Origin of the sequence: Pedobacter mendelii (genome assembly GCF_014635725.1) — a bacterium.
GTDB classification, from domain to species: domain Bacteria; phylum Bacteroidota; class Bacteroidia; order Sphingobacteriales; family Sphingobacteriaceae; genus Pedobacter; species Pedobacter mendelii.
In genome coordinates, this window is the sequence record NZ_BMDJ01000001.1 from 230,687 (window position 1) to 288,357 (window position 57,671).

Sequence of the window (57,671 nt, forward strand, 5' to 3'; positions counted from 1 at the left end):
TATTGGCAACGATTAAAACCTTCTTGCCATCGGGTGTTTTAAATGCGACATTTGATAAACCCGAAGGTTCATTTGATGCAATGCGAACAGAACCCGGACGAACAAATTTAGATGCATGTGCAACAGAATAATAAGCCAGGTTTCTGCTCACTTTATCTTTATCGATAGTTACCGCACCTTGGCAAGTTGGACAACCGCCTCTATCTGTAAATGGTTTATTTTCCAAATCGGCGGCTAAATTCCACTCTAAAACATTTCTGCTCCAATTGCGTGTTGCACCTATGATTAATCTTTTAACCGGGTTGATAATATTTATGGTTGATGAACCAGGTTCCTCTACAACCATTTGTTCTGAAAAATAAATGTTCTTATCAGGATGGGCATTATGTACATCGGTCAATGCTTCAATTTTTCCTCCATATAAATGAAATGCAGAGCCATCGATATATTTTTTAGCTTCAGGATCATCCAAAATTGAAATTGGATAATCAGGTCTATCGGCATTATGATCGTAAATAATAATTTTAGTTTTTAATCCGGCTTTTTCAAAAGCAGGTCCAAGATTTTTCTTTACAAAAATAGCCTGATCTGGAGCAACCATTAATAAACTTGGATTATTACCTGGGTGCAATGGCTCATTTTGAACGGTAATGGCATCAATCGTAATGCCTTCCTTTTTCATTTCTTGCACATATTTCACAAGGTATTTGGCGTAAACCTCATAAAATTCGGGCTTTAATATTCCTCCACGAGCATCGTATGTTGTTTTCATCCATAAGGGAGGAGACCACGGCGAGCCCAAGATTTTTATCTTTGGATTTATCGCAAGGATTTCCTTCATCACCGGAATAACATCAGCTTTATCTAAACCTAAATCGAATTTTGCCTGCTGTAAATCTGTTTCTCCTTCGGGCAAATCATTATAAGAAAATACTTTTTCATTTAAATCTGAAGCACCAATACTTAGGCGGATATAACTGACACCAATATTGTTTCCATCCGTTGCGAAAAGTTCTTTAAGTAAGGTTGCTCTTGCAGGTGCCGACATTTTAATGATGTGTTGCGCACTTCCACCTGTTAGGGTATAACCAAATCCATCAATTGGTTGGTAAGTTTCCTTATCATTTACAAAAATGGTTGGGTTTTTATTTTGCTCTGATGAAAATTTTAGCACCGCAGTTTGTTTGGCAAAAAGCACCGATCTATCTGCCTTGGTAAGCCATGAACTTACATTATTTTGTGCAGTTGATTGAAGCGTTGAAATACTAAACATAACAGCAAAACAATAGCTTATCGCCTTAAATTTCATATTGGCAAGTGATTTAAATTAATGATTTAGGGTTTATTTTTGAGGGATAAGATTCTCCTCGTTAAGAAAAGGCTGTATCAAAAATCTAAGTTTTAGTTTGCCTAGTAAACTAATTTTCTTATTTGATTTATGATACAGCCTCTTAAAAAATTATTTAGTACCTCCGTACTCTTTGTTTTGCAATATTTTAGTATTGTTCAATTCGCCTTGAGGAATAGGGAAAATTTCATTTTTATTGGCAGTAAAACCTTTATACGCCAACACTGTTGCTGCCTTACCCCAACGAACCAAATCAAGAAAACGATGACCTTCGCCAGCCAACTCCGCTCTTCTTTCTCTCATAATGTTATCCATAGTAACAGCAACCGGGTTTAATCCAACTCGAGCTCTTACTGCATTAAACAATTGATAAGCACGACTTCCGGCACCTACTGCGCCACCACTTTGCAAAACAGCCTCAGCTTCTAACATATAAGTATCGGCTAAACGAATTTCGTACGAATCTTGAGGAAAATTCAACTCCGTTTGTCCGGTTGGCGCTTTATCAGCAACGCGACCAATGGTTTTTTCTAAAAAGTACCCACTATTTTGGTAACCTTTTTCGTAAGTAGCAATGCCATTTTTTTCCAAACTATCTAAATTTGCAACCGTTGCTTTATTTCTTGGATCGAAGTGGATGAAATCAAAAAACTCTTTTGTAAATACCAAAAAGCTGTAGCCCGAATAATAATCAGGTGCCGAAGCCAACACTGGTTTGTAACCACGTGGACCAACAATGATATTTAATAAGTTACCTTCAGATGCTCCTGCATCGCCCCAACCACCATTTGATGCGTTAGAATGCACAATTTCTAATATAGATTCTGTATTAAACTTGTTGTTCACTTTAAATAAATCGCCAAAATTGGTTAATAATTTATAACCGTAAGTAGCATTTGCCTGTCCAGGAGTAGAGCCATTTACAATTGCAAATTGTTCTGCAGCTTGTGCATATTTTGCTTGCTGTAAATAAACCTTACCAAGCATTGCTTGTGCAGCACCTTTGGTTAATCTTCCACCTTCTGATGCTCCGGTTATTGTGTTTGGTAAAGTTGGGATTGCTTCTGTTAAATCTTTCTCGATTAAAGCATAAACCTCCGCTGGTGCAACTTGCAACACCTCATAAATTTGTTTTGGATCTACCTCAGAAGTTAGCAATGGAATGTTTTTAAAGAAACGTACCAAATCGAAATAAAAGATTGCTCTAAGCGCTTTAGCTTCGCCAGTGTAACGAGCTTTAAGCGTTGCATCCATATTTATGCCGCCAATTTTTGATAAGAATACGTTGGCACGGAAGATACCTGCATAACCTTTATTCCACAAATAACCTTGCGGACCAGTTGTTGGGTTCAGGGTGAATGTATTTACAACTTGCAAATCATTGATATCTGAAGGACCACCACCGCCTGCAACCTGGTCATCAGAAGCTGCAGACATAATTGCAACTTTATCGTACAAACCACCAGCCTGAGCGCCAAATCTATCGTAGATAGAAACCAATGCTGCAAAAGCATCAGCAGGTGTTTTGTAGTAATTATCCAAAAGAACTCGCTCTTGAGGACTAATTTCTAAGTATTTTTTACACCCTGCAAATAATTGCAATCCAGCCAGGATTACAATTACATAAGTAATTTTTCTTTTCATTTTTAATTTTTTAAAAATTAGCATTTAAACCAAATACGAACGAACGAGCTTGTGGATATACTCCACGATCTATACTAAATGCGTTACCGCTATTGTTTGATCCCAATTCTGGATCGTAACCACTGTAACCTGTTATTGTAAATAAATTTTCAGATAATGCATACACTCTGAACTTTTTCAATCCGATTTTATCGGTTAGCGTTTTAGGAATGGTATAACCAATCTGGAAAGTTCTCAACCTGAAATAATCTCCCTTTTCTAAATATAATGATGAGAATTTAGTTAAGTTTTTGTTTGGATCTGCATCTGTTAATCTCGGCTGAGTAGTTGATGGGTTTGTAGGCGTCCATCTGTCTAATCTGGCTGTAGAATAATTTGCATTGGGAATATCTAATCTTCTGATACCCTGGAAAATCATATTTCCTGCTACACCACTACCAAAAGCAATTAAATCCCAGTTTTTATACGTTAAGTTTATGGTTAAGCCGTATGTAAAGTTTGGTAAACCGTTTCCAATAAAATCTCTGTCGCTCTCATTAATAAGGTTATCACCATTTAAGTTGGCAAATTTAACATCACCTGGTTTTGCTAAAGGCTGCAAAGGTTGCCCGTTTGGACCAGTGTAAGCATTAATTTCTGCTTGTGATTGAAAAATTCCTTGATTTACGTAGCCAAAAAACTCATTATACGAATGGCCGATTTGTGTACGTGTGATGTTTCCTAAAGTTTGGAAAGTTGCCTGGCTATCATCAATAAAATTAATACCCGGACTCAATTTATCAATCGTGTTTTTAATGAATGAACCATTACCACTAATGTTTAAACCAAACTGACCAACTTGTTTACGGTAAGAAAGTTCAAACTCCAAACCTTTGTTAGACATGTCTGCAATGTTTGCAGCAGGGCTACCACTACCAATATAGCCAGGAACAGGTGGGTTTTGAAGAATACCAACCGTTTTCTTTTTATAGATATCTGCCGTTAAAGAGAAATCTTTGAAGATGGTTGCATCGATACCAATATTTGTAGATCTGGTTTCTTCCCATTTCAAATCAGGGTTAGCAGATGCATTTGGACTATAACCAATATTAACCACGTTAGCGTTACCAAAAGTGTAGTTTCTACCACTACCAACGGTTGGTACATAAGCAAAATCGCCAATACCATCGTTACCGGTAACACCATAACTCGCTCTAATTTTTAAAAAGTTTACATAATCATTTTGAGGGAAGAAATCTTCTTTAGTTGGCACCCAACCAATTTGACCAGATGGGAAATAACCATATTTATTATTAGCGCCAAACCTAGATGAACCATCTCGTCTGATTAATGCTGAGAATAAATATTTTTCATTATAATCATACGTTAAACGAGAAAATAAGGAGAAGATTTTGTGGTCTGTACCTTCACTACCATCAGATGTTCTGTTAGCAGCTACAGGTTTAAACCTCATCGAAGCAGAATAAAAATCGGTTGCAGGTACATCAAAGAATGTTGTACTTACACTGCGGCTAAATCCATCACTATATGAACCCTGACCAACCAATAAGCTTAAATTATGGTTACCTAATGATTTTGTGTAAGATAAAGTGTTTTCAAGATTGTAAGTAATTACATAATTAATGTTTCTCGAAAACTGTGTTCTTGTATTTGTTGTTGATGAATTTAAATAATAGATCGGGTTAAAACCATCACTACCATAAAAAGCCAGTTTAGAGCCTAAAGTAGAACGGAAACGTAATCCTTTAATTGGCTCAGCTTCTAAAAATGCATTACCAACAATGTTGTGATCCCAGCTGTAATTTCCAATCTGGCGTTTAATACTTGCTAAAGGATTGCTTATTTCTTGCGCAACACGTGTCGAAATTCCATAAGGGAAACCATTTGCATCTCTAAAAACAGGTTGATTGCTATAAGGAGGAGCATTAAATACTGCTGGATCTGTTATAACTGCCGGTGTAAGGGGATCTAAATTGATAGCCGAACTTAACGGACCACCAAATTCGCTATTTGTATTTCCAATACCATTTGTGATAGAGTGGCTATAACCTAAGTTTTCGCCAATGGTTAACCATTTATACAATTTGTGGGTTGAGTTAATACGAATGTTTGCACGATTGTATTTTGAAACCTCTGTAGAAACGATACCATCAACTTTGAAATATCCGAAAGATAAGAAGAAAGTAGATTTCTCGCTACCACCACTAATGCTCACTTCGTGATTTTGACGAGCAGCGCTATTGTTAAAAATTAACGATTGCCAATCTGTTCCCTCACCTAGTGATGCTGCATTTGGATAAGGTAATGTTGGTGTTGTACCTGTAAAGTCATTTAGATAAGATTCGTTTCTTAATGTTGCATACTGCGTGGCGTTTAATAGTTCTAATTTTTTAGCCGCACGAGCCACACCATAGTAACCGTTGTAGGTTAAATTTAAACTTCCGGCTTTACCTTTTTTGGTAGTTACCAAAATTACACCTGATGCTGCACGAGTACCATAAATTGCAGCAGAAGCACCATCTTTTAATACTTCGATTGATTCGATATCTGACTGGTTTAAATAGCCGATACCACCGTTATCTACCACCACACCATCAATTACCCAAAGTGGATCGTTTTTACCGCCAAATGAAGTGAAACCACGTAACCTTACCGTAGATGCGGAACCTGGCTGACCAGATTGTGCGGCAATGGTTAAACCTGAAGTTCTACCTTGTAAGGCTTGTTCTAAACGCGTTGTAGTAGGTTGATTTTCAAGGTCGGCAGCTTTAACGCTTGAGATAGCACCTGTTACCAAACTTTTCTTTTGTGTACCGTAACCAACAACTACAACCTCACTTAAATCTTTAGAATCGGTTAGTAATGAAATGTTAATTTTTCCGCTTGCAGGAATTGTAATGGTTTGCGATACCATACCAATCTGGCTAATGGATAATTTTCCGCCTACTGGTGCCTGAATGGTAAATAATCCGTTAGGGTCTGTAGATGCAGCACGAGTTGTGCCATCAACTTTAACAGTAACACCGGGAAGCGGAGCGCCATCTTTCTGGTCTGTTACTTTTCCTGTAACTGTAATATCCTGAGCAAATAATGCCATCGGAAATGCCATGATACAGTAAATGAAGAATACGAATGTAAATCTTCTTCTCATAGAAAATAATTTTAAGTTAATATTTGGTTAGCTAGAGTATGGTTTGGTTCCATAACTCATTTCAAATCTATGTATGTGATTTTGTTTGATGCAATTTCGACATGCTACACAAACCCTACAAAGCGCAAATTCTAATGATTTAACCCTACTTTTGGCACTACATACACACTACAAAACAAAATTTTACCTCTGATAATCAGACACTTAAAATTTACCTATGAAAATTAAAGCAAACGATAAAATAAGCCCCAATTAGGCCATTTTTTGACGGGAAATGTCAACCAAAAACTCATAAAGATTGATTTCAGGTTTTAACTGGAGTTTCTTTCTTAACCTATATCGACCAACTTCTACTGCCTTTATGGTAATATTCATTAATTGTGCCATTTCTTTTGATGATAAATTCATGCACAGGTAAGCGCAAAATTTTAAATCGTTCTGGCTTAAATCGGGATACAGGTCTTTCAGTTTGTTAAAGAATTCGGTATTTACATGGTTAAAATGAACACTTAAATGTTCCAATTCCTGGTCTTTCTTTTCTACGTCTTTTATCAAACGAATCAAATGCCTAAAGCTTGGAGAGTTTTCGGTAATTGCATCATCATTGTTTTTAATTACCGAAGAAATAACTTCTTTTATCTTAGCCAGCACTTTACCCCGTTGTACCAAATGCATGGTCATGGTAGAGAGCTCTTTATTTTTGTAGTTTACATCAGCTTCTAATTTTTCATTTTGCAGCCTAACAATTTCCTTTTCCGATCTGTCAATTTCCAATTGATGCAGGTAACTCATCCTGTCTTGCTCCTTAATGTGCTTTTTCTTCTGCCAAATAATTAATAGCCTTATCAGCAATATAAAAATAATCAAGTAAAGAATCTTCATCCAAATGGTATTATACCATGCAGGCAATATGCTAAAAGTATAACTCACCACTTCCGATTCGTTACCAACATCGGTTCTACCCTTTACGTTAAAGGTGTATTTCCCTGCAGGTAAATTCGTGTAATCTTTTTCGCTTTTATTGTTCCATGCCGACCATTCATCATCAAAACCAACCAGCTGATAGCTAAATTTTGTATTTTTCTCATGCTCAAAAAGTGTTGAAGCAAATTCAAAATGTATAGAGTTTAAAGCATTTTTATATTCCGGTATTTTAGCTAAATCTTGATTGGCAGAGAGCGCGCCACTTTTTAAAAAATAACCACCAAACACAGTGCTGTCCTTTTGAGAAAGCAATTTAACACTACCAATTACCACCTTTGGTGTTGAAATATTATCTAAATATTTATCGTAATTAATGTGATATGCGCCTTTATTTGCGCCAATAAAAACGTTTTCATTATCAAGGGTATAAATGTTTTCGAAGCCACCAACAACTTTTCCATCTAACTCTGGCAAGTAAAATATACTAAATGCATTTGAACCCGAAGGTTTATGAAAATCGATGATGCCAACTTTCTTATTGCTTACAAACCATACATTACCTTCATTATCCTCCTTTAAATATTGAATAGCAATTTTATTTAAAGCATTGCCAAACATTTTAACCCTCGAAAATCGATTTAGCTTTTGATCGTATTCGTAAATCCCATCAATTGTTGCAATAACTACCCTATTTTTAATTCGATAAACATAGTTGTACAACTTAAAAGGCAAGCCATTTTTATCAGAAAAAAGTGTGGTTTTAATTACCTTACTCCTATCATCCGATAATTGGATTTTGTATACACCGTGATAAGGATGTGAAGCCCAGATGTTGTCATCATTATCCACAACAATAAACCGCAGCGTTTCTGAAATACCTTTAATTTCTCCACCGTTTTTAAATACACCATTGGTATAGTTTATTTTTTGCAAGCCCAAATAAGTACCAGCAAGAACGTTTTTTGCAGGAAAAACATTCTCCAAAGGCTGAAACATCCAGGTTCCTGGTAATGAATAAATAGGTGTTGCAACATTGTTGTTTATAATCGATGAACCATCTTCATGAGCCATGATAAGCTGGTTGTTGATTTCATCCAAGCCCCAAACCTGGCCTTTGGTATTTTTTACCTCTTCGAAATTTACTGGTGATAAACTTAAATCTAGACTATTGGTATTTAGCTTTGAAGTATAAAGACCATTGGAAGTAGCTACATAAATATTCTGATTAACTTTTCTAAAAGCGTAACTGGTAATTTGCTTATTTCTATCAGGAGATATACTTTTAATAGCACTATTTATGGCTACGTAGGCAATTCCATCATCAAGCGCAAGCCACATATTTTTATCATAATCCAGCAAAATCCCTCTAACGTTATTGTTCTGTAAACCCTCCCTATAATTATATTTTTGCACCAATTCGCCATGTTTATTCATGAGGTAAACTCCACCAGATGTGGTACCTACGGCGTAAAGATTTTTATTTATCTGGTTGGCGAAAAAGATTCTATCGTTAAAAAAAATATTATCGAGCTTTGTAACTAAAGGCAAAAGCTGATTATTATGTAGGAGGAAAAAACCCTTCTTTAGGGTAGATACCAATAATGTATCACCACTATAAGTACAAATAGATGTGATGGATGATTGCTTTAGAACCTCATCTGTACATACAGGCTTCCAAAGTTCTTTGTCGTAAACCAACAAGCCCGAATTTTTAGATTGAGCATAAATTTTATTATTTGCTTTCCCTAAAAACGACCAAGATTCTGAAGGCTTGTAAGCTTTGATTACATCATCCTTAAAATGTAAAACAAGATTTACAGAACGAAAAAAAACTTCATCGTTAATGATGGAAATATCCCAGATATCGGCAATCTTGCGCAAATTTTCTGGCACCAAATCCAGCAATGAATGATATTTTAAAATGCCATGATCATCAGGAAAGAAATAACCGATTTCATCTTGTGCACCAACATAAATTCTGTTTTTAGAATCAATACCTAGCGAACGGACAGAAGTAAAATTTGGCAGACGATATAAATTCCAAAAGCGCCCGTTGAAAGTTAATAACCCCTCATTGTTGCCAAAGTAAAGTATTCCGTTTTTATCTTGCTGAACATCCCAATTTTGCACACCACCATTATATTGCTCATTATTATAATTAACAACTTGCGGTATGCCAAGCAAATCTTGTGCGTATGATGAAAATGAGGCAATAAAAAAAACTAAAGCAAGCAGGAATTTTCTCATGGTTAGAAAAGGAGGATTTATACAAAAATAGCTATATAAATTTAATTCTCTAACCCTGTAAAAACGTTTTACTTTTTAATAAGGTAAGGTTTAACCGCCTTTTGCCAAATTGCATAACCTTCAGCATTCATGTGCAGCATATCCCCTACAAAAAGTTCATTGCGGGATTTACCATCCTTAAGCATTTGCGGGAAAATATCAATAAAAGAAGTATTCTGTTCGCCTGATAAAAATTGCTTAATAAGCTCGTTGGATGCTAGGGCTTTGGCTCTAAATTTATCACGACTTGGACTTGGCTTAATAGAAATATAGGCAATTGGTGTGTTCGGCAATTTAGCCCTGATGGCTTTAAACAATGCTTTGGTTCTATTCAGAACCGTATCTGCAGTTACATTATCGTTAACAATATCATTTTCGCCAACATAAAGTACAATTTGGCGAGGTTGGTAAGGAAAAACAACATCATTCAAATAAAAAGTAATATCATTTATTACTGCACCACCAATACCACGATTTAAGGCATTGTATTTTGCAAAAACCTGCGTTAAATCATCCCACTTCCTGATAGATGAACTGCCCACAAAAAGTACAGGATTAACCGGTGTTTTAAACAGCTGATCGTATTTTTTTATCGTTTGCACATCATCCCAAAAGGGTGGCTTATTTTGAGCGAATGATTTCGATATAAATAAAGAGATTAGCGCTATTAACAGAAGGGACTTTTTCATTTTGGTTAGTTTTCTTATGACTTACAAAGTTGGCAATCCCAATGAATTAATCAAACTAATATTAACCTGATTAATTAACTTCTTTTGGGGTAATTCTTATTTTACTTTTCGAGTTAGTGAGGGATATGGAACATTTAACTCAATAGTATACCGTAGGCTTTTGGAAAGTAAGCTTTTAGTTTTGAAGGTATTTTGCAATGCCACTATTTTAAAACAAGTTTCACCTATTAATTATTAACTGATAAAGTAATTATTTATGATATAATCCTGATTGTTTTAGATAAATAAGCAAATCTGTGGGCCTATCTGTTTGCAGTATTGATGGTTTTTTAGCGATTAACCAACCCCAGCTTTCCGTTTTTTGGTTTTGTTCTACTGCCCTATCATCATCATGACCACCATTTAAAGATGGCCATAAACTGTTAAGCCAAACAACTTGTTTTTTTGCTATTTCCGGTATAGTATTTAGATTTTTCAAAGTATCTGTATCGAAAATTGGCTGAATAATACTTTTCTTATTTGGCAAGTAGCTGTTTAAAATCGAAGTTACATCATCCCTTTTCATGTTAACCACAACCATAAGGTAAGCTTCATCTGGAATAGCTTCATTACTTTTTAATTTTGTATAATCAATATTATCTCCAACATTAACAATAGCTTGGTTTAATGTACCTGTTTCCTGAAGAATATTGAAAACCTCTTTTAAGTGGTCGTTACCTTTATCTACATTAATAATAATTTTACCTTTTGCTGCAAGCATCATCTCCTCCATTGTTGGAATGCCATGAGGGGTTATTCTGCCAAGTCCATTTTTTAATTTGAATTTCCTGATTTCCTGTAACGTATAATCACTAACCTTACCTTTTGCGTTTGTTGTTCTGTCTATGGTATTATCGTGCATTACCACCATCTGGCTGTCTTTAGTCATCTTCACATCAAGCTCCATAATATCAAAACCTTTTTCGATACTATTTAAAAGCGCTTTCATAGAGTTTTCAGGTGCATTTCTCCAATCACCACGATGAGCAGCAACTAAAATTTCTTTATTATTTTTATTAAAAACCGAAGCAAGTTTTTTATCAGGATTTTGTGCATTAACACCCAGAATAGCAAATGCCAAAACAAAGGTTAGGTATACTATTTTAATTAATTTTTTCATTTATTACCTACAAAAGAATGTATTTATGAAATATTTATATTTCTGAAAAATTGTAATTCCTAATTTAATTGGGAATCCTAATGCTAAAAACTATCTCTATTAGGATTCCCAAATTTATCAGAATGATGTGAATCTAATAACCAGGATTTTGATACATTTTCGCGGGATCCAACTTTACTTCATCAAACGGAATCGGATAATACCGATCTTTTGTAGTTACATTAGATAGTTTCGCAATGCCATAAGAAGCCTGTGTTTTAGCTTTTAAATAAGTTGCCAACTCTGTCGCGGTAAAGTTTCTGATTAAATCGAACCATCTCTGGTGTTCAAAAGCAAGTTCAGCACGTCTTTCATGTAAAATAGCCAGTTTCATTGTAGGGAATTTAGTAACATAAGCCGGATCAGTTTTAGCAACAACATAAAGTGGTCTCCCGGCTCTTACTCTTACCATATCCAGATATTGTGTTGCCAAAGCATCATTTCCCTGAAGGTTAGCTACCTCAGACAGCATTAAAATTACATCTGCATAACGCATCAAAATACAATCGTTACCACCATAGCCATTAACAGTTGCCGCAGCACTTGCATCACGGAATTTTGTAACGAACCAATCTTTAACGTTGGCATCATTAGCATATTTTACCGAAAAATCTTTACGTAAATCGCCGGTTTCGTACTCGTTGATTAAATCGAGTTTAACATTCCCACCGATGCCTGTAGAAACTTTTAAAGAGTTAATGGTTTCGCCACGTGCCTGGTTATTGGCCGCTATGCTTGAGCTATAATTAAGGTCGCCCTGCTTGTAAGAAATCTGAAAAATCAATTCTTTACAAGTTGTTTTTTTAGCCACATCGAAAACATCGGCATAAGGAATTTCAGATAAACTTCCGAAAGCACGCATGTTATATGCCGCCAGTAAATATGTATTTGCACTTGCTAAATTTTCAGTTTTACTAGCCGAAAGCGTCGCAGCCATGGTTAAATAAACCTTACCCAAATAGGCATTTATTGCCGCTTTAGATGTGCGCCCAATTCCTGACACAGGCTGGAAGTTTGGTAAATCACTATTTAAAGCATCTTTTAAGTCCAATACGATTTGTGCGTAAACATCAGCTTCAGGCACACGATATGTACTAGCTGTTACCTCCTCAGTAGTTGAAAGCTGTTTGGTTACCAAAGGTACCGGACCCCATTTTCTAACCAATTCAAAATACATAATGGCTCTGATGAACTTTGCTTCAGCGCTGTAAATATTTTTATTTGCAACAGTTGTAAATGTAGCCTTATCAATATTAGAAAGTATAACATTACTTCGTGTAATTGATTGGTAAAGCGCCAGCCAATGTGTCTTTAAGTACGAATTACTTGGCAACAAGGAGAAATCGTTAAACTGAAATGGCTCACCTGCATTACTCTGGTTATCGTTACGACCGGCATCATCCGATCGTTCATCAGTAAACAAGCCACTATTTTCGCCAATGGTATTGCTGCTCCTTAACGATTGGTAAGCACCATTTACGGCAAGCAATACATCGTTTTCTGTTTTAAAATAATTTTCAACCGTAACAGCATTTGGGTTGGTTTGTTGCAAAAATTCTTTTTTACATGAACTTAAAGCCAAAACGATGCTCAAAGCCGGAAATAAAATATATTTTTTCATTTTAGTAAATTCTAGAAGGTTAATTTAACGCCAAGGTTATAGGTTCTTGCCAAAGGATAATTTCCGTAATCAACACCAGGTGTTAAGTTAGAGCCGCCACTGTAATCAACCTCTGGGTTATAACCTTTATAATCGGTAATGGTAAAGGCATTATCTACACTAGCATAAACACGAACATTGCTTACTTTAAGTGTGCTTGCCAAAGATTTAGCAAAAGTGTAGCCCAAAGTAATGTTGGTACACCTGAAATAAGAACCATCCTGGATGTAAAATGATGATAAACGCGTACTATTACTTTGTGTACCTGCACGGGAGGCACGATAGTTTAAGCCACTTCCAGGATTTGCTTCATTTCTGTAACGATCGGCAACTTCTGCATACTGGTTTCCAGAACCTTCAAAGTTATACAGATAATAATCCTGTCCATCTAATACCTGGTTACCGTATGAACCGTTGAAAGATGCCCTTAAATCGATTGTTTTATAAGAGGTATTTAACGCAAAACCATACGTAAATTTAGGGTATGGCGTACCGATAACTGTTTTATCAGCATCGTTAACTATGCCATTTCCATCTGTATCCTGAAAATACAAATCACCAATTTTTGCAGGATTGGTTGCTGATGCCGAGGGTGCAACTTTACCAACATTATCTGCAGTTAAACGACCCAAAACCTTAAATCCGTAAAACATACCAACTGGTTGTCCTTCTTGAGTAATATGCGTTAAGTACGAACGCTCCGCACCGTTGGTTAAAATGGTACTCGCACCACCCATATTTAAAACTTTATTTCTGTTTAAAGAGATGTTACCACTTAAACCTAAGGTGAAGTTTTCTTTCTGTACAATTCTTCCATCAACCTGTATATCAAAACCTTTATTGCGTATTTTACTATCAGCCAGGTTAGTTAGGATGGATGAAGTACCAGATATTGCTGATATAGATTGATTAAATAATAAGTTATATGAATAACTGAGGTAGTAATTGGCAATAACCGATACCCGGTTTTTGAATAAACCAATATCAGCACCAAAATTATATTGAGAAGTGGATTCCCAACCCAGGTTTCCATCCTGAATGGCATTAGGCCAGATTGCCGTTGAAATTGTATTACCAAAAACAACACCTCCAGGCGCATTCATCTCCTGTTGTGTTCTGTAGTTAGGGATGTTATTGTTACCACTTAAACCCCAGCTTGCCCTAATTTTAACTGTAGATTGCTCACCAAGAAAGTTTTTGTAAAAATCCTCTTCCGATAAATTCCATCCAGCTGCAACAGACGGGAAATTGCCATACTTATTTAACGGGCCAAATCGTGATGAACCATCTCGCCGGAAGGAACCGCTTAAGAAATATTTTCCAGCGTAATTATAGCTGAAACGACCAAAATAGGAAAGCAAAGTATTGGTCGATTTTGCCGCATTATCTAAAGCAAAGAAACTTGCATCAGCACCTTTATCTGTAATTTCGCCAATATTATCATTCTGAAATCCCTTTGCAGAAACCCGAATTAAATCGCTTGTTGTTTTTTGAGCAGAATAACCCGCTAAAACATCAAGTTTATGTTTACCAAAAGTTTTGTTGTAGTTTAAGGTAAATTCAGCCAATTGATCAATTTGTTTTAAATTTTGAGCAATTGCATTTGCCGCAGCTAATGAAGCTGTAGAATATGGTGGGTTATTACCATTGCTTAAACTCGTAGGCAAATAATAATCATATTTCTCGCTATACGTTAGCATACCCACATTGGTTTTAAAGGTTAAGCCATCAATAATTTTATAATCGGCATTTGCATTGTAAGAACTTCTATCGCCTTTTCTAGAAATTTTTAATTGTTCTACTGTTGCAAGTGGGTTTTCAGGGTTTTGAATGCCATAAACTGATGCTAACGAAGCCATTCCGAATTGTATCGGGTTGCCATTGGCATCTCTGGCAGGTAAATATGGCAAGTATATTAAAGCCGACATCATCGGGCTTAAATTATAACGACCTTCCTGAACTTCACGGTTGCTGTTTTGTGTGTACGATATGTTTGCACCAACATGCAAGCGTTCACTCACATTTCCATCTATATTTGCCCTGAAATTGATTACCTTCTGATTGGTACTGGTAACAATACCATCATTATCTTGGTAACCGCCACTCATAAAATACCTAACGTCTTTATTTCCACCTGAGAAAGAAAGGTTATGACGCTGAAAAGCTGCATTTCTATACAACTCATCCTGCCAATCTGTATTATACTTTGCAGGAATAGCTTGTTGAGTAGAGAAATTATATAAATCAGTCGGGATACTTACGCTACTTCCATTACCAACATTGGCAATACGAGTGGTATTGTTATCTCCGAACATCGTATCGTTCCAGGTTTTACCTGAATTTACCCATAAATCTTTATATGCATTATTACGCCCATCGATAAGCAGCTGAATAAACTGATCGGCATCCAATAAATTGATTTTTTTTGCCAATTGAGATACGCCACCCTGAACATCATATTCAAAACGGCCTTTACCATCCTGACCTCTTTTTGTGGTAATTAAAACTACACCACCAGATGCCCTTGAACCATAAATAGCAGCCGAGGCAGCATCTTTTAAAATATCTATGCTTTCGATATCTTCGGGGTTTATAGAAACATTATTTCCTGCCGGATAACCATCAATTACATATAGTGGATCGGAACTTGCATTAATTGAACCAATTCCACGTACCCTAATTTTTGTACCTGCATACGGCGCACCACTAGTTTGAGAAACCTGTACACCCGCAACCTTTCCAACCAAAGCCTGGCCAACTGTTGGCGAGGTTAAGTTAAGTTCGGCCGCTTTAACGCTACTAATTGCTCCTGTTACATCAGATTTCCTGATTTTCTGATAACCAATAGCTACCACCTCATCGAGCATATTGGTACTTTCCTTTAAAGATATATTTAAAGTTTGCGTTGCAGATACTGAAACTTCCTGTGCATCGTAGCCAACAAAAGTAAAAACTAAGGTTGCAGCTTCATCTAGTGAAATTGAATATTTTCCGTTGCTATCTGTAACAGTAGTTTTTTTAGTTTTTTTATCATAAATGCTTACACCTGGAATCGGTAGCTGCTTATTATCTGTTACCACACCGCTTATGGTAAAAACTACTTTACTTTTGAGAACAGATATATCGCTTGCATATTTATTTAAAGCCATAATTGGCGAATTACAAATTGCAAGTAATCCTAAAGGCAAAAGCAATTTTCTGCACGTATTTTTAATACCTGCACTGAAAAAAAATGATGTCATCTTTTTGTTTTAGTAATGATTTTGAATAATTTATGGATTAATGTTTTTAAAGGCATGTAGAGATCAGATTCACATAGGCAAATTATTTTAATTAAAAACAAGCTCGTTTTTTGATCGCTTTAATTAAGGCAAAAGTATAAGTGTACTTTTAACACTATGTATAACTAATGTTAACTCTGCAATAACGTTTTAGTGCAAAAATTTTAAAACACGGTTTAGCCGCCATTCTTAACAAAAATTATCCTCATAAAATTAATACACCATTAATATGCTCTTAATGGAACATGGCAGCTTGCAAAAATTTATTTCATGAGGATATCATTTACACTTCTGCTCCTTTGGTTATTTTTATTTCAGGTAAATGCACAACCAAAGAATGTTAGTCAGTCTTACCAGTTAGTTATTGGTAAAAACCAATCTTACCCATACATTCAGTATAAAAGTTATTACCTACTAAACCTTATGCACGAAATCCCGGATTTGAGGAAAGCCATAACGGAAGATGAGGTATTACAAAAGCTGTTAAAGGATAAAACAAACAATGCCGCAAATGCTATAAAAACCTGTGGACAAGACATTTCCTGTTATGCCAACACAATAAAGTTTAGTGAAGCAGAAATTTCATTAGTAAATGAAAGACTAAACGCTTTATATAAGATAAACAACGTTTTTGGAAAAACCTTGAAGACACACTTATTACCATCGGGCTGTTATGGCTTATTTTCTGATTTACCTGAAAAAGAAGTTTTGTTGAAGGCCTGGGAACAAGATGCAAAAGCAATCAACTATGCAATTGGTGTCTATGTTGAAGGTAAAAAACCAAATTATCCTAAAATAGATTCTATCGCTTTCAGTCAAAACGATAAACAATACCCTGAACTTGTTGCTTCAAATATAATGCTTAGTGTAACTGGTGATAAAAAACTCTTTTTTGAGCCATCGATGAATTTTGCTTTAGGTGCACTAGAATTAAATGGCAGATTAGAAGCTGCTGATTACGAACCAATGGCTACAGGTATTAACCAATCGGTAGTTGGGCAAATCAAAAAAACAAATTTCAATAATTACAAATACAGCGTAATTCTGGTTCCTGGTGCAGGACCAGAAGATAAGGAAACTGAATTAAGTGCAGGTGGCATCATACGCTGCAGAATTGCGGCTATTCAATACCTCAAGGGTATGGCACCTTTTATTGTCGTATCTGGCGGAAGGGTTCATCCTTATAAAACAAAATATAGCGAGGCATATGAAATGAAAAAATTCATGGTAAATACTTTAAATATTCCTGAAAATGCGGTAATCATTGAGACTCATGCAAGGCACACTACAACTAATTTACGCAATTGTATCCGTTTGATGTTTCGCTATGGTATGCCAATGGATAAGCCCGGATTGGTAAGCACAACTAAATCAACAATTCCTTACATAGAAGGTTTACTAGCAGAAGGCTGTAAAAAGGAACTTGGATATTACCCTTACAAAATCGGACAAAAACTAAGTGAGACTGAGGTCGAATTTTATCCCAATACCATGTCACTACAAATTGATTTTGACGAACCTTTAGATCCTTAACATGAAACTTTTAAGCGCTGCAATATTAACAGGCCTGGTGTTGACTACATTCAGTTACCAACCAATTTCAGGAAACATCACTAAATCTTTCACACTTGATTCTTTAGGTGCCTGTCAAGGCATTACTTATCAAAATGGAAAGTATTTTCTATATGGCGACCGCGAGGTTGGTGTAATGAGAGAGTATAGTTTTAAAAACGACTCGCTAATTTATCAGCAAAATGAATATCGTTTTACCATTAAAGGCGAAAATGTGATTAAACATCCAACAGGAATTGCTTATAGAAAAGGAATGCCCACTTTCGTAGGAAACTCTGTACGTCAAAATGCAGAAGGAACGTTGTGGAAAGCTATGATATATTCAATTAATTGGACAGGATTTCTAAAAAGAAAAACTTTAGATGGCAATCTATTAAAAACTATAGAAGATGATGCCTGTATTCAGGGCACTCGACCAGCATACGTAAAATATAATGGAAAATGGTTTATGGCAACTGCAGATTATGGCATTAGCGCAAACGAAGTTAGATTATATGATGCCGCTAAGCTTGTCAAAGCAGATAAAACAAGCGAAAGCGGTTTACTTTATAAAAAATTTACTTGTTCACCATGGGTCCAAAACTTGCATTTTATAGAAAGCAAGGGCATATTAGTTCTCATCCAAAATCAAGTTGAAGGCCGTAAATGGCGATTAACTTTTCTTGATTTAAGTAAATCCTTAGCAAACGGCCGTGAAGAAGTTATAAAAGTTATCGAAACAGATAAAACAGATGAACTTGAAGGATTTACCCTAACGGATAATGAAAGCAAGGGAATTGCAGTAAGTTCTTCAAGAAAAAACAATGTAAGCTTAATGAATATTTTGTGACCCCTCAGGGGTTCGAACCCTGGACCCACAGATTAAGAGTCTGTTGCTCTACCAACTGAGCTAAGGAGTCATTGTTTATTAATCAAATATAAAATAAAAAGGGTAATATAAATAAATATGCCTCCCTAATAATCTACCTATAAGAAAATTACTTTTCTGATAGAACTGCACTAATGCCATCTGCCAGTTTTTTCATTTTTATGTAGCCAGTAATCGAAGTATTTTTCTTGTCAAAATTGATTTTTAAAAATCCTTTCGTTGCTTTCAAACTAATTTTTTCACCATTAAATAAATTGATAGAAGTATTAATATTTTGATCCAATTTAAATTCCGTATTTAATTGGTGAGCAATGTACACTTCCAATTTGTCAGTTTTACTTTCTGGATAATTGGCAGCATAGGTAAATTCTGTTTCAGAATCTTTTATATTGATACTTAAATTTGTATAGTTGTTTTTACAGCCAAAGCTTAAGGTAATAACTGAAAGCAAAATGGCGCAGATAATACTTTTCATTTCTTTATAATTAAGTTCTTAGATAGTCTTTTGTTCGTTGGTGATTAATCATTGTTTATCCCCGTAGCTGATTTAATATTGAAATTTTATTGCTAATTTAATCTATCCCCCAGCCCTACCTTTAATATCATCAGTTGCAGTATTACGTGATCGAGCCGATTTCACATTCTGATTACCGAAACTGTAACTCACACTTAAATTTGCCTTTCTACTTGTGTAGCGATTAGTTACACGTAAATTAACATTCTGATAATCCAATGCTCCTTTCCAATAATTGGTTAAAAAAATATCATCCATACTTAACCTCAACTTCAATTTCTTATTCAACATACTTTTTTGAATACCGGCATTTAGCGCATTTTGTGGAATTGTAGTTTGTTCAACACCATAAACCTTTGGCGATTCGTACCAAAAACTTAATTCAATCGTGAAGTTTTTTGGTAAAATGAAAGATTGCGAAGTATTGAAGTTATATGCCAGTTTACTTGCGCTATATGCAGCACCTTCGAGGTTACCATCGCTAAATTTGTTGTAATATAAACTAGCATTATTCTGCATGCTCCACCATTTTACAATTTTTATCGGGAAGTATAAGTTTGCTGAATAGTTTTGTGCTCTTCCTAAATTCTGCCTGATTACACTCACAATCCGTGTTACTTCATCTTGCTGACTAATTTGCGTTATCAAATCCTTAGTATTAGAATAGTTAACAGAAAATGATATCTCTTTATAGCTGTAACCAATTTCATAATTATCTGTAAACTGGGGCTTTAAATATGGATTTCCCTGATCAACAGCATACGGATCCATATAGAAAGCAAAAGGATTCAACTGCTGGTAGTTTGGCCTATCAACCCTGCGACTATAAGAATATTTAATATTATTATTTTCATTGAGTTTTTGATTTACAAATGCGGTAGGAAATATCGAAAGGTAATTTCTATCAACTTCTTTATTGCTTGTAACAGAATTGCCGTTTGAGTGTGTGTTTTCTGCCCGTAAACCCAACTGAATTTGCCAAACTTTCCACTCTTTGCCGAAGTTTACATAAGCAGCATTAATGTTTTCCTTGTATATAAAGTTATTCGATTTGCCCAAATCATTCTGCCAAACACCTGATAAAAATTGCGTGGAAAGAAAATCGTTATGGGTAATCACATAACTACTTTTTAAACCAACCTCAAACTTTATCGTTTTATTAATTGGCAAAGTTAAATCGGTTTTTGCAGCAAAAATATCGATGTTGGCATCCGTATTATTTCTAAGCAAAGTAGCATTGGTTTGTTGTCCGCCTTGATTTAAATACCTAGCATTAAATTCTTCATCCTTTTTATTATTAAAGTTTGAATAATCGGCATCGAAAGTGATGTTTTTACCTGTTTTATCAAAATCGTGCTTAACATTAATATTCGCTGTTAAATTATTAGCCGGCGAATTTGAATAAGCATTTTGCAAAACAGAGTTGTTAGTGGCCATGTTCGATTGAACCTCGCGGATAAACGTATTGCTAAAATTATTAAGTTTAGTATTCACGGTATTTGCATCAACCATTACGCCAAAAACTGTTTTTTCTGTTGCATAATAATCTGCGCCAAATTTTCCCTGAAAACCAACTCCATTGTTTTTCCTATCAAAATCTTGAGTAAAAGCACTCGCTAAACCATTTGAAAAAGTAGTGCGGGTTAAAAAGGTATTGTTAAAACTTGCTTTTCTGGCTAATGCGCCATTTCCAAAAATATTCAATTTACCTTCTCGGTGATTTAAATTTAAGTTTACACCAGCACGAGCTAAATCCTTGGGCGAATCGGGCATAATTCCTTGTCCACCATTAAGCGTTATCGTTCCATTTGTTCCGAAAGCCTTATTTCTTTTCAATTTAATATTAATTATTCCGGCATTTCCCGAAGCGTCGTATTTTGATGATGGATTGGTAATCAACTCGATTGTGGCAATCTGGTCGCTACTCATATTGCTTAATAAAGTAGTTACATCTGCACCCGAAAGAAAATTTGTTTTTCCATCAATCATAATGGTTACGCCCGATTTGTTGTTCAACTTAATCTGCTCGCTCTGGCGATCTACCTGTACACCAGGTGCTTTTTCTAAAACTTCAAGTGCGGTGCTTCCAGTTGAAACAATGCTGTTCTCTACATTTAGTACAGTTTTATCCATCTGATGTTCAATATATGGCTTCCTGCCTTGAACACTAACATCTTTAAGTTGTTTAGCATCACCATCAATAATAATGTTTAACATTTTCAAATCTGCAGTTAGCGCAAATATTTCAGTTTTCTTTACTTTATAACCCATCATTGAGATTAACAACTGGTAATTACCATCCTTCAGTTTATCTAAAATAAATTCTCCGTCTACATTGGTAGAACCGCTTTTAACTACCATAGTATCGGGAGAATTTAAAATTCTTACTATTGCAAAAGGTACACTCTGGCCTTTTTCATCAACAACTTTACCCGAAAGTTTATTATATTTTTGGGCAAAGCAAGCCCCACATGCCATAAAGCATGCAATTAGCGTAAGTAATGTTTTCATGGTTTTTTTCTTTAAGTCATTCCAACTTGGCGTTAACCCTACTTAGCAGAATTAAGAAATCTTTTAACCTTTGTTAGCTTTAAAAGATTTCTTCACCTGGGTCGAAATGATGACTTGTTAGTCGTTGTTATTTTCTTCAGTATTGATACCTAATTCGTCCTTAACTTCTTTAATTCTGTTCGATACGGAATCCTGATAAACGGAGTCTACATTTTTCTTTTTCTGCAGTGTTTTTAAATCATATAGTTCTTCTTCAAGTTTTTGCTTTTTTACAGCCTCCTCTTTTAACTGGGCAATACATTTCAAACCATCGTCAGTCATTATCCAGGTACTATAATCATTCGAGTCGTTTTCTTTATCCTCACAGTCCCACGTTCCGTAATTGTTAACATAACGGTAAGAATCTTGTTTAATAATCAACTTTGTGCCCACTGGTATTTCCAGGTTTATCCATACTTCCTGGTTTCTCCATATTGTACCTTTCCTTAGCTGAAAACGAGGATTAAAAATTAGCGAAGCATCTTTTGAAATATAAGTATAACTGATGTTTTGAGCATTTTGCAAGGCGCTTTGAAAGGTTTTTCCTTGCGATTCGAATTTCTGCGTTAAACGCGTTACGCCTGTTTCACTTTTATTAATGTTTATTCGGATGTTATTTGGCGAAACGAAAGGTCCGTCTTCAAAATCATCAACTACAATCTGATTTTTTTGGTTGGCATCAATGTGGTAAGCGATACTATCTTCCTTGCTGAAATATTTACTTTTATCAATATCAATGATGTATGTTGGTAAGGTTTTCAACTCGTTAGTTTGGGTAAGCTCGGCATGTTGCTTAAATTCTGATGAAATTTTCGCCGCCTGATAACCCACAGTTGCAACACCAGCGAGCCAGATAATTAATAGAGCGAAAGAAAGTGTTTTATTTATGGCTTGTTTACTAAAAGCCACACGGATTGAGAATAATACAAGTGCTAAAATCGGGATAAAGCAAACGATAAATGCACTTAGAATAATTAAACCCCTGTTGCCCTCGTTAATTATGGAGAATGGAAAATATTCGTAAATGCTGGCATCCCAAAAACCTTGAAAAGCAGCTGTACCAATAATTAATGTAAGTAAAAACAGTACGCCAAAGATTACGATAAAAATTGCAATTATTTTAAAAATCACTTTCCCCGTTCCTGATATAAAACGACCCAACCATTCGAAAAATTCACCAATAAAATTACCAAATTGAGAAAAAACAGGTTGTGCATGTTTATTGGCTTCAGATAAACGCTCTCTTACCATTTGTAACTCTTCATCCAGATTTCTTTGGAAACCCTGAAGATTTGCAGGTTCGCCTTTCATCTCCATTTTTTCGATTCTTGATTTTGCTTTAGGCATAATTATCCATAGTAGCGCATAAACTAAAATACCTGTTCCTCCAAGAAAAACCATTAAAACCATAGCAAGGCGAATCCACTTTACTTCAAAATCAAGATAATGTGCTACACCTGCACAAACACCAGCGATTACCCTTTCATCCATATCGCGGTATAGTTTTTTATCAGCAGGTTGAGCTTGATAAGTTGTGTTAATTATAGGTTCTTCTTCGGTATCAGCTTCAGCGTTATCAAAATCCTGAACACGACCCATTTGGCCAATAACTGAATTTACATTAGCGGTATCAACAACCTGTTTTTTCTGCTCTTCCAATTGCTCTGTAAGTAATTCTGCAATACGGTTTTCGATATCGGTAACAATTTCCAAATCGTCAGCATGATTGGCAAAATATTGTTTTACTTCATTTAAGTAAGCCTTTAAAAGCTCGTAGGCACTCTCCTCGATGTGGATTATGGTGTTGCCTATATTGATGATGATGGTCTTTTCCATTTCTTTGCGGTTATAAATTTTTACGAATTGGCTCCTTTTTGTGAAATACCTACAGCATAAGCCAGCTCCTGCCAGGTTTGATCTAATTGAGATAAAATGCCTTTACCATCTTCTGTTATGGTATAATATTTACGGGGCGGGCCTGAGGTAGATTCTACCCAGTTGTAGCTTAATAAACCATTGTTTTTAAGCCTGGTTAATAATGGATATAATGTACCCTCAACAACCAAAAGTTTTGCCGACCTCAATTCAGCAATAATATCTGAGGCGTAAATTTCTCCTCTTGCGATAATTGATAAAACACAATATTCCAGAATTCCCTTCCGCATTTGTGTTTGCGTATTTTCTGCTATCATAAAACAAAGATATGTGTTTTATACAATACTATGTATTACATAGTACTAAAATAAAATAAGTTAATTATTTAAATCTCTGTTAATCAGATATTTAATTTTAAATTAAATTTTTTAGGAGATTAAATTATACCTTAAAACTCTATATTTTTTGAAAAAAAAGCTCAGTAATCCTTCGGTTTCTGGAGTCCCGCTATCGCCAATAGTAACGATTTGAAAAAAGAAAATCGGGCGCTATTTGCCTTTATCGAGTTTAGGCTAGTTAAAATTTTGCAAAGAATTCACGATATTGCATTGATAAAAGTATTAAGATTTCCGTCTGTACGGAAATGACGACACCAGGAAAAAGCACCTAATTCTCGCACAAGTTTCTGCATAAATCACCTTAAATCTATGGGAGAAAAAATTGATTTCAATAGGCAAAAAAACTAAAGCATTAAGGTTTCCGTTTAAACGGAAACGACCGTATTCTTTAAAAGGAAGTCTGTGGGGACAAAAAACTATATTAACACCATAGATTTAATATATTTTGATAATTTTGGACTGTCATAACTTTTTTTCATGAAAAAATCTATTGCCAGCATTGTTGCTGAAGCAAATCAAAGCGGCGAGGGAACGCTCAAAAGAACCTTGGGCCCGGTTAATTTAATTTTAATTGGCGTTGGCTTAACTTTAGGTGCTGGTTTATTCTCAATAACAGGCTTGGCTGCGGCAAACCATTCAGGACCAGCGGTAACTTTATCTTTTGTTATTGCAGCTTTAGGCTGTGGATTTGCAGCTTTGTGCTATGCAGAATTTGCATCGATGATTCCAGTTGCCGGCAGCGCATACACTTACTCGTATGCAACCATGGGCGAACTTTTCGCATGGATTATCGGCTGGGATTTAGTGCTAGAATATTCAGTAGGCTGTGCAACCGTTGCCATTAGTTGGTCGCAATATTTAACCCGATTTTTAAGCAGTTTAGGCATTTATTTGCCACCGCAACTCACACTATCTCCATTCGAAACCGCTAAAATTGCAGATGGAACAACGGTAAATGGAATTGTAAATATACCCGCAGCTTTGGTTGTGGTTTTAATGACAGCAATTTTAATTCGTGGCACTAAAGGCTCTGCAATTGTAAATGGTATTATTGTATTCTTAAAAGTTGGCGTTGTTTTAGTTTTTATCGCCCTTGGCTGGCAATACATCGACCCTGCGAATTATCATCCTTATATCCCTGAAAACACAGGTACTTTTGGCCACTTTGGCTGGAGTGGTGTTTTACGTGGCGCAGGTTTAGTTTTCTTTGTTTTTATTGGCTTTGATGCTGTGGCTGCATCCGCACAGGAAACTAAAAATCCTTCAAGAGATTTACCAATTGGAATAATAGGTTCACTATTGGTTTGCACCGTTTTGTTCGGCTTATTTGGGCATGTAATGACAGGTTTAGCCAACTATAAAGAATTTGCGAATAGTGGTGCGCCTGTAGCAATTGCGATAGAAAAAACACCTTATGCCTGGTTAAGTCAGGCAATAATTTTAGCCATTTTAATTGGTTACACATCAGTGATTTTAATTGATTTAATGGCACAATCCAGAATGTTCTATTCGATTAGTAAAGATGGGTTGCTACCTAAAATCTTTTCTGATGTGCACCAAAAATTTAAAACCCCTTGGAAATCAAACATGATGCTTTGTGGTTTCATCGGTCTTTTTGCTGCATTTGTACCCATGAATGTTGTTGGTGAGATGACTAGTATTGGAACTTTATTGGCATTCTTAATGGTTTGTGCAGGTATTTTAATCCTTAGGAAAACAGATCCTGACGCTAAGCGCCCATTCCGAGTTCCCTTTGTTCCACTTATTCCCATTCTGGGTATTCTAGTTTGTTTAATTATGATGGCATTTTTACCCTGGGAAACCTGGTTAAGGCTTGGTGTTTGGTTGGTTATTGGTTTGGCTATTTACTTTTGGTACGGCAAAAAGCACAGCAAACTAAATGAAGTTAATCAAAATCAAAAAACGGAATTGTAGTGTAGAAAATTGTGGAAATAATTCTAATAAATGCATAAAAATAATACCAATTTTCTCATAACTGTGCTTGCAATAAACCATAAGAAAATGATTATAATGTAATAAAAATCAATTAATTAACAGAAAAACAGAAGTTATCAACAATTAGGCAGGTTTATTATTTCTTGGCTTGAGATTTGTTTTGTGGTAAATACCTTGAAAAACATTATCCCATGATTATTAAATTAGACACCTCAATTTTTAAGCTTGTTAGGCCCAAATCTCAGACCGAAGAAAAAGTTGTAACACCATTAACTAAATTACAGTGGATCAATGCAGATAGAATTGTGATGGCCGCCATGTTTATTGCAACAATTGTAGGGGCAATTCTATTTAATTAATATTTATTTACGGTTCGCTCCTATTATTTTTTTTTAAAATGGAAGCCCTGATAAACCTGTTATAATAAAATCGCTCTTCAAAAATTTTATATTCTTTAGCTAAAAAATAAGGCATTATATCAACTAATTTTGATGCCTCAACAATATTTAGCAAATTAAAAAAGGCATACATCGATTTCAACATTAGCCATTTCCACAATTTTCCTTTCTTATCACTCAAACTAAAATCGACTAAAAACCATAATCCGTTCTCCTTCAATAATGAATGTAATTTTCTAAAAACAGTTTTCACTCTGGCAGAATTGAAGTTATCAAATAAAAAAGGGGTAATAATAATATCAAATTTCAAATTAGAATTAAAATCTTCTATAGCGATATTTACAAAAGTTACGGAGTTGTCTTGCAAATTACGAGCTTTAGAAAGTTTAATCATTTTTTCAGAAATCTCAACATAAACCATCTTTAACCCTGAAGGTTGCACCTTTGCTATTTCTTCTAAAATCCAGCCCGTACCACCACCAACTATAAGTATTACACTATTTTCAGGAATATATTTTAACTGATTAATTTGGGCATTAACCTGTGCTTTTCCGTATATCAAGCGGCTAAGCGTATCATATTGATTGGCTATTTTATCGTAATTATTGGCCAAAATTTGTATAATTTATGGATTTTAAGATTGTGCTTAATATCAAATTTAAACATTATGCCTTTGTATTTCTACTTCATTTTATAAACTGCATACCTATAATTCCGCAGATGGCTTTAAATAAAATCAGTCCATCAATTACAATTAAATAGTATAGTATATTTTTTCTTTTATGCATAGAATAAGCCAGGTAAATGGTTACGATGAATGGCATTATATTACATAGAACCTGTGGCCAGATAAAATCTTTATAATTTGCAAATATTCCAAGCGATATCAATCCTATTATTAGTAATGGAATCAAAATATTAAAAATTGTTCGTCTCAAGCCATAACGTACTACAAAAGTTCTTAAATCTTTATTGGCATCTGTAGGGTAATCTTTAATATCGAAAATAATAGCGTTAACAGTACAAAACATCCAGTTTTTAATGAAAAGCCAGGTCCATAAAACAGAATCGTGATATTCTATTCCCGTTTCGATTTTAAGCATAATTAATGGCAAAACATTTACACAGCAGGCCCACACAAAACCAATAACAAAAGCTTTTAGCCAGCCTGTATTCCGAAGGTTAAAGTTTATAAAGGATTTGGGTAGTAACCCATAATACAATCCTCCAGCTATAATAATGATAACAATTGCAACCCAGTAGCTTAAAGGAAGATTTAGAATATTATGGAAATTTTGATAGAGCAAATTTGCTGCAAGGAACATACATAAAATAAACAATAAGCCTTGACTCCAATTGATAAACTTTTTATGTTTAAAATACCATTTATTACGCGGGTTTATAGCCGATGGATTGGTAGAAACTTTATTATAAGCGTAGGTATAATAAATAATTGGGGCTAAAAAAAGTAACAGATAATAATTAATAGAGTTAAAAGGTAAGCGTAATTGCAAAGTGGCTTCTAATGTTAAAGCGAATGCCAAAATCCCTACAAAATAATTTCCAAAAAATATGAAGCGGATGATTTTACCCATTTATTGAAAGCGAATTCACTCAAATTAATTACTGGCAATTTCGGATATAAAATTGAATAAAAAAGGAATTTATCAAAAAAAGCCTCTCAGTTTCCTGAAAGACTTTAGTAGGAAATGATGGGTTCGAATTCCCAATTCTCCTGACTGAAATATAGGGACGCTATTGAAGAGCCGCGGTAATTAATTTTTCAATAAGTATTATGCTTATCAAAGTTTGCCCAATTAAACCTGAGTGATTTGTATTATGAGTTTCTAAACGTTCTTCCAATTTAGAAGTTGAACCCACATAATACCCATTACGAATTTTTGAGAACAAAATATAAGCATAGAACATACTTGAAAATACGCAAATTTCGTTGTAGAAAAAGATTTTTCACTCCTGAAAAACCTTAGCCGGAAGTCTAACTTTTTTACGATCCTCCAGACGAAATGTCGAGAGGCAATGAACCAGCTGAACTAATTCCTTAAAACAAAAAAAGCCTCTTAGTTTTAACTAAAAGGCTTAGTGGTGGGAAATGAGGGGTTCGAACCCCCGACCCCCTCGGTGTAAACGAGGTGCTCTGAACCAGCTGAGCTAATTTCCCTTATTTAAAGGATTATAATGTTTTATTAAAAAAGCCTCTTAGTTTTAACTAAAAGGCTTAGTGGTGGGAAATGAGGGGTTCGAACCCCCGACCCCCTCGGTGTAAACGAGGTGCTCTGAACCAGCTGAGCTAATTTCCCTTTCCTTTTGGGAATGCAAATATAGCGGTATAATCTTGTTTCGCAAATCTTTTTTATTTTTTTTCAGCTAAGTAATGTTTCCAAAATTTTGTGCGATTGTACTTCACCAAATGAAGCAGTATGTAAGGTATAGAAAACCAATATCTTATCTAACAAAAATCTTCTTTGGGCATTGCTCATTTTTATTTCAGAAATTTTATCCAATGGTAAATTAAATAAAGCAATGAAGCTCAAGGCATCTTCTAACTGGAGATAATTTGAATGAATCGGTGGTTTTGAAACAAACTCGCCTTCTTGCAAATCGAAATAAACTTGATCCTTTCTTCTTTTATCATTAGGGGAAAAACCTAAAAAACGAGTTAACTTTAATAAAAATGATAAGTGAAAATTTGGGTTGAGTTCTTCAATTTCATCAAACCAGGCTATAGAATTATAAATGTAATTAAACAAACTATCATCTGCAGATTGCTGTCGGATACTTTTATACAACACTTCATTTAAAAAAATAACGACACTAGTTTTAATCATATCATAAGGAATACTTTTAAAAACTGGCGTTTGCCGAACTTCAGAAACCCGCTGAATATTAGTATTTACTTTATGATAAACCACCATATCCAGTAGATGAAGCGATTGGAGTACATTCATTTTAATCTTCGCTTTAGGCTTTTTTACACCATTAATCAGGTAAGATTGCATGCCAAATTTATCGGTAAGCACCTGTACAATTACACTGCTTTCGCTGTAATTGGTGGTTTTTAAAACAATACCTCTAACTTTATGCAACATGCGATTAAAACATTTTTCTCAAAAGTATGTTATTTGTGCAAATTTAATTGAGCAAAAAGCAGTCGTGTTTTACAAATAACATTAGTTTTGCCATTAATATTATCATTAAAACTAAGCTACAAATGTGGGTTAAGCTATCTAGATTTATTCTTCAGAACCGTATCGCAATCATCGTATTTTTCTTAATGGGAACAGTCTTTATGGCTTATAAGGCCAAAGATGTAAAACTTTCATACACAGGAAGCAAAATTTTACCTGTTACCGATAGCGCTTTTGTAAAATATAACAACTTCAAAAAAACTTTTGGTGAAGATGGAAGTGTTATGGTTATTGGTATTCAGTCCCCAGAAATTTTTAAGAAAGAAATTTACAACCAATGGGTTCAATTAAGTAATGATATCCAAAAGTTAAAAGGTATAAAAGCAGTTTTGTCATCAGGAAGAATTTTTCAACTGGAAAAAGATACCATTGGGCAAAAATTTGTGCTAAAGGCGATTCCAAATGGCTTAGTTAAAAGTGATGCTGAAATGGATTCGATTAAAAATACTTTATTTAATACGCCATTTTTCGAGGGATTAGTTTACAATAAACAAAACGCCACCTTAATGGCGATTACTTTCGATACCAAAATTTTAAATACAGCAGAGCGAAATCCAATTTTAAAGAAAATTGAAGAGAAGGCAAAAGCCTTTGAAGCAAAAACTAGAATTCAGGTTCATATTTCTGGCTTGCCTTACATCCGTACTGCGGTTGGTAAGTTGGTAAGCAATGAGTTTGTGCTGTTCTTAGGTCTATCAATCTTAGTGTCAGCAATAATTTTATTAATTTTCTTTAAAAAATTCTACGCCGTCTTCTTCCCTATTTTAGTGGTTATAATGGGTGTAATCTGGAGCATCGGAACTTTAGTATTATTTGGATTTGAATTGACTATTTTAACTGGATTAATTCCGCCATTAATTGTTATTATAGGTATTCCGAATAGTATTTTGTTATTGAACAAATACCAAAATGAACTAAGAAAAGATGGCGACAAACAAAGAGCATTAAGTGTTACCATCGAAAGAATTGCGGTTACCACTCTTATCGCAAACATCACCGCAGCAATTGGTTTCGGCGTTTTGTACTTTACAGGAAGTGAGTTATTAATGCAATTCGGTAGCGTGGCATCTATAAATGTGATGATAACCTGGTTGATGTGCTTGTGTTTAATTCCGATTATTTTCAGTTATCTACCTGCACCAAAACTGAAAGCACAAACCCATGTTGAAGAAGGATTTTTACACAAATTATTGGTTAAAACAGATATTCTTGTTCAAAATAAAAGTTCTGTAATTTACATTGGCACAATTCTAATTTCCATCATTGCTTTTATCGGTGTGATGAAAATTAATGTGAATGGTTATGTTGTTGATGATTTGCCAAAAAGCTCTACAATTTTAACGGATTTAAAATTCTTCGAGAAAAATTTTGAAGGAATTTTACCGCTGGAAGTTAGTGTTGATACCAAGAAAAAGAATGGTGTTTTCAACCTAACGAATTTGAAAAGAATGGAAAAGATGGAGAAAATGATTTCCTCGTATCCTGAATTTTCACGTTCTATCTCAGTAAATATGGGCTTGAAGTATGCAACTCAGGCATTTTACAACAATGATTCTACATTTTTCCGCTTGCCAGATAATATGGAGAAAAACTTCATTCTAGCTTATATAGCAAGCGGCGGAAAAGGAAATGCGAGTTTGCTAACCAATTTTGTAAGTAAAGATAACCAAAGCACGAGAATTAGTTTCCAAATGGCTGATGTTGGTTCGAAACGTTTGGATGCAATAATGAAAGCACTTAAGCCTCGTATAGACAGTATTTTACCACCAGATAAATTTGATGTTGAGTTAACTGGCTCAAGTGTAATTTTTTCGAAAGGAACGGATTATATGTTGAGGCATTTGTTCGAAAGTATTGGTTTGGCGATTGTATTGATTTCGCTTTTACGACTGGCTCAGTTTAAAAGCCTGGGCATCATGTTTATTTCCCTATTACCGAACATAGTTCCATTGATTATTACTGCTGGACTTATGGGTTACTTTGAAATATCATTAAAACCATCAACAATTTTAATTTTCACAATTGCCTTTGGTTTGGCATCAGACCAAACGATATATTTCTTAACGAGATATCAACAGGAACTGAATTTAACAAACTTCTCTGTCCCAAGAGTGGTTACCGATACCATTACAGAAACAGGTGTAAGTATGACACATATTGCTTTAATACTATTCTTTGGTTTTGGAATTTTTACGGCATCAACTTTCGGTGGAACCGTTATTTTAGGCTTATTACTTTCAATTACACTTTTCGTTGCATTGGTTTTCAACCTTACGTTATTACCTGCTTTAGTTTTATGGCTGGATAAAAAGAAAGTTAGAAAAATAGTTTCTGATGAAGAATCTGCAAAAAATGTTGGTGGATTTGACCATTAGATATTATATTCAAACCTATAAGGTTTTCAAAATCTTATAGGTTTGAAAAATTACTCCACTGTAGGCTTTTTCTCTTCCTCATCTACTGGAATTTCGACGGTTGGATCCGTAATAATTTCAGCATTTCCATCACCATCTTTCTTCGCAAAAAGAATCGGGTATAGCATCCAGAATGCACCAACCATTACCAAAACACCTGCTAAAATTTGTAAATAACGAGCGCCATCAACCTCATTGGTATCTAAAATTCTATATGCGATATAAGAAAGTACACCTAAAACAAGAACTAAAACGGCTTTTTGTAATTTAAGTAGCTTAATCATGGGGTTTTCTTTTTTAAGGTAATAATATGAAATAAAACAAAGATTAATCCTATAAGTTCTAAAAGACCAAAAGAATAAAAACCATAAAGCACAAAATCTCGGTTTACTGGATTAATAACAGCAACCGTGGGCAGCGTAATTACAGCAACAATCATTAACGAAATACCGATATTAAATAATTTCACGCTAAAAGTATTTACATCAAAACTACCAAAATCCACTCAAATTTTTTAACTTTGCATCCTTAATTTTTTGAGGTACTTAATTGATGTATAGCGAATTTAAACAATTAGACCTTGCCAAAATAGGGCAAGAAATACTGGATTTTTGGAAAGAAGAAAACATCTTTGAAAAAAGCATTTCTTCTCGCCCGAAATCTAATCCATTTACTTTTTACGAGGGACCTCCGTCGGCCAACGGCATGCCGGGGATTCACCACGTAATGGCTCGTGCTATTAAAGATATTTTTTGTCGTTACAAAACAATTAAAGGTTATCAGGTTAAAAGAAAAGCTGGTTGGGATACACACGGTCTACCTGTTGAACTTGGTACTGAAAAAGAATTAGGCATAACCAAAGAAGATATCGGTAGAACTATATCCATCGAAGACTATAATGAAGCATGTAAAAAAACAGTAATGCGCTACACTGATGTGTGGAATGATTTGACTGAGCAGATGGGATATTGGGTGGATATGAATGATCCATACATTACCTACAAATCGAAATACATGGAATCTGTTTGGTGGCTTTTAAAACAAATTTACGATAAAGGGTTAATCTATAAAGGTTACACCATACAACCATATTCGCCAAAAGCAGGAACGGGTTTAAGTTCTCACGAAGTGAACCAGCCCGGTGCTTATCGTGATGTTACTGACACCACAATTGTTGCACAGTTTAAAAGCCTCTCCGGCGGAGAGGGAGCTAATAGTGTGGCTAAAGCATTTCGCATCTCTCCCGCTCCGGAGGAGTTGGATGAGGCGTTTTTTCTTGCTTGGACAACAACACCATGGACTTTACCCTCAAACACAGCTTTAACAGTTGGTCCAAAAATCGACTATGTTTTAGTTAAAACTTTTAATCAATATACGTTCTTGCCAACGAATGTAATCCTGGCAAAAAATCTGGTTGGAAAACAATTCAGCAAAATTTTCTTTGAAAGCAATGAAGCGGAGGATTTCGCTAATTTCAAATCTGGAGATAAGAAAATACCTTTCCAAATCCTTGGCGAGTGTAAAGGAACGGATTTGGTTGGAATTAAATACGAACAACTTCTAAATTACGCTTTACCATATAATTATCCTGAAAATGCTTTCAGAGTAATTTCCGGAGACTTCGTTACCACAGAAGACGGTACCGGTATTGTTCATACCGCACCAACTTTTGGTGCTGATGATGCTAAAGTTGCCAAAGAAGCTGTTCCAGAAATACCGCCAATGTTGGTAATGGATGATAACGACATATTGGTTCCTTTGGTTGATCTACAGGGTAGATTTACTAAACATGTTGGTCCTTTTGCAGGTAAATATGTTAAGAATGAATACTACAACGTTGATGAAGTGCCAGAGAAATCGGTTGATGTTGAAATCGCTATTTTATTAAAAGAAGAAAATAAGGCTTTTAAAGTAGAAAAATATGTCCACAGTTATCCACACAGTTGGAGAACTGACGAGCCACTTTTATATTATCCTTTAGATTCATGGTTCATCAAAGTAACAGATGTTAAAGACAGAATGTTCGACCTTAATGAAACCATCAATTGGAAACCGAAATCTACTGGGGAGGGTCGTTTTGGAAATTGGCTAAAAAATGCCAATGACTGGAATTTATCCCGTTCGAGATATTGGGGAATTCCTTTACCAATCTGGAGAACTGAAGATAAAAAAGAAGAAGTATTAATCGGTTCGGTTGAAGAACTTTACAACGCTATTGAAAAATCTATAGCCGCTGGTTTCCAAAAAGAAAATCCGTTTAAAGGGTTCGAAATCGGCAATATGACTGAAGAGAACTACGATTTAATCGACTTACACAAAAATGTTGTGGATAAGATTGTTTTAGTATCTCCATCGGGTAAACCAATGAGCCGCGAAACTGATTTAATTGATGTATGGTTTGATTCTGGCGCTATGCCTTATGCACAATGGCACTATCCTTTCGAAAACAAAGAGAAAATTGATAAAAACGAAGATTTTCCTGCAGATTTTATAGCCGAGGGTGTAGACCAAACCCGCGGTTGGTTTTATACTTTACATGCAATCTCAACACTAGTTTTTGATAAAGTAGCGTACAAAAATGTGGTTTCAAACGGATTGGTATTAGACAAAAACGGACAAAAAATGTCTAAACGTTTGGGTAATGCTGCAGACCCGTTCAAAACCATAAAGGAATATGGTGCTGATGCAACGCGTTGGTACATGATTTCTAATGCAAATCCTTGGGATAATTTAAAATTTGATATTGAGGGAATCGCTGAAGTGCGTCGTAAATTCTTCGGAACACTTTACAATACCTACGCATTCTTTGCTTTATATGCGAACATTGATAAATTCGAAATAGACAAAAATAATTTAAGCAAAGTTGCCGATAGAACTGAATTAGACCGTTGGATTTTATCGTTATTGCAAAACCTAATCAACGAAGTTGATGAAAGTTACAAAACTTACGAGCCAACAAAAGCAACCCGTGCTATCCAGTCTTTTGTTGATGAGCATTTGAGTAATTGGTACATCAGGTTAAGTCGCCGCCGCTTTTGGAAAGGCGAAATGACAGATGATAAACGTGCTGCCTACGAAACGCTTTATACTTGCTTGGAAACTTTAGCACAGCTGATGAGTCCTGTTGCACCTTTCTTTGCCGATTGGTTATACAGAAACTTAACTGTTCATGATAAAACAGCTGAACAATCTGTTCACCTAACTTTATGGACAGAAGCTGACGAAAGCTTAATAGACAATGATTTGAATGAGCGTATGGTTTATGCTCAGGACATTTCATCAATGGTTTTATCATTGCGAAAAAAGTCGAGTATTAATGTCCGTCAACCTTTAGAGAAAATCTTAATTCCTTCTTTAAATGGCGATTTTGAACAAAAAATATCAAAAGTTGCCGATTATATTCTTTCAGAAACGAATGTAAAACATATCGAGTTTATAACCGACACGCATGGCATTGTTAAGAAAAAGCTAAAGCCTAATTTTAAATCATTGGGCAGAAAAGTTGGTAAAGATATGAGCTTAGTTAAAGACGCTCTAGAAAATGCCAATCAAGATGATATTCAGCGATTAGAAAACGATGGTTTCTTAACTATAGCTGGAAGTAATAAGGTAGAATTTACCATCAATTTAATTGATGATGTAGAAGTTTTTGCTGAAGATATTCCTGGATGGCAAGTAACCAACTTAGGCAACTTAACCGTTGCTTTAGATGTAACGATTTCTGAAGAATTGAAACAAGAGGGGATTTCCCGCGAATTAGTTAATCGTGTTCAGAATTTACGGAAAGAATTAAACTTTGAGGTTACTGATAGGATTAAAGTTATTTTACAAAATGATAATCTGGTAGCCAAAGCAGTTACTAAAAACAAGGCTTACATTTGCGCAGAAATTTTAGCAGATGAATTTGAATTAACGGATAATATGATAAACGCAAACAAAATCGTTATCGATGATGTTGAACTAAGCATTTCAGTATCTAAAATATAAATCCATATATTAGAAAACTAAATTAAAAACATGGAAAACAGTAATAAAACACGCTACTCAGACAGTGAATTACAAGAATTTAAAGAATTAATTCAAGATAAATTGCGCAGCTCTAAAGAAGAGCTTAACGCATTAACAACTTCTTTAAGTAATCCGAATGCAAACGGAACCGAAGATACATCTGGTGCTTACAAAACATTAGAAGATGGTTCTGCAACAATGGAAAAAGAGCAAATCAATCAATTAGCTGCCCGTCAGAAAAAATTTATTGATAATCTTGAAAATGCTTTGGTTCGTATAGAAAACAAAACTTACGGTGTTTGCAGAGAAACGGGTAAGTTAATTCCAAAAGAACGTTTACGTGCGGTGCCGCATGCAACTTTAAGTATGGAAGCTAAATTAAAACAGAGTTAATGAAAGGCTATACAAAACCTTTAATTATAATCTTTTTGGTTTTACTGGCCGACCAGTTGGTTAAAACCTGGGTTAAAATGCATATGTACCTTGGTCAGGAGTTTAACATCATTGGCAAATGGTTTATCATCCACTTTACCGAAAATAATGGAATGGCTTTTGGGATGGAATTTGGCGGTGAGTTCGGCAAATTGGCATTATCGCTATTCCGGATTGCAGCAGTAGCCGGAATTGGATATGGGTTAAACTATTTAATTAAACACAAATACCATCGCGGGTTAATTCTTAATGTCGCCTTGATTTTTTCAGGTGCTTTAGGAAACATCATCGATTCTGTATTTTATGGGAAAATTTACGGCTACGAAAGCTGGTTTCACGGTCGTGTTGTAGATATGTTTTACTTCCCAATTGCGGAAGGACATTTCCCAACATGGATACCGATTTGGGGTGGAGATGAATTTGTTTTCTTCAGACCCGTTTTTAACCTTGCAGATGCCGCGATTTCAGTTGGAGTAATACTTATTCTAATCTTCCAAAAGAATTACTTTAAAGAGGATGTAAAAGATGAGGTAAGCATTAATAGCGAGATAGTAGAGGATTAAGAGAATTAACGATTTAAATAATTAGCAGGTATTTATACGTTTTAAATAACTAGAAGAGTCTCATAAATCAATTTATCTTTGCATATTGTCACTTTGAGCCTGTCGAAACACCCTAAAAGGTAGTCTTGCGAGTCCTTCGACAGGTTCAGGATGACATTTCGTATTTATGAGACAACCTCTTTTTAGTTCAAGTCGTCATTGCGAGGCAAGAAGCAATCTTAATGTGTCAGCTATATCTTTTTAGCCATAGTCGAAAGATTGCTTCTTGCCTCGCAATGACAAGATGGATAATCATAGGAGTATAATTCTCAATCCTTAAACAATAAACAAATTAAATACCCAACAAAATAGGCTAGCAAATCGTAAAACGTAAAATAAGTTCCAAGAATAGTACTCCAGAATTTATTATTTTCAAAGCCCAACCAATTTACATATTGAACTGCTTGTAAGGCTTCAATTATGAACGAGAAAATCAACACACTAAAAGCAAGCTTTTTATAATTCATTTTTATGAATATCCTAAAGAAAGCATAAATCAAAACAACTACTAAAACATCACCACCAAAAGGCCTAATAAAAGCATCATGCAGATATTTTGCAATCAAAATTTCGGCAATCAAAATCGCAAGAAATATGAAAAGGAATTTTGAGTTGAACGTTAATTTCATATTCCAATGATATAAAAAAAGCCCTGATAATATCATATCAAGGCTTTCAATATGAAAGTACCGATTTATTGGGTTATGAAGTTATATACCTAATAACAACCTGGCTGGGTCTTCTAATAATTGTTTAACACGAACTAAGAAACCAACAGACTCACGTCCGTCGATAATCCTGTGGTCGTAAGATAAAGCAACATACATCATCGGACGAATAACAACCTCACCTTTTTCAGCAATAGGACGTTCTACAATATTGTGCATACCTAAAATAGCAGATTGCGGCGCATTGATAATCGGAGTAGACATCATCGAACCAAAAACGCCACCATTGGTAATTGTGAAGGTTCCACCAGTCATTTCCTCGATAGTTAACTTACCATCACGAGCTTTTAAGGCTAAAGCCAAAACAGATTTTTCGATTTCAGCTAAACTCATGCTTTCCGCATTACGGATAACAGGAACCACTAGTCCTTTAGGTGCAGAAACTGCGATGGAGATATCAGCGAAATTATTATAAACTAATTCCTCACCCTCAATACGACCGTTTACTGCCGGAAAATCTTTTAAAGCTTCGGTTACTGCCTTAGTGAAAAAGCTCATAAAACCTAAACCAACACCATATTTCTCTTTAAACTGATCTTTATATTTTCCGCGTAAATCCATAATTGGTTTCATATTAACCTCGTTAAAAGTGGTTAACATTGCGGTTTCATTTTTAACAGCAACCAAACGTTTTGCAACTGTTCTACGCAAAGGAGACATTTTCTCACGACGTTCAGTACGGCTTCCTGCAGGAGGAGCAGCGACTGGAGCACTTACCTTTGGAGCCTCTTGCTGTTTACCTACTTCAGCTTTGACAGAATCATCTTTGGTAATACGACCGTCAATACCTGTACCTTTTACAGCATTTGAATCAATACCTTTTTCGGCTAGAATTTTACCTGCAGCGGGAGATGGAGTTCCTGTTGCATAGCTATCACCAGTTTTTTCTGCAACTGGAGCTGCAGTTTTTTCTTCGGCAACAACAGGATTTTCGTCAGCTTTTGGAGCTTCAGCTTTTGCCGGAGCTGCACCACCATCTTCAATTTTACAAACTACTGCACCGATTGCTAAAGTATCGCCTTCAGCAGCTATGGTTTTTAAAGTTCCAGCTTGTTCTGCTGTTAATTCGAAAGTGGCTTTGTCTGATTCTAATTCAGCAATAACTTCATCCATTTCAACAACATCGCCATCGTTTTTTATCCAACGTGATAAAACAACTTCGGTTATCGACTCACCAACTGGTGGAACTTTTATCTCTAAACTCATATTTTTAAAATTGTATTTTCTTTGCTGTTTTGTCTTAATTCAATGTATAAGCTATTGAACAAAATCTTCAACCTTACACCTTTTTACCCTCAATCTTAATCGGCTTCTGCCATTTTTTTACTTGCTTTTTTAGCAGCGTCTTTTACTTCCTCTTTTTTAACAGGAACTTCTAATGCTTTTGCCAAAATATAAGCTTGTTGGTTGGCATGCTGTTTTGCAAAACCAGTTGCTGTACTACTACTCTCTCTTCTGGAAATTACATCAATACCTTTTAAGCCAGTTTTATATAATTTGCGGAATAAATATGGCCACGCACCCATGTTTTCTGGTTCTTCTTGTACCCAGAAAATTTCATTAGCATTTTTATATTTTTTCTTAATTGCTTCCATTTGGTCAACAGGTGTTGGATACAATTGTTCAACGCGAACAACTGCCACATGCTTAACTTTATCTGTCTGTTGTTTTTCCAACAACTCAAAATAGATTTTTCCACTACAGAAAACTATTCGAGTTACATCTGCAACTTTAACATTTACATCATCAATAATTTCTTTAAAGCCGCCTTCTGTAAATTCTTCTAATTTAGAAACACAAGCCGGGTGACGCAATAAGCTTTTCGGTGTAAATACGATTAATGGTTTGCGGAAATCCCTTTTAAACTGTCGGCGCAAAACGTGAAAGAAGTTTGCCGGAGTTGTACAGTTGGTTACCTGCATGTTGTAATCTGCACAAAGTTCCATAAAACGTTCTATACGAGCTGATGAATGCTCAGGACCCTGGCCTTCGTAACCATGCGGCAATAACATAACCAAACCGTTTTCACGTTGCCATTTAGTTTCTGCGCTAGCAATATATTGATCTACAACAATTTGCGCTCCGTTAAAGAAATCGCCAAATTGTGCCTCCCAAATGGTTAAAGCATTAGGATTAGCCATTGCATAACCATATTCGAAACCTAAAACCCCATATTCTGATAAGTGTGAGTTGTAAATATCAAATGGTGCCTGTTGGTCGGAAATGTTTGCTAATGGCACATATTCTTCTTCGCTATCTTCTAAGGTTAATACCGCATGGCGATGAGAAAACGTTCCGCGTTCTACATCCTGACCACTTAAACGAATACGTTTTCCTTCTGATAATAAGGTACCGTAAGCCAGTTGCTCGCCCATTGCCCAGTCGAAAACATTGCTTTCATTAACCATTTTGGTTCGTTCTACAAATAATTTCTCAATCTTTTTGAAGAATTTTTTATTAGATGGTAATGTTGTAATGCGCTTACCAATTTCTAACAATGTAGATTTTTTAACTGCAGTAACTGGAGATGTTTCGAAATCTTTTGGAGTAGCCATACGCAAATCTGCCCAGGCACCACCAAATTTAACTTCTGTATTTCCCGCTACAAAATCTTTAGCTTCATTTAAGCGTTCTTGCAAAATTCCACGGAAATCTTTTTCCATTTCTTTTGCCAAACCTGCTTCCAGTTTACCCTCTTTAGTTAACTGTTCAATATATAATTCCCTTGGATTAGGGTGTTTTTCAATTGTTTTGTACAATAAAGGTTGTGTAAACTTAGGCTCATCAGATTCATTATGCCCGAAACGACGGTAGCAAAGAATATCAATGAAAACGTCATTTTTATATTTTTGGCGGTATTCCATTGCCAAATTAATTGCATAAACCAAAGCTTCAGGGTCATCACCATTTACGTGGAAAACAGGAGATAAAGTTACTTTTGCAATATCTGTACAGTAAGTACTTGTGCGTGCATCTTTATAATTTGTAGTAAAACCGATTTGATTGTTAATCACCAGGTGAATTGTTCCACCAGTTTTGTAACCTTCCAATCCTGCCATTTGAATTACTTCGTAAACAATCCCTTGTCCAGCAACAGATGCATCACCATGAATTAAAATTGGTGCTAAACGACTGTTATCGCCACCATATTTGAAATCGATTTTCGAACGGCTCATGCCCTCAACTACGCCATCAACAGTTTCTAAGTGTGATGGATTTGGGCATAAACTTAAGTGAACACTTTTACCTGAAACAGTAGTTACATCTGTAGAATAACCTAAATGATATTTAACATCACCACCAAATGGGGTATCAGGATTGTAGCTTTTACCTTCAAACTCTGCAAAAATATCTTTGTAAGTTTTTTGCATAATATTGGCCAACACATTCAAACGACCACGGTGTGCCATACCAATTACAAACTCTTCAATTCCTAATTCGGCACCTTTTTCAATAACCGAATCCAATGCAGGAATTAAAGCTTCTGCGCCTTCTAAGGAGAACCGTTTCTGACCTAAGAATTTTGTTCCAAGAAAATTTTCGAAACTTACTGCTTCATTTAATTTTCTAAGGATACGTTTTTTCTCATCAATGGAGAAGTTTGGAGTATTACGTGCACTTTCCATTTTCTGTTGAATCCAGTTCAACACTTCAGGTGTACGTAAAAATTTATATTCTGCACCAATTGAGTGTGCGTAGGTTTGTTTTAAAAATGCAACAATGTCTTTCAGCTTTGCTGCACCGATACCAATTTCAACACCCGAATTAAAAACGGTTTCTAAATCTGCATCATATAAACCAAAGTTTGATAGATCTAAAGTTGGTAAATGTTTACGTCTTTCGCGTACCGGATTGGTATGCGTAAACAAGTGACCACGAGTACGATACCCGTCAATCAAATTCAAAACACTAACCTCTTTTAAAAATTGTTCTGGAGTTTCTGTAGTTACCGCCGGAGCTTCTGATCCTCTTCCAAAATCAAAACCCTCAAAAAATTTCTGCCAACCAAACTCAACCGACTCGGGGTCTTGTTGATAAGATTGATATAAAGACTCTATATATTCGGCGTTTGCGCCATTAAGATAAGATAAACCACCCATTATTAACTGTTTACTATAAGCATTACAAAATTAGAATTTTACCTTGTATAAATGGCAAAAAACTCGATTAAAATAAGATTTTTTAATTAGGGATTTAAAATTGCGAAATGAATGATTTTTGAATTAGAGAATGAACTAAGGTTCAATTGATTCTATGATTCAAAACTTAATCATTCTATCTTTATCAAGATGCCCAAGTTAATGCGTAATTTCCTTTCGGATCTAGGCTTTTGATATTCTTATCTAAATCAAACACACTTTTCGTTTTTTGATCGTTACCAACACCAGCCATATTGGCCCAATTACCCCAATTACTCGCCGGGTTATAATCAATTAGTTTCTCTTCGAAATAGGCGGCCCCCAAAACCCAACTAACTTCTAAATTATTTATCAGGTAAAGTGCGGCGGTTTGCCTGGCAATATTAGAGATATATCCGGTTTGATTCAACTCATTCATAACGGCATCAACAATTGCAAAACCTGTATGTCCGTTTTTCCAACTATTAAAATTCTCAGTTGTATTTACTTCATCAACAATACCTTGGTTACCGAAACCTTCAGGTTTAAAGAACGTATTACCATATTTTTTAAACATGAAGCGAAAATAATCCCGCCATAATAAACCAAGTAAAATATGATTAAATATTGCCTTTGTATTGGGCATTCCTTCCATCTTCTTTATTTCCCAATATACTTTTCTTGGCGATAAGCAACCCATTGCCAACCAGGCAGAAAGTTTCGATGCCAAAATTAAATTTTTAGCAGATGCAGCCTGTTGCATGGCTACAATTACTTTTTGCAATGTTGTAATGCCTCCGGTTTCGCCTCCAATAAATTCAAAATCAGAGCGAATATCTTTTTCCTGAGGAATAAGTTCTAAATTCGTTAATGTTGGAATGTTGCCCCAATCTATAACTTCAGCAACATTTATCCTATCAGGCGCTAAAAAACATGGTTTAATAATTGCGTCTCGCTCAATTTTCTTTTTGAAAAGATTAAATGCATCGGGGATATCTTTAATTGGAAAAGGCAAATCTTCCTTATTGTATAAAGTATGACCAATAAAGTGTTTAAGATTAATGCGCAATTTCCAAAGGCCGTTTTCTACCAAAGTAGAAATTTGAGTTTCTTCTTCTGCGACTTCACGGTGATGATAAACCTCATTAACTTCATACTCTTGAACTAAGACAGGGAGGATTTCTTCGGGCTTACCTTCAGCAACTAAAAGATTGCCACCAATTTGTTTTAATGAGTTTCTTAAGTCAGAAATACTTTCAAGCATAAATTGCGCCCTAATACTTCCGGTTTTTTGAGTACCATATTTAGTTTCGCCAAAAATTCTGGAGTCAATAATGTAAACTGGTAAAATTGAATCCGATTTGGCAATAGCTTCCACAAGCATTTCATTATCATGCAGCCGAAGATCATTTCTAAACCAAACCAGAATTTTTTTAGACATTTTTTATCGAAAAAAGGTATTAAGAACGCAATTACAAATCTATCTTATTTTTCTCTTAGGAGCAAAAACATGGCTAATATTTACAAATAGCCAACAAATTTATCTTTCCGTTATGGAAATCGATAGAAAGATACATCATCCAGTCATATATAAATTAACAATACATAATAAGAAAAAATAATGAAACAATTACTAATTAGTTTGCTATTTCCGCTGAGCGTATTTGCGCAACAACAAATTAAAACCAAAGCTACATTAGAAAGTGTAACAGTTTACAATAATGGCGCACAACTTACACATTACGGAAAAGTAAATCTTCCTGCAGGAACATCAGAAATTGTAATTAATAATATTTCTGGTCGGGTGAATGAGAATTCGATTCAGGTTGGAGTTTCATCAGGCGTTACTATTCTTGCAGTACAATTCAATAGAGATTTTCTGAATACAGAAGCAGCTAATCCGGAGATTAAAAAATTAAACGATAGCATTAAGATTGCTAGTAATGAATTAACCAAAACTAAAAATGCAAAAACGATAGAAGAGCAAACATTACTTTTATTAGATGAAAACCGAAAATCGGGTGGTACAAGTAATGGAACAAATGTTACTGAACTTGTAAAACTAGCAGCATATTATCGTACAAAAAATGCTGAAGTTAGAAATGCAATTTCAGTATTAAATCTAGTTGAGGAGAAACAAAATGAACGATTAACAGCCCTTCAACAACAAATTAACGAGATAAGAAGTAATCCAAGGCAACAATTAGGGCAATTGGTTTTGCAATTAATGGCAAAAGAAAATACAGAAGCAAGTTATAATGTTTCTTATGTTACACCGAACGCAAATTGGTTAGCGAGTTACGATATTAAAGCTATTGGCACAGCTAATCCGTTGGGAATTGTTTACAAAGCTGCTATAACACAAAGTACAGGCTTAGACTGGAAAAAAGTTAAGCTTTCCTTATCAACCGGAAACCCGAATTATAATATTACAGCGCCAAATTTAAATCCATGGTTTGTATCAAGTTATAATCAAATCCAGCAGGCTTTACAGGGAAAAGCTCCAGGTTTAAACATTAATGATGAGAGACAGGCATTAAAGGAAGTCGTTATGATAAGGGGAAGCAATAGTCTAAAAAGGAAAGAAAATCCTGCGCCTTCTACAATTAACAATTACACCACGGTAAACGAAACCCAATTAGGCGTTACTTTTGATATTGATATTCCTTATGATGTTAGCAGTGACAACAAGCCCCATACTGTGGCTTTTAAAACCTATGAAGTGCCGGCAAGTTACAAATACTATGCAACGCCTAGATTAAGCTCTGATGCTTATTTATTGGCTGAAGTAACAAATTGGGAGAAATTAAACCTTCAGGCAGGCGAGGCTAATATCATTTTTGAAGGAACTTATACTGGTAAATCATTCATTAACCCAGCCAGCATTCAGGATACATTAAGTTTAAGCATGGGAAAGGATAAAAAAATCATCATTACTAAAGAAAAGCAAGAAGATTTCAGCAGCACAAAATTTATAGGAAGCAATAAAAAACAAGCCTTTACTTACCTGATAAAAATCAGAAATACGAAAAAAGAAGCAATAGAATTATCTCTGAAAGATCAATATCCTTTATCAACAGAAAGCGATATTGAAATTGAATTATTAGAAAGCAGCAACGCTGAAGTGAATAAAGAAACAGGTATGCTCTCTTGGAAACTGAAAATTGCACCGAACGAAACCAAAACGATTAAATTAAGTTATTCGATTAAAGCACCTAAAAGTAAAATAATAGCAGGGCTTTAAATGTAATGGGTATGTGGGCAAACCCCTTTAACCTTTAACCTTTAACCTTTAACCTTTAACCTTTAACCTTTAACCTTTAATAAAAAACCCTTTTGTATCTTTAGTGTTTTTAAAACATGGTTAAAAAAATTCTTATTACTGGAGCAACAGGTTTGGTGGGTTCAGCACTTAAAAAAAAGCTTTTAAGTATTGGCTATGAAGTAAAGTCCTTATCCAGGAAACCTGAAGGTGAAAATACTTTCCGTTGGGATGTTTATAAACAAGAAATTGACACGGCTTGCTTAAATGGTGTTGATGCCGTTGTACATTTAGCAGGAGAACCTGTAGCCGATAAGAAATGGACTAATGAACGTAAAAAGCAAATTATTGATAGCCGGGTAAAATCGGCAGAATTACTTTTTAAAGCCATTAAAGAATCAAAAAACCACAATATAAAATCATTTATTTCTGCCTCTGCAGTTGGTTATTATGGAGATTGCGGTGATGAAATTTTAACGGAAGAAAAGCCTAACGGATTTGGCTTCTTAGCCGAATGCTGCAAACTTTGGGAACAATCTGTTGATGAAGGGAAAAGATTAAGCCTGCGCATTGTTAAACTTCGTACAGGAATTGTTTTAAGTAAAGATGGCGGTGCACTACCGCAACTAGATTTACCTGTTCGTTTATTTGCAGGTTCGGCAATTGGAACAGGAAAACAGTGGACTCCCTGGTTGCATCTTGATGATATGGTTAATATGTATATTGAAGCCATTGAGAACACAAAAATGGAAGGCAGCTACAACGCCTGTGCGCCATTTCCAGTAACTAATAAAGCATTAACCAAGAGCATTGCAAAACAGTTACATCGTCCCTTTTGGCCAATTAAAGTACCCAAAGCAGCAATAGAGTTATTATTGGGTGAAAGAGTTGAAGCTGTGCTAATGAGCAACAATACTTCGGCACAAAAACTTTTAGATGCAGGTTTTAAATTTAAATTTACGAGGATAGAAGAGGCTTTGGCAGATATTTACAGCAAGTAATCTTAAAATCATAATTGTAGTCAAAATCAATAAGATTCTTAATTAAATTTAGCTCAACAAAAATCTTTTATTAAAATATGAGAAGTGAAAATTTAGGTGTTAAAAGTATAGAAAAAGAAAAATCATCATCTGATAATTCTGGGCTAAGTATATTATGGTTCCGTCGCGATTTACGTTTAGAAGATAATGCGGCTTTGTACCAAGCCTTAAAAGGTGACTATCCTGTTCTTCCTTTATTTATTTTTGATAAAAACATTCTTGATAAATTATCTGAAAATGATGCAAGAGTAACCTTTATTTATCAAACCTTAGGCGATATTAAAAAAGAACTGCAATCAAAAGGTTCTGATATACTTATAAAATATGGAAAACCAGAAGAGGTTTGGCCGGAAATTTTAAAAGAATACACTGTTAAAGAAGTATATACAAATCACGATTATGAGCCTTATGCCCGCGAACGTGATGATAATATGGCTGAATTTTTAACCAGTGAAAATATTGCTTTCAAAACGTATAAAGATCAGGTTATTTTTGAAAAAGGTGAGGTATTAAAAGCCGACAAAACGCCCTACACCGTATTTACGCCATTCTTTAAAATATGGCTTGCCAAGCTTAATAATTTCTACACGAAACCTTATCCTACAAAAAAATATTTTAAAAATCTTTTTCAAACTAAAGAACTTTCCATTCCGGCTTTAAAGGAAATGGGATTCGAGAAAAGTAAACTGGATTTCCCAAAATTGAGCTATAAGAACAAACTCGACGGTTATGCAAAAGAGCGTGATTACCCAGCTTTAGACAGCACAACTCATATTGGCTTACATTTACGTTTCGGGACTTTAAGTATACGGAAGGCCGTGCAAGATGCAATTGAGGCGAAATCAAATGTTTGGTTATCTGAGCTGGCCTGGCGTGAATTTTACATGATGATAATCTGGCATTTCCCCCATGCAGCATTTGATTCATTTAAAAAGCAATACGATAAAATTAAATGGCGCAATGATGAAAAAGAATTTAAAGCCTGGTGCCAAGGCAACACAGGATATCCTTTGGTTGATGCAGGAATGCGACAATTGAATGAAACCGGCTGGATGCATAACCGTGTAAGAATGGTTGTGGCAAGTTTTCTATCCAAACATTTATTAATTGATTGGCGCTGGGGTGAAGCTTATTTTGCTGAGAAGCTTTTGGATTATGAAATGGCCAGCAATGTTGGCGGATGGCAATGGGCCGCAGGTTCAGGAAATGACGCTGCACCATACTTCAGGGTTTTTAATCCAGAATTGCAAATGAAACGTTTCGACCCAAAATTCGAATACATTAAAAAATGGGTACCAGAATTTGGCACAAAAAAATATGCCCAACCAATAGTTGAGCATACCTTTGCAAGGGAAAGGGTATTAAAAGTTTTTAAAGAAGCGTTATCTTAATTTGTAACGCTTACAATTTCAATATCAAAATCTAACGCGGTACCATTAGCTAAATCAGAAGGTAAAATCAATCGCATCTTTCCTCCAGCTGTTAACTTACCAGGAATTATTAGTTGCCAGCCTTTGTATAAAGTACTTAAAACTCCACTAAAAGCACCATCAATAGAAGTTTCCAATACTGTACCATCCAAATATCTAACCGTATAATTTGCAACAATTGTTGAATTAGTGTTAATTACATCGGTTCCAGTCCCAGGTGTAGAAATAATATATCTAGCCCGAGAAGGGTCTTTTATAACCGTTAAGTTTTTACTACTAATAAACTTGTTAATTTCAAATTCATCAACCTCATGCTTTTTGGTGAAATTATAAATCCCCAATTCAACTAAAATATTTTCATTCGACCCTACATTGATTGCAGCTAAACCATTTTTACCAAAAGCTAAGTTTGAAGGCATTATTAATCTGGCTGTACCACCCCTTTTCAACATCGTTAAAACTTCTCTAATTGGAGTAAAAAGGTAACTGGTACCACCAATAGTAAATCTATCTGTATAACCCAAATAAGTACCAGGAATCATTAAATCGGTAGTCTGATTTATAACTGTTCCATTCAACAATTTAAAAGTATACGAGTAGTAAATAGAATCAGAATTTTTAATCACATCTCCGATCCCAGGTGTTATTACGTTATAATAGTATCCGGTAGAAGCTTTGGTCATGCTTAAATTATTGCTCTTAATGTAGCTTTGAATTGCATTGTCATCAACAGTTTGAATAGAATCGTATTCCTTTTTACAAGATGAAAATAGCATTGTAGCCAATACGACAGTAAGCAGACTAAGTTTTGTAAAGTTCTTCATTAATTATTGTACGTTTATTAATTGTATCGTAAAATCTAAAACCGAATTTGCTGGAACAGGTCCGGTGGCCTGGCTCCCATAAGCTAAATCAGAGGGAATAATTAACCGAATTTCTCCTCCTTTTTGAATTAAAGGAATTCCGATTCTCCAACCTTCTATTAATTGATTCAGCTGAAAGGTGTTTTCAACGCCATTACCATTGTCAATTACGGTTCCGTCTAATAACCTACCCTCGTATTTGATGGTAATTTTTGTATTTGATGGATAAGCGAAAGCACCGGTTCCGGGTTTTATAATTTGATAATACATCCCTGATGGATGTTTAACCGCAGTAATATTATTTTTTTGAATAAATGATGTAATTTGTTTTTCTGCACTTTCATCCTTTTTGCAAGATGAAAAGATTATTGAAAAGAGCAGTAAACCAAAACAAATGAAATTTAAAAATTTTTGCATTTTAATTATGATATAAATTTATGATACAAAACAAAAGTCTCCTAGACAATCTATCTTGCCATTCGAAAAAATATAGTGTATCTACATTTCATCTTAATCATAGTTTGCAAAAATAAGCTTTTAATACGGTTGCTACAATTTTTAACCAAATTTAACAAATAGAGAAGCAAAAAGACCAAAGCAAAAAGACCAAAGCAGAAAGTCCAAAGTAAAATATTTGCAACAATTGAAGGGATTTTATTCCTTTTAAGTTTGCATTCGGTTTCAGTCTTTCTGCTTTGGTCTTTGACCTTTTAGCTTTAGTCTTTTACCTTAAAAAATATACTTGTTCGCTTCAATAAGTTGTTGAGCAACCCTTTGGCGAGCATCTTTAACATTAAATGGTTCTACCTTTGTGAAACGGCGTAAGCCTACCAACATCATGCGTTGTTCATCACCCTCCGCAAATGCCCAAAGCGCTTCTTTACCTGCTTTAGCAATACCATCAACAGCTTCTACCATATAAATTTTTAATAAATCCAGCTGACCAGCACAAGCCGCTTCGCCACGAGTGCTCACTAATTTCTCGGTTCTCAGTAAAGCTGATTCAAGCACGTAAACATAACCCGCCATATCAGCAATGTTCATTAAAATTTCCTGTTCTTTACTTAGCGTCATCATTAGTTTTTGAACCGCAGCACCGGCAACCATTAAAGTTGCTTTCTTTAAGTTTGCTAAAACTTTCTTTTCAGCAGCAAATAAGGTTGTGTCTTCTTCGCCGAAATCAGGAATACTCATTAACTCAGCTGCAACAGCGGTTGCTGGACCCATTAAATCCAATTCACCTTTCATGGCACGTTTCAACATCATATCAACGGTTAACAAACGGTTAATTTCATTTGTACCTTCAAAAATTCTGTTGATGCGGGCATCGCGATAAGCCCTATCCATCGGCGCATCGGCACTAAAACCCATTCCACCATAAATTTGAACACCTTCATCAACCGTATAATCCAGTGCTTCTGAACCCCAAACTTTTAAGATGGCACATTCAACTGCAAATTGCTCTACCGATTTTAACCTGGCTTTTCCAGATTCCATCCCACCTGCAACTAATGCATCGTATGTATCATCAATGTTTTGTCCTGCTCTGTAATTTGCGGCATCTACTGCATATAATTTTGATGCTATTTCTGCTATTTTGAAACGAATGGCACCATATTTAGAAATCGGGCGACCAAACTGAATTCTTTCATTCGAATAATTTATCGCTGTATTTAGTGTTGCTTTTGATGCACCAATTGCCGCAGCCGATAATTTTATACGACCAATATTTAGAATGTTAACTGCGATTTTGAAACCATTTTCTCTTTCGCTCAACATGTTTTCAACCGGAACTTCACAATCGTTAAAGAAAACCTGGCGAGTTGATGAACCTTTGATACCCATTTTATGTTCTTCAGGATTCATGGTAATGCCACCAAAATCTTTCTCTACAATAAATGCAGTTAAGTTCTTATCATCATCAATTTTTGCAAAAACGATAAAAATATCTGCAAAACCGCCATTGGTAATCCACATTTTTTGTCCGGTAATGATGTAATGTTTTCCATCAGCACTTAAAACTGCTTTGGTTTTTCCAGAGTTTGCATCCGAGCCAGAATTTGGCTCTGTTAAGCAATAAGCAGCTTTCCATTCACCAGAACCTAATTTAGGAATGTATTTGGCTTTTTGTTCCTCATTTCCATAATAAAGGATTGGTAAAGTGCCAATTCCGGTATGTGCAGAAAGTGCTACCGCAAATGAATGACCAGCGCCAACAACATCGGCAACCAGCATAGATGTGTTGAAATTTTTACCGAAACCTCCGTATTCTTCTGGAACAGAAACACCAAGAATACCCAGTTCACCAGCTTTGGTTAAAAGCGTTGGCATTAATTCAGGGTCTTCCTGCTTATCAATTTTATCTAAATTCGGGTACACTTCCGAAGCCAAAAAATCACGACAAGTTTGCGCAATCATTTGTTGCTCTTCATCAAATTCTTCAGGAATAAATACGTCCTGGTAAACGGTTTCTTTGATTAAGAATTCACCGCCTTTAATTGTCTTTTTTTCAGTTGTTTCCATTTTTATAGTATCTAATAGCGAGTATTAAGTATCAAGACTGGGCTCGAAAACTGGACATCGCTAAGTTTTTAAGTATTTAGTAGCGAGTATCAAGTATCAAGACTGGGCTCGAAAACTCAAATTCGCCGTTGTTTTTTAGTATAATTTAGTATAAAGTAGCGAGTATCATGTATCAAGACTGGGCTCGAAACCAAATTCGCTAATATTTTATTTATTACATTCAATCTTGATACCTGATACTCATATCTTGATACAACTTTATTAACATTCAATCTTGATACCTGATACTCATATCTTGATACTCACATCTTAATACTCCTATCCAAAGCATAAATCATTTTTTGAATTTCCATAGTCTTATCAATCAAATCAGCTGATAACTCATCTTATAATAATTCCAATCTGTTCGAAATAATTAGCTGTGTCTCTAATTCAAATGCTGAGCCTTGGCTTATGTTCAAAAAATATTTGAATTGAGCACTACTTCCCCTGCCAGAGCCCTCCGCTATATTTGAGGAAATTTAAACTGAACATCTTTTCATTTGCGAAATCAAACCATACTTTTCGTCACTTGTTAAAAGCGATGCTGCTTTATAGACCTCAACGGCAAGTTCAATTGATTTTTGCCAAACTTTTAATTCTTTAAAATTGTGCATGTATACAGTTTTAAGATTTGAGTAAAATATTTGGGATGATTTTTTTAAGGATAACTTTATTACTATCGCTATTCATCTTGATATTTGATACTCATATCTTGACACTACATTAAAACAACTCAAAAATCCCCGCTGCTCCTTGCCCAGTACCTACGCACATGGTTACCATTCCATATTTCTTATTTTGCCTTTTTAACTCGTTCATCATCTGTACGGTAAGTTTAGCGCCTGTACAACCTAGCGGATGACCCAATGCAATAGCACCACCATTTACATTGATGATATCCGGATTTAAATCCAATGTTCTAATAATCGCTAAAGATTGAGAAGCAAAAGCCTCATTCAATTCTATTAAATCGATATCGTTTTGTTTTAAGCCAGCTTGTTTTAATGCTTTCGGAATCGCTTCAATCGGACCAATACCCATAATTCTTGGTGGAACACCAGCAATGCCATAACTTACTAATCTTGCAATTGGCGTGGCATTTAGTTCTTTCATTTTCTTTTCAGAAACCACCAAAACAAAGGCTGCACCATCAGAAGTTTGCGAAGAGTTACCAGCGGTTACACTTCCAACTGCATCAAAAACAGGTTTCAACTTTGCTAATTTGTCTAAAGTGGTATCTGCACGAGGTCCCTCATCGGTATCCACAACATAAGAACGTGTTTTCTTTTTCAGATTCTCATCCAAGTAGTTTTCGTTCACGGTGATTGGTAAAACGCCATCTTTCAAATGACCATTTTTTATTGCATGAATTGCTTTCTCATGAGACTTCAGTGAAAAAGCATCCTGGTCTTCACGATTTACATTATATTCTTTAGCAACAGCTTCAGCGGTTAAACCCATTCCCCAATACCAATCCGGATTGTTTTTCGCAACCTCGGCATTAGGAACCAGTTTCCATCCGCCGAAAGGCATTCCACTCATTACTTCTACACCACCAGCAATGATGCAATCGGCCATGCCCGCTTTAATTTTGGCAACCGCAGTAGCAATCGTATCTAAACCCGATGCACAATAACGGTTTACGGTAACACCCGGAACCTTATCAGTATCCAAGCCCATTAGCGAAATCATACGGGCAATGTTTAAACCCTGTTCTGCCTCTGGAGTAGCATTACCCACAATTACATCATCAATTTGTTCATTATCTAAATTCGGAACCGATGCCACTAAAGCTCTGATCACTTCTGCAGCCAAATCATCGGCTCTTGTAAAACGGAATACGCCACGGGGAGCTTTGCCCACTGCTGTACGATATCCGGCTATAATGTATGCTTCCATTTTTTTTATATCTAGTAGCTTTATTTAGTATTTAATAGCGAATATCAAGTATCAAGACTGGGCTCGAAACTAGAAATCACCAATATTTTATTATTTAATATTTTGAAAAGCCAATCCTGCATTTCATCTGTTCATAAGTCCCGCTATTCGTTTCAATCTTTTTGTGATTGTCGGTATGAGCTTGTCAAAAACCTGCAGCAAAAAGTATTTCCACTTCTATCGGGTTTGGGGCAGTTAAATAAGCGTTACAAATCCAAATAACACCCCGCCCTGCAGGCACCCCTCTAAAAGAGGGGAATTTTACCTCAAAGTTTTAAATCCCAATCTTGATACTTGATACTCATATCTCGATACTCAATTTAATTCCTCAACGGTTTTCCTTTTGTTATGATGCTTTGAATTCGCTCTAAAGATTTTCTTTCACCTGAAAGCGATAAAAATGCCTCACGTTCCAAGTCCAGTAAATATTGCTCACTTACTTCTGTTGGAGAAGATAAATCGCCACCACACATTACATAACCAAGTTTTTCAGAGATTTTTTTATCGTGTTCGGAAATGAAATGACCTGCATACATACTATTTGCACCAGCATAAACAATTCCTAAACCTTGTTTACCAAGTACTTTTATATCAGTGCGTTGAACAGGCTTAGTGTAACCTGCATCAGCTAATTCTATTGCTTTTGCTTTTGCATCGGCCAATAAACGGTTACGGTTCATCGAAATAGAGAATTTGTCTTTTTGCAGATAACCCAATTCATAAGCCTCGTAACCAGAAGTAGAAACTTTTGCCATACCAATGGTTAGGAAACGGTCTTTCAACGCGTTTTGAACAATTTGGTCATCTTTATATTCATCAGAAGCACGTAAAGCAAATTCTTTTGTTCCGCCACCACCTGGAATTACGCCAACACCAAACTCAACTAAGCCCATGTATGTTTCAGCAGACAGTTGAACGTGGTCGGCATGTAAACTAAATTCGCAACCACCGCCTAAAGTTAAATTATGCGGTGCCACCACAACCGGAATTGATGAGTAACGAATGCGCATCGAGGTATTCTGGAACATACGAATTGCCATATTTAATTCGTCCCACTCTTGCTCTACAGCCATCATAAAAATCATTCCCACGTTTGCACCGGCAGAAAAGTTTGCACCATCATTACCAATTACCAAACCTCGATAATCCTTTTCGGCCATATCAATAGCTTTATTAATTCCCGAAATTACATCTCCACCAATTGTATTCATTTTGGTATGGAATTCTACATTTAAAATGCCGTCGCCTAAATCGATAATCGAAACACCTGAATTTTTCCAAAGGGTTTTATTCTCGCGAATATTATCTAAAATGATGAACTCATCTGTTCCTGGTAAGGCTTTATAAGATTTAGATGGAATGTCGTAGTACTTTTTAATGCCACCCTCAACTTTGTAAAAGGAAGTATTTCCGGCATCAAGCATTTCATGAACCCAGGCTGCAGCTTTATTTCCGTATTGCTCCATTCCATCAATTGCTTCTTTCAGACCGACAGCATCCCAAAGTTCGAACGGACCTAATTCCCAACCGAAACCTGCACGCATAGCATCATCTATACGATACAATTCATCAGAAATTTCTGGAATTCTATCAGAAACGTATTCAAATAAGCCGAAAGAAGAATGGCGGAATAATTCGCCTGCCTTATCTTTTCCTTTCGCAAAAATCTTCATACGTTCACGAAGATTTTCAATCGGCTTGGTCATTTCTAATGTTGCCGATTTAATTTTTTGCTGTGGTTTATATTCTAAAGTTTTTAAATCCAGTGCAAGGATTTCGGTTTTACCTTCAGCTGTTTTAGTTTTTTTATAGAAGCCTTGTTTGGTTTTATCGCCAAGCCATTTGTTCGTTTCCATTTTTGTAACGTACTCTGGAAGTTTAAATAACTCATGCGCTTTATCATCGGGACAATTATCGTAAAGGCCTTTGGCTACTTTAATCATAGTATCTAAACCAACCACATCGGAAGTACGGAAAGTAGCAGATTTTGGTCTGCCCAAAGCAGGACCTGTAAATTTATCTACTTCTTCAACCGTCAAATCTAGTTTTTCAACTAAATGTAGTAGCGCCATAATCGAATACACACCAACACGATTTGCAATAAATGCTGGTGTATCTTTACATAGAACGGTGGTTTTACCTAAAAATTTATCACCATAATGCATCAAGAAATCAACAATTTCTTGCTTAGTATGTGGCGTTGGAATTACTTCCAACAATTTTAAATAACGAGGTGGATTAAAAAAGTGCGTTCCGCAGAAATGTGCTTTAAAATCTTCACTTCTTCCTTCAGCCATTAAATGGATTGGAATACCTGATGTGTTCGAGGTAATCAAAGTTCCAGGCTTGCGGAATTGCTCTACCTGCTCAAAAACTATTTTCTTGATATCGAGATTTTCGACAACAACCTCTATTACCCAATCAAAACCAGCAATTTTCGACATATCATCGTCGAAATTCCCTGTATTAATTTTGTTTAAAGCCTTTTTAGAATAAACCGGAGATGGATTTGTTTTCACAGCTGTTTGCAAAGCCATATTCACAATTCTATTTTTTACGGCTGGCTTATCTAATGTTAATCCTTTTGCTTGTTCTTCAGGAGTCAAATCTTTTGGGGCAATATCTAAAAGCAAAACCTCTACCCCAATATTGGCGAAGTGGCATGCAATACGCGAACCCATAATACCCGAGCCTAGAACAGCAACTTTATTAATGCTTCGTTTCATCAGTATTTATTTATTTTCTTTTTGGTCTGATGGAACCTACTTTAAAATTGCCTTCAAGTCTGGCAAATATAAAGCAGGTTTCATCATAAATTATTTAATCTATAGTATAAGCTACCGTAATATCGTTTAGTTTTATTAACAAATTAATGAAAGTTTCCTTTTCCTTTTTAGAGAAATGTTCATCTAGGTACTCATTAAATTTGCGCACAACACCTTTAGCCAAATGCTTCTTTTCTTTTCCAAAATCTGTTAAAAAAACCTTTACAGAGCGTTTGTCTCCAACAGAAGTTTCTCGATAGATTAATTTAGCATCTTCCATATTGTTTAACATGCGAGATAAACTTGTCGCCTTAACACCCAGCAGTGCCGCTAAATTAGAAACAGCAGTGCCTTCATCATCATTGATATTAATAAGCATATAACCAATTGCCTGAGTTATCCCAAAGCTTGATGCCATTTGGTTATACTTGTTAAACATATTTTGCCAGGCAAACTTAACGTGGTAATCTAAAGTTTGTTGTTGCTTCATTTGGTTAATTTTATTATGCTTGCATAGCAAAGCTAATGAATGTATTTTGTTAATGCAATAGCAAAATAAATAAATTTTGTTAAAAGATTCTTAATATTGGCTAACACAATAAACACTTATGAAACATAATAAACAATACTTGATTATTGCCATTCTCATTATGACAAGCGCAATAGCTAAAGCACAGGTTTCTTATTTCGGAGAAGAAGTATCTAACAGCGGAAAAATTGAAGTTTTAAAAAAAACTACAACTTTATTTACATTGCAATACGCCGATTATGCTGAAAAGGAAAAATTTGCTGAAGCAATAAAGAAGACCTGGACAATTACCCCTTTTAAAATTATAAAACCTGAAGAACTCGCAGGTTATGATACATTACAGAATTATTCTTTTTTTTATTTTGACGCATTTATTGAAAAAGCAGATACAATTACCAATAATAATATTGTTTATGAACTTAAACTAGCTACGCCATCAATAAAACCTAAAGAAAAGAATGAAGATGTTTTAGCATTTGTTACACTTTTTTCGGATGTATACACAAATTTATTAGTTAGCGAACAAAGTGGAAGGCTTAATGCAAGAAAAGCTTTAAAAGCTAAACTTTTGAATACCCTTTATAATAATTCAAAATTTCTTAATTGGTCACCCGGTTTTTTAGCTGGTTATTTAAAACAAATAAATGATGGATTATTATTGAAACAAAGCAGGCAAATTGATTACCAGTTTTACAACAAAGTTCGGCTTCCCGATTTAGCCAAAGAAACACTTTATGTTCCGGAATATGTAAGGGAAATATTTTCATCGCAAAAATCGCAGGCAAACCAGTCTAATGTTATTCAAGAGCCTTACAATTATAAGCTTAAATTTGTATCCTTTGCCGAACTTGATAGCTTGATATTAAGTAAAGATGCAAACATTAAATATTTAGTTTATACTCAACGCTCCAACGATAAAATAATCAGCATTTACGATAGCAGAGATGATAAAATTATTTACCAAAGATTTTATTTCCAAAACCCCAATTTCGAGATGAATGATTTAAATAATATTAAACTGGTTATAAAATCTATTAAATAAAAAAAACGCCCCGATAAATCGAGGCGTTTTAGAAATATATTTAAAATTGATTAGTAAAGGGTAAACTCTACACGGCGGTTTTGTTGACGACCAGCTGCAGTTTTATTTGTTGCAATTGGTTGAGCTTCACCATAACCTATAGCTTCGATACGAGATGCATTAGCTCCTTGAGAAACTAAATAAGCTTTTACCGATTCTGCTCTTGATTTAGATAAACGTAAGTTTAAAGCATCAGAACCTGTATTGTCTGTATGACCAGCTAATTTTAAGCTAAAGTTTTTCTGAACTAATAATGCTGCAACTCTATTTAAAGATGCATAAGATTTAGAGCGGATAGTTGCTTTGCCTAAATCGAATTCTAAGTTTTTAATAGCAGCTGCTACAACTTTACGATCTTCTTCAGTAATAACAACTTTC

At 35.3% G+C, this 57,671-nt stretch carries 40 protein-coding genes, 3 tRNA genes and 1 pseudogene (2 of these 44 running past the window's edge); 12 read left to right on the top strand and 32 right to left on the bottom strand.

Annotated features, from left to right (window positions below):
* The 8 genes from IEV50_RS01075 to IEV50_RS01110 all read right to left on the bottom strand — a co-directional run.
* A protein-coding gene (locus tag IEV50_RS01075; protein WP_229746580.1) for a glycoside hydrolase family 30 protein crosses the window boundary here: on the bottom strand, positions 1–1,273 show its 5' portion. It extends 95 nt beyond the left edge of the window; 1,273 of the gene's 1,368 nt are visible here — the first part of the coding sequence; the start codon lies at positions 1,271–1,273; its stop codon lies off the left edge, out of view.
* Positions 1,274–1,459: 186 nt separating this feature from the next.
* On the bottom strand, positions 1,460–2,992 hold the full coding sequence (locus IEV50_RS01080) for a RagB/SusD family nutrient uptake outer membrane protein (RefSeq protein WP_188411410.1): 1,533 nt from the start codon (positions 2,990–2,992) through the stop codon (positions 1,460–1,462).
* Between the two features lie 10 nt (positions 2,993–3,002).
* The gene (locus IEV50_RS01085; RefSeq protein ID WP_188411411.1) at positions 3,003–6,143 is read right to left on the bottom strand and encodes a SusC/RagA family TonB-linked outer membrane protein; all 3,141 of its coding nucleotides are present in this window, start codon (positions 6,141–6,143) and stop codon (positions 3,003–3,005) included.
* 252 nt (positions 6,144–6,395) lie between these two features.
* A complete protein-coding gene (locus IEV50_RS01090; RefSeq protein ID WP_188411412.1) occupies positions 6,396–9,314 on the bottom strand; it encodes a triple tyrosine motif-containing protein in 2,919 nt (972 codons plus the stop codon).
* Positions 9,315–9,382: 68 nt separating this feature from the next.
* The gene (locus IEV50_RS01095) at positions 9,383–10,042 is read right to left on the bottom strand and encodes a GDSL-type esterase/lipase family protein (protein ID WP_188411413.1); all 660 of its coding nucleotides are present in this window, start codon (positions 10,040–10,042) and stop codon (positions 9,383–9,385) included.
* 250 nt (positions 10,043–10,292) lie between these two features.
* Complete coding sequence (locus tag IEV50_RS01100; protein ID WP_188411414.1) at positions 10,293–11,201, bottom strand: glycerophosphodiester phosphodiesterase family protein; 909 nt, start codon at positions 11,199–11,201, stop codon at positions 10,293–10,295.
* 133 nt (positions 11,202–11,334) lie between these two features.
* Positions 11,335–12,861 carry a RagB/SusD family nutrient uptake outer membrane protein gene (locus IEV50_RS01105; protein WP_188411415.1) on the bottom strand — a complete coding sequence of 509 codons (1,527 nt, stop codon included), beginning with the start codon at positions 12,859–12,861 and terminating at the stop codon, positions 11,335–11,337.
* Positions 12,862–12,872: 11 nt separating this feature from the next.
* Entirely contained in the window at positions 12,873–16,142 is a 3,270-nt protein-coding gene (locus IEV50_RS01110) for a SusC/RagA family TonB-linked outer membrane protein (protein ID WP_188411416.1), read from the bottom strand.
* A gap of 309 nt (positions 16,143–16,451) precedes the next feature.
* Here IEV50_RS01110 and IEV50_RS01115 point away from each other — a divergent pair, with 309 nt between their 5' ends.
* Positions 16,452–17,714, top strand: coding sequence for a YdcF family protein (locus IEV50_RS01115; protein ID WP_188411417.1), 1,263 nt, complete (start codon positions 16,452–16,454; stop codon positions 17,712–17,714).
* 1 nt (position 17,715) lies between these two features.
* A complete protein-coding gene (locus tag IEV50_RS01120; protein WP_188411418.1) occupies positions 17,716–18,582 on the top strand; it encodes a hypothetical protein in 867 nt (288 codons plus the stop codon).
* Here IEV50_RS01120 and IEV50_RS01125 read toward each other — a convergent pair.
* The 5 genes from IEV50_RS01125 to IEV50_RS01145 all read right to left on the bottom strand — a co-directional run bounded on the left by IEV50_RS01125 (position 18,580) and on the right by IEV50_RS01145 (position 23,877).
* Positions 18,580–18,652: transfer RNA gene (locus tag IEV50_RS01125), tRNA-Lys, on the bottom strand. The two genes, IEV50_RS01120 and IEV50_RS01125, sit on opposite strands and share 3 nt — an antisense overlap.
* 78 nt (positions 18,653–18,730) lie before the next feature.
* The gene (locus tag IEV50_RS01130) at positions 18,731–19,096 is read right to left on the bottom strand and encodes a hypothetical protein (protein ID WP_188411419.1); all 366 of its coding nucleotides are present in this window, start codon (positions 19,094–19,096) and stop codon (positions 18,731–18,733) included.
* A gap of 102 nt (positions 19,097–19,198) precedes the next feature.
* The gene (locus IEV50_RS01135) at positions 19,199–21,646 is read right to left on the bottom strand and encodes an outer membrane beta-barrel family protein (protein ID WP_188411420.1); all 2,448 of its coding nucleotides are present in this window, start codon (positions 21,644–21,646) and stop codon (positions 19,199–19,201) included.
* Positions 21,647–21,763: 117 nt separating this feature from the next.
* Positions 21,764–23,521: a PspC domain-containing protein gene (locus tag IEV50_RS01140; protein WP_188411421.1), complete on the bottom strand. Its 1,758-nt coding sequence runs from the start codon at positions 23,519–23,521 to the stop codon at positions 21,764–21,766.
* Positions 23,522–23,541: 20 nt separating this feature from the next.
* Complete coding sequence (locus IEV50_RS01145) at positions 23,542–23,877, bottom strand: PadR family transcriptional regulator (RefSeq protein WP_188411422.1); 336 nt, start codon at positions 23,875–23,877, stop codon at positions 23,542–23,544.
* Between the two features lie 558 nt (positions 23,878–24,435).
* Between IEV50_RS01145 and IEV50_RS01150 the strand changes: the two genes are divergently transcribed.
* Both IEV50_RS01150 and IEV50_RS01155 read left to right on the top strand, forming a co-directional pair.
* Positions 24,436–25,893: an amino acid permease gene (locus IEV50_RS01150; RefSeq protein WP_188411423.1), complete on the top strand. Its 1,458-nt coding sequence runs from the start codon at positions 24,436–24,438 to the stop codon at positions 25,891–25,893.
* A gap of 212 nt (positions 25,894–26,105) precedes the next feature.
* Positions 26,106–26,273: a hypothetical protein gene (locus IEV50_RS01155; protein ID WP_188411424.1), complete on the top strand. Its 168-nt coding sequence runs from the start codon at positions 26,106–26,108 to the stop codon at positions 26,271–26,273.
* A 7-nt stretch (positions 26,274–26,280) separates the two neighbouring features.
* Here IEV50_RS01155 and IEV50_RS01160 read toward each other — a convergent pair whose 3' ends face one another.
* The 6 genes from IEV50_RS01160 to recO form a co-directional block, all read right to left on the bottom strand.
* Entirely contained in the window at positions 26,281–26,925 is a 645-nt protein-coding gene (locus IEV50_RS01160; RefSeq protein ID WP_188411425.1) for a class I SAM-dependent methyltransferase, read from the bottom strand.
* Between the two features lie 73 nt (positions 26,926–26,998).
* Positions 26,999–27,907 carry a UbiA prenyltransferase family protein gene (locus IEV50_RS01165; RefSeq protein WP_188411426.1) on the bottom strand — a complete coding sequence of 303 codons (909 nt, stop codon included), beginning with the start codon at positions 27,905–27,907 and terminating at the stop codon, positions 26,999–27,001.
* Between the two features lie 160 nt (positions 27,908–28,067).
* Positions 28,068–28,241 (bottom strand): GIY-YIG nuclease family protein, encoded by a 174-nt coding sequence (locus tag IEV50_RS19865; protein ID WP_188411427.1) that lies wholly within the window; start codon positions 28,239–28,241, stop codon positions 28,068–28,070.
* A gap of 172 nt (positions 28,242–28,413) precedes the next feature.
* Positions 28,414–28,491: transfer RNA gene (locus IEV50_RS01175), tRNA-Val, on the bottom strand.
* A 61-nt stretch (positions 28,492–28,552) separates the two neighbouring features.
* A tRNA-Val gene (locus IEV50_RS01180) sits at positions 28,553–28,630 on the bottom strand.
* Between the two features lie 63 nt (positions 28,631–28,693).
* Complete coding sequence (gene recO / locus IEV50_RS01185; RefSeq protein WP_188411428.1) at positions 28,694–29,419, bottom strand: DNA repair protein RecO; 726 nt, start codon at positions 29,417–29,419, stop codon at positions 28,694–28,696.
* 185 nt (positions 29,420–29,604) lie between these two features.
* Here recO and IEV50_RS01190 point away from each other — a divergent pair, with 185 nt between their 5' ends.
* Positions 29,605–31,893 (top strand): efflux RND transporter permease subunit, encoded by a 2,289-nt coding sequence (locus tag IEV50_RS01190; RefSeq protein ID WP_229746581.1) that lies wholly within the window; start codon positions 29,605–29,607, stop codon positions 31,891–31,893.
* Between the two features lie 50 nt (positions 31,894–31,943).
* Here the strand turns inward: IEV50_RS01190 and IEV50_RS01195 are convergent, their stop codons facing one another.
* Positions 31,944–32,216: an isoleucyl-tRNA synthetase gene (locus IEV50_RS01195; RefSeq protein WP_188411429.1), complete on the bottom strand. Its 273-nt coding sequence runs from the start codon at positions 32,214–32,216 to the stop codon at positions 31,944–31,946.
* Between the two features lie 268 nt (positions 32,217–32,484).
* On the opposite strand from IEV50_RS01195, the gene ileS reads away from it, so the two are divergent.
* From ileS to IEV50_RS01210, 3 genes are read left to right on the top strand one after another with little or no spacing between them, the layout of a single operon-like run.
* A complete protein-coding gene (ileS, locus tag IEV50_RS01200; protein ID WP_188411430.1) occupies positions 32,485–35,919 on the top strand; it encodes an isoleucine--tRNA ligase in 3,435 nt (1,144 codons plus the stop codon).
* A 30-nt stretch (positions 35,920–35,949) separates the two neighbouring features.
* On the top strand, positions 35,950–36,333 hold the full coding sequence (locus IEV50_RS01205) for a TraR/DksA family transcriptional regulator (RefSeq protein ID WP_188411431.1): 384 nt from the start codon (positions 35,950–35,952) through the stop codon (positions 36,331–36,333).
* Positions 36,333–36,935 (top strand): lipoprotein signal peptidase, encoded by a 603-nt coding sequence (locus tag IEV50_RS01210; RefSeq protein ID WP_188411432.1) that lies wholly within the window; start codon positions 36,333–36,335, stop codon positions 36,933–36,935. The genes IEV50_RS01205 and IEV50_RS01210 overlap by 1 nt, the downstream gene beginning before the upstream one ends.
* A 308-nt stretch (positions 36,936–37,243) precedes the next feature.
* Here the strand turns inward: IEV50_RS01210 and IEV50_RS01215 are convergent, their stop codons facing one another.
* The 4 genes from IEV50_RS01215 to IEV50_RS01230 form a co-directional block, all read right to left on the bottom strand.
* Positions 37,244–37,603 (bottom strand): ribosomal maturation YjgA family protein, encoded by a 360-nt coding sequence (locus IEV50_RS01215; protein ID WP_188411433.1) that lies wholly within the window; start codon positions 37,601–37,603, stop codon positions 37,244–37,246.
* Between the two features lie 81 nt (positions 37,604–37,684).
* Entirely contained in the window at positions 37,685–38,908 is a 1,224-nt protein-coding gene (gene odhB / locus IEV50_RS01220; RefSeq protein ID WP_188411434.1) for a 2-oxoglutarate dehydrogenase complex dihydrolipoyllysine-residue succinyltransferase, read from the bottom strand.
* A gap of 95 nt (positions 38,909–39,003) precedes the next feature.
* Positions 39,004–41,802, bottom strand: coding sequence for a 2-oxoglutarate dehydrogenase E1 component (locus IEV50_RS01225; protein ID WP_188411435.1), 2,799 nt, complete (start codon positions 41,800–41,802; stop codon positions 39,004–39,006).
* A gap of 184 nt (positions 41,803–41,986) precedes the next feature.
* The gene (locus IEV50_RS01230; protein WP_188411436.1) at positions 41,987–43,261 is read right to left on the bottom strand and encodes a DASH family cryptochrome; all 1,275 of its coding nucleotides are present in this window, start codon (positions 43,259–43,261) and stop codon (positions 41,987–41,989) included.
* A gap of 180 nt (positions 43,262–43,441) precedes the next feature.
* Between IEV50_RS01230 and IEV50_RS01235 the strand changes: the two genes are divergently transcribed.
* The 3 genes from IEV50_RS01235 to IEV50_RS01245 all read left to right on the top strand — a co-directional run bounded on the left by IEV50_RS01235 (position 43,442) and on the right by IEV50_RS01245 (position 47,513).
* Positions 43,442–45,064: a DUF4139 domain-containing protein gene (locus IEV50_RS01235; protein WP_188411437.1), complete on the top strand. Its 1,623-nt coding sequence runs from the start codon at positions 43,442–43,444 to the stop codon at positions 45,062–45,064.
* A 116-nt stretch (positions 45,065–45,180) separates the two neighbouring features.
* A complete protein-coding gene (locus IEV50_RS01240) occupies positions 45,181–46,083 on the top strand; it encodes a TIGR01777 family oxidoreductase (RefSeq protein ID WP_188411438.1) in 903 nt (300 codons plus the stop codon).
* A 77-nt stretch (positions 46,084–46,160) separates the two neighbouring features.
* Complete coding sequence (locus IEV50_RS01245) at positions 46,161–47,513, top strand: cryptochrome/photolyase family protein (RefSeq protein WP_188411439.1); 1,353 nt, start codon at positions 46,161–46,163, stop codon at positions 47,511–47,513.
* Here the strand turns inward: IEV50_RS01245 and IEV50_RS01250 are convergent.
* The 7 genes and pseudogenes from IEV50_RS01250 to IEV50_RS01280 form a co-directional block, all read right to left on the bottom strand.
* Positions 47,510–48,376, bottom strand: coding sequence for an FKBP-type peptidyl-prolyl cis-trans isomerase (locus IEV50_RS01250; RefSeq protein WP_188411440.1), 867 nt, complete (start codon positions 48,374–48,376; stop codon positions 47,510–47,512). The genes IEV50_RS01245 and IEV50_RS01250 overlap by 4 nt on opposite strands.
* A 3-nt stretch (positions 48,377–48,379) precedes the next feature.
* Positions 48,380–48,832, bottom strand: a complete 453-nt coding sequence (locus IEV50_RS01255) for an FKBP-type peptidyl-prolyl cis-trans isomerase (protein ID WP_188411441.1) — start codon at positions 48,830–48,832, stop codon at positions 48,380–48,382.
* Positions 48,833–49,144: 312 nt separating this feature from the next.
* Positions 49,145–50,938 (bottom strand): acyl-CoA dehydrogenase FadE, encoded by a 1,794-nt coding sequence (locus IEV50_RS01260; RefSeq protein ID WP_123204969.1) that lies wholly within the window; start codon positions 50,936–50,938, stop codon positions 49,145–49,147.
* Positions 50,939–51,324: 386 nt separating this feature from the next.
* Positions 51,325–51,594 (bottom strand): annotated as a pseudogene (locus IEV50_RS01265) (four helix bundle protein).
* Positions 51,595–51,703: 109 nt separating this feature from the next.
* Entirely contained in the window at positions 51,704–52,879 is a 1,176-nt protein-coding gene (locus IEV50_RS01270) for an acetyl-CoA C-acyltransferase (RefSeq protein ID WP_188411442.1), read from the bottom strand.
* Positions 52,880–53,238: 359 nt separating this feature from the next.
* Positions 53,239–55,644, bottom strand: coding sequence for a 3-hydroxyacyl-CoA dehydrogenase/enoyl-CoA hydratase family protein (locus tag IEV50_RS01275; protein WP_188411443.1), 2,406 nt, complete (start codon positions 55,642–55,644; stop codon positions 53,239–53,241).
* 94 nt (positions 55,645–55,738) lie between these two features.
* On the bottom strand, positions 55,739–56,173 hold the full coding sequence (locus IEV50_RS01280; RefSeq protein ID WP_188411444.1) for a MarR family winged helix-turn-helix transcriptional regulator: 435 nt from the start codon (positions 56,171–56,173) through the stop codon (positions 55,739–55,741).
* 118 nt (positions 56,174–56,291) lie between these two features.
* On the opposite strand from IEV50_RS01280, the gene IEV50_RS01285 reads away from it, so the two are divergent.
* Entirely contained in the window at positions 56,292–57,254 is a 963-nt protein-coding gene (locus IEV50_RS01285; RefSeq protein WP_188411445.1) for a hypothetical protein, read from the top strand.
* 50 nt (positions 57,255–57,304) lie between these two features.
* Here IEV50_RS01285 and IEV50_RS01290 read toward each other — a convergent pair whose 3' ends face one another.
* Positions 57,305–57,671 carry the final stretch of a DUF6089 family protein gene (locus IEV50_RS01290; protein WP_188411446.1) on the bottom strand. The gene runs 956 nt beyond the window's last position, so only the last 367 of its 1,323 coding nucleotides appear in the window; its start codon lies off the right edge, out of view; the stop codon is at positions 57,305–57,307.

What these genes read in the sequence shown, in the direction of transcription:
- IEV50_RS01080 (WP_188411410.1), bottom strand. Translation starts at nt 2,992, where the DNA reads ATGAAAAGAAAAATTACTTATGTAATTGTAATCCTGGCTGGATTGCAA.
- IEV50_RS01085 (WP_188411411.1), bottom strand. Translation starts at nt 6,143, where the DNA reads ATGAGAAGAAGATTTACATTCGTATTCTTCATTTACTGTATCATGGCA.
- IEV50_RS01090 (WP_188411412.1), bottom strand. Translation starts at nt 9,314, where the DNA reads ATGAGAAAATTCCTGCTTGCTTTAGTTTTTTTTATTGCCTCATTTTCA.
- IEV50_RS01095 (WP_188411413.1), bottom strand. Translation starts at nt 10,042, where the DNA reads ATGAAAAAGTCCCTTCTGTTAATAGCGCTAATCTCTTTATTTATATCG.
- IEV50_RS01100 (WP_188411414.1), bottom strand. Translation starts at nt 11,201, where the DNA reads ATGAAAAAATTAATTAAAATAGTATACCTAACCTTTGTTTTGGCATTT.
- IEV50_RS01105 (WP_188411415.1), bottom strand. Translation starts at nt 12,861, where the DNA reads ATGAAAAAATATATTTTATTTCCGGCTTTGAGCATCGTTTTGGCTTTA.
- IEV50_RS01110 (WP_188411416.1), bottom strand. Translation starts at nt 16,142, where the DNA reads ATGACATCATTTTTTTTCAGTGCAGGTATTAAAAATACGTGCAGAAAA.
- IEV50_RS01115 (WP_188411417.1), top strand. Translation starts at nt 16,452, where the DNA reads ATGAGGATATCATTTACACTTCTGCTCCTTTGGTTATTTTTATTTCAG.
- IEV50_RS01120 (WP_188411418.1), top strand. Translation starts at nt 17,716, where the DNA reads ATGAAACTTTTAAGCGCTGCAATATTAACAGGCCTGGTGTTGACTACA.
- IEV50_RS01130 (WP_188411419.1), bottom strand. Translation starts at nt 19,096, where the DNA reads ATGAAAAGTATTATCTGCGCCATTTTGCTTTCAGTTATTACCTTAAGC.
- IEV50_RS01135 (WP_188411420.1), bottom strand. Translation starts at nt 21,646, where the DNA reads ATGAAAACATTACTTACGCTAATTGCATGCTTTATGGCATGTGGGGCT.
- IEV50_RS01140 (WP_188411421.1), bottom strand. Translation starts at nt 23,521, where the DNA reads ATGGAAAAGACCATCATCATCAATATAGGCAACACCATAATCCACATC.
- IEV50_RS01145 (WP_188411422.1), bottom strand. Translation starts at nt 23,877, where the DNA reads ATGATAGCAGAAAATACGCAAACACAAATGCGGAAGGGAATTCTGGAA.
- IEV50_RS01150 (WP_188411423.1), top strand. Translation starts at nt 24,436, where the DNA reads ATGAAAAAATCTATTGCCAGCATTGTTGCTGAAGCAAATCAAAGCGGC.
- IEV50_RS01155 (WP_188411424.1), top strand. Translation starts at nt 26,106, where the DNA reads ATGATTATTAAATTAGACACCTCAATTTTTAAGCTTGTTAGGCCCAAA.
- IEV50_RS01165 (WP_188411426.1), bottom strand. Translation starts at nt 27,907, where the DNA reads ATGGGTAAAATCATCCGCTTCATATTTTTTGGAAATTATTTTGTAGGG.
- IEV50_RS19865 (WP_188411427.1), bottom strand. Translation starts at nt 28,241, where the DNA reads ATGTTCTATGCTTATATTTTGTTCTCAAAAATTCGTAATGGGTATTAT.
- recO (WP_188411428.1), bottom strand. Translation starts at nt 29,419, where the DNA reads ATGTTGCATAAAGTTAGAGGTATTGTTTTAAAAACCACCAATTACAGC.
- IEV50_RS01190 (WP_229746581.1), top strand. Translation starts at nt 29,605, where the DNA reads ATGGGAACAGTCTTTATGGCTTATAAGGCCAAAGATGTAAAACTTTCA.
- IEV50_RS01195 (WP_188411429.1), bottom strand. Translation starts at nt 32,216, where the DNA reads ATGATTAAGCTACTTAAATTACAAAAAGCCGTTTTAGTTCTTGTTTTA.
- ileS (WP_188411430.1), top strand. Translation starts at nt 32,485, where the DNA reads ATGTATAGCGAATTTAAACAATTAGACCTTGCCAAAATAGGGCAAGAA.
- IEV50_RS01205 (WP_188411431.1), top strand. Translation starts at nt 35,950, where the DNA reads ATGGAAAACAGTAATAAAACACGCTACTCAGACAGTGAATTACAAGAA.
- IEV50_RS01210 (WP_188411432.1), top strand. Translation starts at nt 36,333, where the DNA reads ATGAAAGGCTATACAAAACCTTTAATTATAATCTTTTTGGTTTTACTG.
- IEV50_RS01215 (WP_188411433.1), bottom strand. Translation starts at nt 37,603, where the DNA reads ATGAAATTAACGTTCAACTCAAAATTCCTTTTCATATTTCTTGCGATT.
- odhB (WP_188411434.1), bottom strand. Translation starts at nt 38,908, where the DNA reads ATGAGTTTAGAGATAAAAGTTCCACCAGTTGGTGAGTCGATAACCGAA.
- IEV50_RS01225 (WP_188411435.1), bottom strand. Translation starts at nt 41,802, where the DNA reads ATGGGTGGTTTATCTTATCTTAATGGCGCAAACGCCGAATATATAGAG.
- IEV50_RS01230 (WP_188411436.1), bottom strand. Translation starts at nt 43,261, where the DNA reads ATGTCTAAAAAAATTCTGGTTTGGTTTAGAAATGATCTTCGGCTGCAT.
- IEV50_RS01235 (WP_188411437.1), top strand. Translation starts at nt 43,442, where the DNA reads ATGAAACAATTACTAATTAGTTTGCTATTTCCGCTGAGCGTATTTGCG.
- IEV50_RS01240 (WP_188411438.1), top strand. Translation starts at nt 45,181, where the DNA reads ATGGTTAAAAAAATTCTTATTACTGGAGCAACAGGTTTGGTGGGTTCA.
- IEV50_RS01245 (WP_188411439.1), top strand. Translation starts at nt 46,161, where the DNA reads ATGAGAAGTGAAAATTTAGGTGTTAAAAGTATAGAAAAAGAAAAATCA.
- IEV50_RS01250 (WP_188411440.1), bottom strand. Translation starts at nt 48,376, where the DNA reads ATGAAGAACTTTACAAAACTTAGTCTGCTTACTGTCGTATTGGCTACA.
- IEV50_RS01255 (WP_188411441.1), bottom strand. Translation starts at nt 48,832, where the DNA reads ATGCAAAAATTTTTAAATTTCATTTGTTTTGGTTTACTGCTCTTTTCA.
- IEV50_RS01260 (WP_123204969.1), bottom strand. Translation starts at nt 50,938, where the DNA reads ATGGAAACAACTGAAAAAAAGACAATTAAAGGCGGTGAATTCTTAATC.
- IEV50_RS01270 (WP_188411442.1), bottom strand. Translation starts at nt 52,879, where the DNA reads ATGGAAGCATACATTATAGCCGGATATCGTACAGCAGTGGGCAAAGCT.
- IEV50_RS01275 (WP_188411443.1), bottom strand. Translation starts at nt 55,644, where the DNA reads ATGAAACGAAGCATTAATAAAGTTGCTGTTCTAGGCTCGGGTATTATG.
- IEV50_RS01280 (WP_188411444.1), bottom strand. Translation starts at nt 56,173, where the DNA reads ATGAAGCAACAACAAACTTTAGATTACCACGTTAAGTTTGCCTGGCAA.
- IEV50_RS01285 (WP_188411445.1), top strand. Translation starts at nt 56,292, where the DNA reads ATGAAACATAATAAACAATACTTGATTATTGCCATTCTCATTATGACA.